62 protein-coding genes, 3 tRNA genes and 2 pseudogenes (2 of these 67 running past the window's edge) are annotated in these 56,157 nt (G+C 36.3%); 33 read left to right on the top strand and 34 right to left on the bottom strand.

Annotated features, from left to right (window positions below):
* The 3 genes from Q7J54_02990 to Q7J54_03000 all read right to left on the bottom strand — a co-directional run.
* Positions 1–385, bottom strand: the 5' portion of a protein-coding gene (locus Q7J54_02990) for a zinc ribbon domain-containing protein (GenBank protein MDO8740518.1). It extends 377 nt beyond the left edge of the window; only the first 385 of its 762 coding nucleotides appear in the window; it begins with the start codon at positions 383–385; its stop codon lies beyond the left edge, outside the window.
* A 43-nt stretch (positions 386–428) separates the two neighbouring features.
* Complete coding sequence (locus Q7J54_02995) at positions 429–1,412, bottom strand: hypothetical protein (GenBank protein MDO8740519.1); 984 nt, start codon at positions 1,410–1,412, stop codon at positions 429–431.
* Between the two features lie 71 nt (positions 1,413–1,483).
* Positions 1,484–1,978, bottom strand: coding sequence for a peptidylprolyl isomerase (locus tag Q7J54_03000; GenBank protein MDO8740520.1), 495 nt, complete (start codon positions 1,976–1,978; stop codon positions 1,484–1,486).
* Between the two features lie 672 nt (positions 1,979–2,650).
* Between Q7J54_03000 and Q7J54_03005 the strand changes: the two genes are divergently transcribed.
* The gene (locus tag Q7J54_03005; protein MDO8740521.1) at positions 2,651–2,836 is read left to right on the top strand and encodes a ribbon-helix-helix domain-containing protein; all 186 of its coding nucleotides are present in this window, start codon (positions 2,651–2,653) and stop codon (positions 2,834–2,836) included.
* A 542-nt stretch (positions 2,837–3,378) separates the two neighbouring features.
* Here Q7J54_03005 and Q7J54_03010 read toward each other — a convergent pair.
* From Q7J54_03010 to Q7J54_03035, 6 genes and pseudogenes are all read right to left on the bottom strand, one after another.
* The gene (locus tag Q7J54_03010) at positions 3,379–4,401 is read right to left on the bottom strand and encodes a PDDEXK nuclease domain-containing protein (GenBank protein ID MDO8740522.1); all 1,023 of its coding nucleotides are present in this window, start codon (positions 4,399–4,401) and stop codon (positions 3,379–3,381) included.
* A gap of 85 nt (positions 4,402–4,486) precedes the next feature.
* The gene (locus Q7J54_03015; protein ID MDO8740523.1) at positions 4,487–5,392 is read right to left on the bottom strand and encodes a TPM domain-containing protein; all 906 of its coding nucleotides are present in this window, start codon (positions 5,390–5,392) and stop codon (positions 4,487–4,489) included.
* A 274-nt stretch (positions 5,393–5,666) separates the two neighbouring features.
* A pseudogene (locus tag Q7J54_03020) lies at positions 5,667–7,271 on the bottom strand (AAA family ATPase).
* A 12-nt stretch (positions 7,272–7,283) separates the two neighbouring features.
* Positions 7,284–9,551, bottom strand: a pseudogene (locus Q7J54_03025) (LAGLIDADG family homing endonuclease).
* Between the two features lie 72 nt (positions 9,552–9,623).
* A complete protein-coding gene (locus Q7J54_03030; GenBank protein MDO8740524.1) occupies positions 9,624–10,511 on the bottom strand; it encodes a hypothetical protein in 888 nt (295 codons plus the stop codon).
* 64 nt (positions 10,512–10,575) lie between these two features.
* Positions 10,576–11,334, bottom strand: a complete 759-nt coding sequence (locus Q7J54_03035; protein MDO8740525.1) for a helix-turn-helix domain-containing protein — start codon at positions 11,332–11,334, stop codon at positions 10,576–10,578.
* A 151-nt stretch (positions 11,335–11,485) separates the two neighbouring features.
* On the opposite strand from Q7J54_03035, the gene Q7J54_03040 reads away from it, so the two are divergent.
* From Q7J54_03040 to Q7J54_03060, 5 genes are all read left to right on the top strand, one after another.
* Positions 11,486–12,283 carry a hypothetical protein gene (locus Q7J54_03040; GenBank protein ID MDO8740526.1) on the top strand — a complete coding sequence of 266 codons (798 nt, stop codon included), beginning with the start codon at positions 11,486–11,488 and terminating at the stop codon, positions 12,281–12,283.
* 30 nt (positions 12,284–12,313) lie between these two features.
* The gene (locus Q7J54_03045) at positions 12,314–12,763 is read left to right on the top strand and encodes a hypothetical protein (protein ID MDO8740527.1); all 450 of its coding nucleotides are present in this window, start codon (positions 12,314–12,316) and stop codon (positions 12,761–12,763) included.
* Positions 12,764–12,830: 67 nt separating this feature from the next.
* Positions 12,831–13,820 (top strand): radical SAM protein, encoded by a 990-nt coding sequence (locus Q7J54_03050; protein MDO8740528.1) that lies wholly within the window; start codon positions 12,831–12,833, stop codon positions 13,818–13,820.
* Positions 13,821–13,932: 112 nt separating this feature from the next.
* Positions 13,933–14,142 carry a hypothetical protein gene (locus Q7J54_03055; protein ID MDO8740529.1) on the top strand — a complete coding sequence of 70 codons (210 nt, stop codon included), beginning with the start codon at positions 13,933–13,935 and terminating at the stop codon, positions 14,140–14,142.
* Between the two features lie 11 nt (positions 14,143–14,153).
* Positions 14,154–14,489, top strand: a complete 336-nt coding sequence (locus Q7J54_03060; GenBank protein ID MDO8740530.1) for a hypothetical protein — start codon at positions 14,154–14,156, stop codon at positions 14,487–14,489.
* Positions 14,490–14,502: 13 nt separating this feature from the next.
* Here Q7J54_03060 and Q7J54_03065 read toward each other — a convergent pair whose 3' ends face one another.
* A complete protein-coding gene (locus Q7J54_03065; GenBank protein MDO8740531.1) occupies positions 14,503–14,925 on the bottom strand; it encodes a hypothetical protein in 423 nt (140 codons plus the stop codon).
* Positions 14,926–15,125: 200 nt separating this feature from the next.
* On the opposite strand from Q7J54_03065, the gene Q7J54_03070 reads away from it, so the two are divergent.
* Both Q7J54_03070 and Q7J54_03075 read left to right on the top strand, forming a co-directional pair.
* A complete protein-coding gene (locus Q7J54_03070) occupies positions 15,126–16,067 on the top strand; it encodes a deoxyhypusine synthase (protein ID MDO8740532.1) in 942 nt (313 codons plus the stop codon).
* Entirely contained in the window at positions 16,060–17,088 is a 1,029-nt protein-coding gene (locus tag Q7J54_03075) for a decarboxylase (GenBank protein ID MDO8740533.1), read from the top strand. Before Q7J54_03070 ends, Q7J54_03075 begins: the two co-directional genes overlap by 8 nt.
* Here Q7J54_03075 and Q7J54_03080 read toward each other — a convergent pair.
* Positions 17,085–17,339: a hypothetical protein gene (locus tag Q7J54_03080; protein MDO8740534.1), complete on the bottom strand. Its 255-nt coding sequence runs from the start codon at positions 17,337–17,339 to the stop codon at positions 17,085–17,087. The two genes, Q7J54_03075 and Q7J54_03080, sit on opposite strands and share 4 nt — an antisense overlap.
* Before the next feature lie 25 nt (positions 17,340–17,364).
* A complete protein-coding gene (gene coaD, locus Q7J54_03085; GenBank protein MDO8740535.1) occupies positions 17,365–18,501 on the bottom strand; it encodes a pantetheine-phosphate adenylyltransferase in 1,137 nt (378 codons plus the stop codon).
* Between the two features lie 103 nt (positions 18,502–18,604).
* Here coaD and Q7J54_03090 point away from each other — a divergent pair, with 103 nt between their 5' ends.
* Complete coding sequence (locus Q7J54_03090) at positions 18,605–18,850, top strand: hypothetical protein (protein ID MDO8740536.1); 246 nt, start codon at positions 18,605–18,607, stop codon at positions 18,848–18,850.
* Between the two features lie 26 nt (positions 18,851–18,876).
* Positions 18,877–19,671 carry a TatD family hydrolase gene (locus Q7J54_03095; GenBank protein ID MDO8740537.1) on the top strand — a complete coding sequence of 265 codons (795 nt, stop codon included), beginning with the start codon at positions 18,877–18,879 and terminating at the stop codon, positions 19,669–19,671.
* A 398-nt stretch (positions 19,672–20,069) separates the two neighbouring features.
* On the opposite strand, the gene Q7J54_03100 is transcribed toward Q7J54_03095, so the two are convergent.
* Positions 20,070–21,119: an alanine--tRNA ligase-related protein gene (locus Q7J54_03100; protein MDO8740538.1), complete on the bottom strand. Its 1,050-nt coding sequence runs from the start codon at positions 21,117–21,119 to the stop codon at positions 20,070–20,072.
* A gap of 95 nt (positions 21,120–21,214) precedes the next feature.
* Here Q7J54_03100 and Q7J54_03105 point away from each other — a divergent pair, with 95 nt between their 5' ends.
* Genes Q7J54_03105 through Q7J54_03130 form a run of 6 tightly spaced genes read left to right on the top strand, consistent with a single transcriptional unit; the run spans position 21,215 to position 27,252 of the window.
* Complete coding sequence (locus Q7J54_03105) at positions 21,215–21,946, top strand: helix-turn-helix domain-containing protein (protein ID MDO8740539.1); 732 nt, start codon at positions 21,215–21,217, stop codon at positions 21,944–21,946.
* A gap of 7 nt (positions 21,947–21,953) precedes the next feature.
* Positions 21,954–23,126 carry a radical SAM protein gene (locus tag Q7J54_03110; GenBank protein ID MDO8740540.1) on the top strand — a complete coding sequence of 391 codons (1,173 nt, stop codon included), beginning with the start codon at positions 21,954–21,956 and terminating at the stop codon, positions 23,124–23,126.
* A gap of 22 nt (positions 23,127–23,148) precedes the next feature.
* A complete protein-coding gene (locus Q7J54_03115; GenBank protein MDO8740541.1) occupies positions 23,149–23,421 on the top strand; it encodes a hypothetical protein in 273 nt (90 codons plus the stop codon).
* Positions 23,411–23,836: a DUF2391 family protein gene (locus Q7J54_03120; GenBank protein ID MDO8740542.1), complete on the top strand. Its 426-nt coding sequence runs from the start codon at positions 23,411–23,413 to the stop codon at positions 23,834–23,836. The genes Q7J54_03115 and Q7J54_03120 overlap by 11 nt, the downstream gene beginning before the upstream one ends.
* 33 nt (positions 23,837–23,869) lie before the next feature.
* Positions 23,870–24,280, top strand: coding sequence for an archease (locus Q7J54_03125; protein MDO8740543.1), 411 nt, complete (start codon positions 23,870–23,872; stop codon positions 24,278–24,280).
* Between the two features lie 41 nt (positions 24,281–24,321).
* Complete coding sequence (locus Q7J54_03130) at positions 24,322–27,252, top strand: RtcB family protein (GenBank protein ID MDO8740544.1); 2,931 nt, start codon at positions 24,322–24,324, stop codon at positions 27,250–27,252.
* Here the strand turns inward: Q7J54_03130 and Q7J54_03135 are convergent.
* Together Q7J54_03135 and Q7J54_03140 are read right to left on the bottom strand one after the other, a co-directional pair.
* The gene (locus tag Q7J54_03135) at positions 27,249–28,049 is read right to left on the bottom strand and encodes an FTR1 family protein (protein MDO8740545.1); all 801 of its coding nucleotides are present in this window, start codon (positions 28,047–28,049) and stop codon (positions 27,249–27,251) included. The genes Q7J54_03130 and Q7J54_03135 overlap by 4 nt on opposite strands.
* Positions 28,043–28,453, bottom strand: coding sequence for a metal-dependent transcriptional regulator (locus tag Q7J54_03140; protein MDO8740546.1), 411 nt, complete (start codon positions 28,451–28,453; stop codon positions 28,043–28,045). Before Q7J54_03140 ends, Q7J54_03135 begins: the two co-directional genes overlap by 7 nt.
* A 229-nt stretch (positions 28,454–28,682) precedes the next feature.
* Between Q7J54_03140 and Q7J54_03145 the strand changes: the two genes are divergently transcribed.
* Together Q7J54_03145 and Q7J54_03150 are read left to right on the top strand one after the other, a co-directional pair.
* Positions 28,683–29,396, top strand: coding sequence for a hypothetical protein (locus tag Q7J54_03145; protein ID MDO8740547.1), 714 nt, complete (start codon positions 28,683–28,685; stop codon positions 29,394–29,396).
* A gap of 118 nt (positions 29,397–29,514) precedes the next feature.
* Positions 29,515–30,465: a Fic family protein gene (locus Q7J54_03150; protein ID MDO8740548.1), complete on the top strand. Its 951-nt coding sequence runs from the start codon at positions 29,515–29,517 to the stop codon at positions 30,463–30,465.
* Positions 30,466–30,485: 20 nt separating this feature from the next.
* Here Q7J54_03150 and Q7J54_03155 read toward each other — a convergent pair whose 3' ends face one another.
* Genes Q7J54_03155 through Q7J54_03175 form a run of 5 tightly spaced genes read right to left on the bottom strand, consistent with a single transcriptional unit; the run spans position 30,486 to position 34,383 of the window.
* Positions 30,486–31,112: a metallophosphoesterase gene (locus Q7J54_03155; GenBank protein ID MDO8740549.1), complete on the bottom strand. Its 627-nt coding sequence runs from the start codon at positions 31,110–31,112 to the stop codon at positions 30,486–30,488.
* Positions 31,113–31,147: 35 nt separating this feature from the next.
* Positions 31,148–31,717, bottom strand: coding sequence for an L-threonylcarbamoyladenylate synthase (locus tag Q7J54_03160; GenBank protein MDO8740550.1), 570 nt, complete (start codon positions 31,715–31,717; stop codon positions 31,148–31,150).
* Positions 31,718–31,771: 54 nt separating this feature from the next.
* Positions 31,772–32,113 (bottom strand): DUF192 domain-containing protein, encoded by a 342-nt coding sequence (locus Q7J54_03165; GenBank protein ID MDO8740551.1) that lies wholly within the window; start codon positions 32,111–32,113, stop codon positions 31,772–31,774.
* Entirely contained in the window at positions 32,114–33,730 is a 1,617-nt protein-coding gene (gene pyrG / locus Q7J54_03170; protein MDO8740552.1) for a CTP synthase (glutamine hydrolyzing), read from the bottom strand. It abuts the gene before it with no gap.
* Between the two features lie 29 nt (positions 33,731–33,759).
* Positions 33,760–34,383: a M50 family metallopeptidase gene (locus Q7J54_03175; GenBank protein ID MDO8740553.1), complete on the bottom strand. Its 624-nt coding sequence runs from the start codon at positions 34,381–34,383 to the stop codon at positions 33,760–33,762.
* A 74-nt stretch (positions 34,384–34,457) separates the two neighbouring features.
* Here Q7J54_03175 and Q7J54_03180 point away from each other — a divergent pair, with 74 nt between their 5' ends.
* Together Q7J54_03180 and Q7J54_03185 are read left to right on the top strand one after the other, a co-directional pair.
* Positions 34,458–35,444: a calcium/sodium antiporter gene (locus Q7J54_03180; GenBank protein MDO8740554.1), complete on the top strand. Its 987-nt coding sequence runs from the start codon at positions 34,458–34,460 to the stop codon at positions 35,442–35,444.
* A 6-nt stretch (positions 35,445–35,450) separates the two neighbouring features.
* Positions 35,451–35,807 (top strand): hypothetical protein, encoded by a 357-nt coding sequence (locus Q7J54_03185; GenBank protein ID MDO8740555.1) that lies wholly within the window; start codon positions 35,451–35,453, stop codon positions 35,805–35,807.
* 1 nt (position 35,808) lies between these two features.
* On the opposite strand, the gene Q7J54_03190 is transcribed toward Q7J54_03185, so the two are convergent.
* Complete coding sequence (locus Q7J54_03190) at positions 35,809–36,510, bottom strand: hypothetical protein (protein ID MDO8740556.1); 702 nt, start codon at positions 36,508–36,510, stop codon at positions 35,809–35,811.
* A complete protein-coding gene (locus Q7J54_03195) occupies positions 36,507–37,085 on the bottom strand; it encodes a hypothetical protein (protein ID MDO8740557.1) in 579 nt (192 codons plus the stop codon). The genes Q7J54_03190 and Q7J54_03195 overlap by 4 nt, the downstream gene beginning before the upstream one ends.
* 139 nt (positions 37,086–37,224) lie before the next feature.
* On the opposite strand from Q7J54_03195, the gene Q7J54_03200 reads away from it, so the two are divergent.
* The 7 genes from Q7J54_03200 to Q7J54_03230 all read left to right on the top strand — a co-directional run bounded on the left by Q7J54_03200 (position 37,225) and on the right by Q7J54_03230 (position 42,640).
* Positions 37,225–37,464: an AbrB/MazE/SpoVT family DNA-binding domain-containing protein gene (locus Q7J54_03200; GenBank protein MDO8740558.1), complete on the top strand. Its 240-nt coding sequence runs from the start codon at positions 37,225–37,227 to the stop codon at positions 37,462–37,464.
* Positions 37,461–38,153, top strand: coding sequence for an ABC transporter ATP-binding protein (locus tag Q7J54_03205; protein MDO8740559.1), 693 nt, complete (start codon positions 37,461–37,463; stop codon positions 38,151–38,153). Before Q7J54_03200 ends, Q7J54_03205 begins: the two co-directional genes overlap by 4 nt.
* Positions 38,154–39,410, top strand: coding sequence for a COG1361 S-layer family protein (locus Q7J54_03210; GenBank protein MDO8740560.1), 1,257 nt, complete (start codon positions 38,154–38,156; stop codon positions 39,408–39,410).
* Between the two features lie 37 nt (positions 39,411–39,447).
* A complete protein-coding gene (locus tag Q7J54_03215; protein MDO8740561.1) occupies positions 39,448–40,671 on the top strand; it encodes an ABC transporter permease in 1,224 nt (407 codons plus the stop codon).
* A complete protein-coding gene (locus Q7J54_03220) occupies positions 40,668–41,882 on the top strand; it encodes an ABC transporter permease (GenBank protein ID MDO8740562.1) in 1,215 nt (404 codons plus the stop codon). Before Q7J54_03215 ends, Q7J54_03220 begins: the two co-directional genes overlap by 4 nt.
* A 112-nt stretch (positions 41,883–41,994) precedes the next feature.
* Entirely contained in the window at positions 41,995–42,279 is a 285-nt protein-coding gene (locus Q7J54_03225) for a DUF5654 family protein (protein ID MDO8740563.1), read from the top strand.
* A 1-nt stretch (position 42,280) separates the two neighbouring features.
* Entirely contained in the window at positions 42,281–42,640 is a 360-nt protein-coding gene (locus tag Q7J54_03230) for a potassium channel family protein (GenBank protein ID MDO8740564.1), read from the top strand.
* Here Q7J54_03230 and Q7J54_03235 read toward each other — a convergent pair.
* The 4 genes from Q7J54_03235 to Q7J54_03250 form a co-directional block, all read right to left on the bottom strand.
* Entirely contained in the window at positions 42,624–43,574 is a 951-nt protein-coding gene (locus Q7J54_03235; GenBank protein ID MDO8740565.1) for a radical SAM protein, read from the bottom strand. The genes Q7J54_03230 and Q7J54_03235 overlap by 17 nt on opposite strands.
* A gap of 34 nt (positions 43,575–43,608) precedes the next feature.
* Positions 43,609–44,616, bottom strand: a complete 1,008-nt coding sequence (locus Q7J54_03240; protein MDO8740566.1) for an LAGLIDADG family homing endonuclease — start codon at positions 44,614–44,616, stop codon at positions 43,609–43,611.
* A 25-nt stretch (positions 44,617–44,641) separates the two neighbouring features.
* Positions 44,642–44,730, bottom strand: a tRNA-Thr gene (locus Q7J54_03245).
* Between the two features lie 5 nt (positions 44,731–44,735).
* Positions 44,736–44,894 carry a hypothetical protein gene (locus Q7J54_03250; GenBank protein ID MDO8740567.1) on the bottom strand — a complete coding sequence of 53 codons (159 nt, stop codon included), beginning with the start codon at positions 44,892–44,894 and terminating at the stop codon, positions 44,736–44,738.
* A 78-nt stretch (positions 44,895–44,972) separates the two neighbouring features.
* On the opposite strand from Q7J54_03250, the gene Q7J54_03255 reads away from it, so the two are divergent.
* Positions 44,973–46,727, top strand: a complete 1,755-nt coding sequence (locus Q7J54_03255) for a ribosome biogenesis/translation initiation ATPase RLI (protein ID MDO8740568.1) — start codon at positions 44,973–44,975, stop codon at positions 46,725–46,727.
* Here Q7J54_03255 and Q7J54_03260 read toward each other — a convergent pair.
* On the bottom strand, positions 46,724–47,101 hold the full coding sequence (locus Q7J54_03260) for a hypothetical protein (protein MDO8740569.1): 378 nt from the start codon (positions 47,099–47,101) through the stop codon (positions 46,724–46,726). The genes Q7J54_03255 and Q7J54_03260 overlap by 4 nt on opposite strands.
* Before the next feature lie 107 nt (positions 47,102–47,208).
* Between Q7J54_03260 and Q7J54_03265 the strand changes: the two genes are divergently transcribed.
* Positions 47,209–48,291: an Lrp/AsnC family transcriptional regulator gene (locus Q7J54_03265; GenBank protein ID MDO8740570.1), complete on the top strand. Its 1,083-nt coding sequence runs from the start codon at positions 47,209–47,211 to the stop codon at positions 48,289–48,291.
* Here the strand turns inward: Q7J54_03265 and Q7J54_03270 are convergent.
* The 7 genes from Q7J54_03270 to Q7J54_03300 form a co-directional block, all read right to left on the bottom strand.
* Positions 48,288–48,851 (bottom strand): DUF99 family protein, encoded by a 564-nt coding sequence (locus Q7J54_03270; protein ID MDO8740571.1) that lies wholly within the window; start codon positions 48,849–48,851, stop codon positions 48,288–48,290. The two genes, Q7J54_03265 and Q7J54_03270, sit on opposite strands and share 4 nt — an antisense overlap.
* The gene (locus Q7J54_03275; protein ID MDO8740572.1) at positions 48,848–49,018 is read right to left on the bottom strand and encodes a hypothetical protein; all 171 of its coding nucleotides are present in this window, start codon (positions 49,016–49,018) and stop codon (positions 48,848–48,850) included. Before Q7J54_03275 ends, Q7J54_03270 begins: the two co-directional genes overlap by 4 nt.
* Positions 49,015–49,803, bottom strand: a complete 789-nt coding sequence (locus tag Q7J54_03280; protein ID MDO8740573.1) for a methyltransferase domain-containing protein — start codon at positions 49,801–49,803, stop codon at positions 49,015–49,017. Before Q7J54_03280 ends, Q7J54_03275 begins: the two co-directional genes overlap by 4 nt.
* A 15-nt stretch (positions 49,804–49,818) precedes the next feature.
* A tRNA-Cys gene (locus tag Q7J54_03285) sits at positions 49,819–49,925 on the bottom strand.
* Between the two features lie 678 nt (positions 49,926–50,603).
* Positions 50,604–50,703: transfer RNA gene (locus Q7J54_03290), tRNA-Arg, on the bottom strand.
* 47 nt (positions 50,704–50,750) lie between these two features.
* A complete protein-coding gene (locus Q7J54_03295) occupies positions 50,751–52,538 on the bottom strand; it encodes an alanine--tRNA ligase (GenBank protein ID MDO8740574.1) in 1,788 nt (595 codons plus the stop codon).
* A gap of 2 nt (positions 52,539–52,540) precedes the next feature.
* The gene (locus tag Q7J54_03300; GenBank protein ID MDO8740575.1) at positions 52,541–53,308 is read right to left on the bottom strand and encodes a helix-turn-helix domain-containing protein; all 768 of its coding nucleotides are present in this window, start codon (positions 53,306–53,308) and stop codon (positions 52,541–52,543) included.
* Positions 53,309–53,383: 75 nt separating this feature from the next.
* On the opposite strand from Q7J54_03300, the gene Q7J54_03305 reads away from it, so the two are divergent.
* The 4 genes from Q7J54_03305 to Q7J54_03320 form a co-directional block, all read left to right on the top strand.
* Positions 53,384–54,385 carry a radical SAM protein gene (locus Q7J54_03305; protein MDO8740576.1) on the top strand — a complete coding sequence of 334 codons (1,002 nt, stop codon included), beginning with the start codon at positions 53,384–53,386 and terminating at the stop codon, positions 54,383–54,385.
* A 113-nt stretch (positions 54,386–54,498) separates the two neighbouring features.
* Positions 54,499–55,143 carry a hypothetical protein gene (locus Q7J54_03310; GenBank protein ID MDO8740577.1) on the top strand — a complete coding sequence of 215 codons (645 nt, stop codon included), beginning with the start codon at positions 54,499–54,501 and terminating at the stop codon, positions 55,141–55,143.
* A gap of 1 nt (position 55,144) precedes the next feature.
* Positions 55,145–55,516, top strand: coding sequence for a PEP-utilizing enzyme (locus tag Q7J54_03315; protein MDO8740578.1), 372 nt, complete (start codon positions 55,145–55,147; stop codon positions 55,514–55,516).
* Positions 55,513–56,157: the 5' portion of a hypothetical protein gene (locus Q7J54_03320; protein ID MDO8740579.1), read on the top strand. The gene runs 420 nt beyond the window's last position; 645 of the gene's 1,065 nt are visible here — the first part of the coding sequence; the start codon lies at positions 55,513–55,515; the stop codon falls past the right edge of the window. The genes Q7J54_03315 and Q7J54_03320 overlap by 4 nt, the downstream gene beginning before the upstream one ends.

Below are 56,157 nucleotides of genomic sequence, written 5' to 3' on the forward strand. Positions count from 1 at the left end.
GAACACTTTCAACATATGCTTCTATATCTTCATAAGGAACTTCCACAGCATATTGTTCTTTATCGATGTAGGGAACTTCAACTTGATAACTCATGACCTTGGTTGGAAGAATTATTGTTCCTGCCAACAATAAGACAATACTGAATACAACCCACGGAACCAAGTGGGGAGAGATTTTATGCTTAGTGTATGTTTGACGATGACCTTTAACAGTGTATTCTTCTTCTAGCTTTTTAAATTTGCTTTTATCTTCATGCGGTTCTTTTGCTTTTTCTGTTACTTCTTTTTGTACTTTTTTCTCTATTCTTTCTAGTTTAGTTCCACATTTATGGCAGAACTTTTCAGTTCCTTCTATTTCTGATCCACATTTATTGCAGTATTTCATTTTCTGGTTTTAACTCCTTTAAATTCAAAGTAATTTTTGCTAGCTATTCAACAACTTTTGAAACCAAATTACCTTTTAATACTCTCGTTAATTCTGTTTCATCGTTTGTGTAAGTGAATGTTATATCCCCGCTGAATTTAGCTCCTAATGTCAAAGCCGAACTGCACGTTATGTTGTACAATGCTCTTGCACCATTTGCCAGTCTTGTTGGTATACTCGAACTTCCACATCCAACAACATTAACATTAATTGAACTCATTCCATAGCCGATATCGTTCTTCAATATAAGCTGTATTTGTGATGTTGTTACCCTATGATCCAAGCAGGCTACGCCGCTAGGCATAACACATTTGCTAGACAAAAACATAACCTCTTTAATTACTTCCACGTAATTCTTTAATACTTCGCATATGCCTTCATCATTACATCGATAGCTTTGCTTATATGCCCAATTAGGAGGAGTCCATATTAATGAAGCTAAGTTTTGAATACAATCATTTTTTGTCTTACATTTAATTTTATCTATTACGTCACTAGGTAGATCAGGTATGTCGCTCAGTGGGACATAAGAAGATGGGATACAATCAATATAAGATATCATATCATTCATACTAACATCAGTGCCACTTTCTTTGAAAACCATATTCAAAAATTCGTTGCAATCTCGTACGTCTTTACACTCATAATCATAAGACATTAAAAAATTGTCCATTTCTTTAACTTTGAATACACACTCTTTAACTTCTGGTTTTTCATCATCATCACAAATTTTGTTATTATTTTGGTCTAGGCAGCAAAAAGTTCCAACTAGAATATAAGGCTTATTGCATACTGTTTGATTATTTGATTTATTGTAAATTAATACGAATGAGAGAACAATTACAATCAAAATTCCAATTCCCACTAGAAATTTACCCTTGCCTTTTAACCACTCTTCTTTTTGAGGTTTTTGATTTTGCTTAGCACCGCATTCCGGACAAAATGCGTCTTCTTTTGTTAAATTGGCATTACATTTTGAACATTTCATTTTTTCTCATGATGTAAATCCTTAATCAGCAATCTCTTTGTTCTGTATTTTTTTGATGAAATCTGCTGTGCTCAGTTTATTCTTATTGAATTTATCTTAACAGTTTCAAGAGGAACATCGTCAAAGCCGTTTTTAGAGCCAGTTTCAACTAAGCTGATGGCATCCACAACGTCCATTCCTTCAATGACCTTGCCAAAAACAGCATATCCGTATCCTCCTGAAGTTTCATCTCTGTGATCCAGGAAAGAGTTGTCAATCAAATTTATGAAGAACTGCGATGTTGCGCTGTCAATCATGCTTGTCCTTGCCATTGCGATTGTGCTCCTCTTATTTTTTAACCCATTTGTCGCTTCATTCTTTATAAGAGCATAAGTTACAGCTTTTTGATTCATCTCCTCATCAAAGCCGCCACCCTGTATCATGAATCCCGCTATTACCCTGTGAAAAATAAGATCGTCGTAGAATCTATTATTGGCATATTTCACAAAATTATTGACCGTCAAAGGAGCATGCTCTCTGTCAAGCTCAACTTTTATAATGCCTTTCGAAGTGTTTATAACTGCGATTTCTTTACAATCTTCTTTGCAATTCAAATAGCCTTCTCCACTTTCGCATTTTTGATTTCCGCAACAATTATCCTTTGTTCTTATAGAACAATTATCATTATCACAACCATATTCTTTACATGTTCCTGCATTTCCAGAACATGTGCCACAATCTTTTGAACATGTGCACTTGTTTTCATCAGTATCACATTCATCATTACCACAAAAACTTACACATTTTCCATTTTGGCAGGTTTCATAACTTGCACATTTTATATCTTTTTGGCAAGTTGAACAATCTTCTCCTGTTGTAATTTTTCCGTCTCCACATCTAGGAATAAATTTGTAAGCTAAAATAGTGCCCATAACAATCAAAACAACGAGGATAGAAATAACGACCCACTTTCTTGGAATCTTTTTAGCTTTATGAACTTCTTGTTTATTCTCTTTTTCATGTTCAAATTTCTCTTTTCCAACTTTAATTCCACATTCCGGACAAAAAGTATCCTCTTTTGTTAAATCAATACCACAATTATCGCACTTGGTCATACATGTTCCCCCAATATATATTGGCTTATGTATAATGGAGCAGTATATAAACATTACTATTTCTTGTTTTTAGTACATTTCTCATATATGTCTATTAAATATCTCAGAAAACTAATTTATATCTGTCATATGTCTTAGATACGTATGGCAAAGAAATATACAAACATATCCTTTCCAGATTCTCTGGTAAAAGAGATAGATCTGCTTGTGAAGAGAGGAGTATTAGGTTATCAAAGCAGAGCCGACTTTGCTAAAGAAGCAATAAGGGTCTTTATTAGGGATCTGGCTAAGTACGAAGAAATAAAAAAAATTAATTTAAAAACAAAATAATAATCGATTTTAATAGTGTATAGTCTAAAGTCCTCTTATTCTTCTATGCTATCGGAAATGGTTTCAAAACCCGAAACATTTATATATTGCATAAGAGTTATAACCTCTTAGATTCGGCTGAAGTTGAAAATTCAGTATATCGGACTACATTCAGTTTACATAACATTCACATTCGTTCGTTAATACATTTACATTCTACATAATTACATAAGTTATATATTTCAATTTCTAAAAACCGAGTCGATAATTAAACAAAAGGAGGATTAGAAAAAATGAAAGAAAAATTAAGGGAATTTTTGAAATATTCGAGCCTTATAGCCAGCAATACTTTTTTAATGCAGACAATCAATTATTATTTGAGTATAAACTGGAATCAGTATGCTTGGGTAATTGCTGTTTTTTTCGCTTTTATTTTTTATATGGCTTCGAAATAATTTTTTTTATTTTTTTATTTTTATCATTATAAAATGAAGCTCCGCAATCCCCGCACATGCCCAAAAATTTCGGCTGAAATACGCATATTCAACATCATTCACCTTTAATTATGCTATTCGCTCCAGCCTTTTAGACAGCTCTTCTTTGCTTGGCAGATATTTTGATAGATTCTTGGGCAATTCTTTTATTATTTTATAAGTTGAAACGCCCATTGGCTTTCTAACATCCTTCAAAGCATATTCCACTATTGTTCTGACTTTGCTTTTGCAGATAATTATTCCTATTGAAGGATTTTCGCCATCAAGCTTTGCTTTATCATCTAGCACAGACAGGTAGAACTGCATTTTACCGGCATATTCCGGCTTAAAATCACCTATTTTCAGTTCCAATGCAACAAGACACTTCAATTTTCTATGATATAAAAGCAGATCAATGAAAAACTCCTCATCTCCAATTTCAATCCGATACTGGCTGCCAACAAAACAGAAATAGCTGCCCATTTCTGTCAAAAAATGCTTTATTCTTTCGGTTAAAGATTTTTCAAGCTCTTTTTCAGAATGTTCCTCGCTTAATTCAAGGAAATCAAAAGTATAGTCATCTTTTACTGCGAGCTTTGCCTGCATCTTGTATTTTTCAGGCAGTGCCTTATCAAAGTTAGTCTGATTTAAAAGATATTTTTCATAAGACCTGTTCTCGATATGGTTTATCAGGACATCTTTAGTCCAGCCAAATTTCTTGGTCATTCTTATGTAAAACTCCCTTTCAGAGTCATCTTTGCACTTTTCCATAATTATAACATTCTTCACCCAGCTTATTTCTCGCACTAATGGTGCGAGTTTTTGGTTAGATGCATACTGTTGATAGAAGTTTCTCATTCTCCACAGGTTTGGAGCTGAAAATCCCTTGATGCCAGAGTATTCTTTTTGCAGGTCCTTGGCAAGATTCTCAACAATGGATTTTCCCCACCCAAATTCTTTCTGCTTTTCAACAATCATCCTGCCAATATCCCAATAAAGGTCGATTAACTCCTTATTCACGGCCTTTAAAGCTTCATACTGCGCTTTTCTTATTCTTTCTTTTACTTGAATTAAGAAATTGCCATAATTTGGTTCACTTAAAGGTAATTTCATCGTTTTTTGCCTCTTTAAATTCAAGTGGTGCCGTATTATTTATAATGGTGCTTTCTATATGCACCTTGTTTTTACAAATTGTAATTTACCACCTTCCTGAAAACCCTCCTCCTCCACTAGATCCGCCTCCGAATCCGCCAAATCCTCCGCCACCAAAGCCACCGCCTCCTAAGCCCCCTCTTCCAAATCCTCCGAAATATATTGGCGGCTTCTTATGCCCTTGCGAAGATGCGCCTGCGATCAATGCAACAAAAAGTATGAAAAAGATTATTGAGAAGAATATTACTGCGATAAAAACAATCAATCCAAGGAAGAATGCGCTTATTATTGCAGCAAGCTCTCCGGCGCCGAAGAGCCCGATTTTTTTTGCTGTCTTTTTTGGAGTCTGCGATATAAACAGCCAAATCACAAGAAAAGTAAGGTAGAGCATTATGAGCGGGCTGCTAAAGCCACTCATATTAATATTAATTTTCTGAGCTTGATATTTAGCAACAGCATCAGGGTCTTTTTTAATCACCCCTGAAATCTCAGCAAGAACATTGTAAACTCCTTCTCCATATTCCTGCCTTGCAAAATACGGATTTAAAATATCCCTTCCGATTCTTCCGAGCATTGCGGCATTTAAAGTTCCTTCCAATCCATAGCCGACTTCAAAGCGGTATGCCCTGTCATTGATTGCAATCAGGAGCAGCAATCCATTGTCATTCTCCTTTTTTCCAATGCCCCACTCCTCGAACAGCTTGACAGAATACTCTTCAATGCCTGTTCCATTCAGGGAATCCATTATAACAACAGCAATCTCAACAGTTGTGTTTTTTTCCAGATCTGCAAGAAAATTGCTTATTTTTACCTCATCATTGCTGTCTATAATGCCTGCAAAATCATTGACATAGCCGACTGGCTTTGGAAAATTGATGGCGGATACAAAATAAACTAAAAGAAAGATCATGCTTAAGAGTATCGCCTTTTTCATGTTATGCACAATCATCATTATGCAAATATACCTCATAGTATTTAAATCTTTTTTCTATTTCTGATTGAAGAACATTTACATAAAGCGCATAATCTATTCTCTCTTGTTCCAGCATACTACTGTGTGAATTTGCTCTTCAGTTATTTTATCAGCATATCTTCCAGCAGGATTCTTGAAAAAATATGCCTAATATTGTATCTTATGTTATACAATATAGCAGTTATCATCTATTTTGTATTTTTGTTATATCATATCGCAAAAGAAATCTGTTAAAACCAACAATTAAAAGTCATCATCCCATATAGCTTGGCTTCTCTTCTTTCATCTCCTTGCCGCGGGCTGCCCTGAACGAATCTTTAATTTCATCGTATGCCTTTTCCACATCCTTGGTTACAGATGGCCTTACAGACTTCATTGCCTCCTCAAAATGCTTCATTGTGACTTCTTTGCTTTTGATGTCTTTCCTTAAAGCAAGCATTGCAGCTTCCCTGCACAGCGCTTCAATATCTGCCCCAACAAAGCCTTCAGTCTCAGCAGCCAAATAAAATAGCATTTTATCTTTATCTGATAACTCCTTGAATTTAATTAAATTCTCTTTAGAGCCCTTCTTGGTCTTAGGTAAATCACTTTCCGTTATGGGTTCGTCAGCAGCCATTTTAGAAATTAAATTAATTTTTTTATCTTTAAGACCCTCTTCTGCCTTTTTAAGTTCGTCCTTATCAATCTTAATCGGCATCCCTTTAGTATGGATTTCAAATATTTTTTTTCTTGTTTCTAGTTCAGGGACTGATGTTAAAATCAGCCTATCAAATCTGCCGGGCCTTAGCAATGCTGTGTCAAGCATATCCGGGCGGTTTGTTGCTGCGATAATCACAACATCATTCAAATCTTCCAATCCATCCATTTCAGTAAGCATCTGATTGACAACTCTTTCAGTTACATGGGCATCCGAGCTTATGCCTCTTCTTGGAGCCAGGCTGTCTATTTCATCAAAGAATATAATGCATGGAGCAGTCTGCCTTGCTTTTTTGAATACTTCTCTTACTGCTTTTTCAGATTCCCCTACCCATTTGCTGATCAATTCCGGGCCTTTAACCAAAATAAAATTAGATTCTGTTTCCTTTGCAACTGCTTTCGCCAATAATGTTTTTCCAGTCCCCGGGGCTCCATAAAGCAGGATTCCTCTGGGCGGCCTTACACCCATAGTTTTGAATGCGTCTGGAAACTTCAAGGGCCATTCAACTGCTTCTATCAGCTGCTGCTTTACATCATTCAATCCGCCAATATCAGTCCATCTTACATTTGGAGTTTCAACAAACACTTCTCTCAATGCAGACGGTCTGACTATTTTTAATGCATCTTTAAAATCATTTTTTGATATTATGAGCTTCTCCAGCACTTCTTTTGAAATCGGCTCTTCTTCCCTTAATTTTATTTCAGGTAATATTCTTCTTAAAATAATCATTGCAGATTCTTTTGCCAATGCAGCCAAATCAGCTCCAACAAAGCCATGCGTCACAGCTGCGATTTCATTAAGATCAACATCCTTGTCAAGCGGCATATTTCTCGTATGGATCTTCAGGACATTAAGCCTGCCTTCTTTGTTAGGCACCCCAATTTCCACTTCCCTGTCAAATCTCCCTGGCCTTCTTAATGCCGGATCAAGAATATTGGGCACATTTGTTGCTGCAATCACAACAACCTTGCCTCTGCTTTTCAGGCCGTCCATCATTGCAAGCAGCTGCGCAACAACCCTTCTTTCAACCTCTCCTCGCGTATCTTCTCTTTTCGGAGCGATTGCATCAATCTCGTCTATAAATATTATAGACGGCGCTTCTTTTTCAGCTTCCTCAAATTTCTTTCTAATGTTTTCTTCCGACTGGCCATAATATTTCGAATTGTGCAAAAAGAAATATGGCGCGCCAATAAAACTGTCTTTATCTACTGTAAAATCATAGAGCTCCTTTATTCCGACACGGGTGATTTGTTCTACTTTTTCCCATCCTATATCCTCTCTCAAAAGCAGAGCGAATTCTTTTTGGAGCGCGTCATTCAAAATATTATTTTCCGAAGCAATCTTATATAAAACATTTAAAGAATGCTTTGTTGCATTCCCTGTTTTGTATATGTAATAGTCCTTATTTCTGTATTTTTTATATTGCAAATTGTTTCTTATAGCTTCTATAAGAAGGGAAGGATGTGGTATGTTCTCGTGTTCCTTTATCTTAATTGTTTTTCTGATTTCCTGCAGCCTTTCTAATTTATGCCTGCTTGTAGCGCCAATTCCTAAAAATCTGACCCTTCCTTCATGGCCCCTTACAACGAGTTTGTGCATCAGGCCTTTTGGCGTGTTGTGCTTTTTAATCCTGCATTGTATTCCCAGCTTCAGCAACATCAGTGACTGAAGCGGCATTAGAAATTCTTTATTGACGGCATATAGCACAGGAGTGGGATAAACCATATTCTTTATTTTTAATCTGGAGACAGTGCCGTCTCCATCAAAATAACCCCTGACAAACGCTTCTACCTCAGATTTTGGAAGACGGAAAAAATATGGCGGGATATTTTCTTTATTGGCATTTGAAAAGCCAAGAATTTCCAAGTATTCGACTAGAAGCTTTGAATATACTATTACGCCAAACATATCTGCCTTATTTTTTTCTTTAAAATTCTCAATTTCAAAAACTTTGTTCATTAAATACTTGAAGCGCTTAATAAGGTCGATATCCTTATTGTAAAATCCTATTGAATCGCCTTTATTGGATATATTGCCATCAGAAACTAGCAAGCCGATCGATTCCAAGAGCTCTGGCGATGTCCTCTCAGGCAACCTTATGAAGTTGCTTCTCGATAGATTCCTGCTTTTTACAGTATATTTTCCTTCTTTTTCAACAAGGCAAAATTTTTTCTTGATATCATTTAGAGGGATGGTGTAGCTTTCTTCAGGCAATGTTATTTTATTTGCTCTTGCAATAAAGTCGCCTTCTTTTATATTTTTGAGCGGATCCCATACAAGGCCGCCATTTCTATAAACCAAAAAAGGCTGGTTCTCAGAAACAATAAGCTCATTTCCATCATTCAGTTTCACATTGAAAGCATCAGATTTTAACTTAGTAACGTGCGTTATGTTCGCTTTTTCTACCACTCCATCTTTAAATGCGTAAGTGGAAATGGGTATATCTAATTTTTTAACAACATGGCTGTTGAAATTTTCGGCTTTTCCACCTTGTTCATAAATTTCCTTGGCTTTAACAAAGCCTTTAGGATTGGTTAGGATAGGGGTTTCTCCATCAACACACATTATTTCTGGACCATTTATCAGAATAAAATGAGAATTGCTTTCATTTGCAACAGCTTTCGCCAATAATGTTTTTCCGGTTCCTGGAGGGCCATGAAGCAGCACTCCTTTAGGCGGCTCTATGCCCAATCGCTGGAAAATCTCAGGATGCTTCAAAGGCAGCTCTACCATCTCTCTTATTTTCTTTATTTCATCTGTCAGGCCGCCAATATCTTCATAAGTGACTTCCGGAACGCGCTCTTCTGCAACCTCTACTGCTTCAGGGTTGTATGTAACTTCTGTTTCATCTGTTATAACAACTGCCTGCTTTGGCATTGTGTCTGCAACTATAAACTTCAGCTCGCTTATGCCGCCAAGATTGAATCCCATTATGTTTTCTTCAAAAATATCAGAGAAAATATCTTCAAAAAATGGCGAAGAGCTCATTGTTGTGCGCCTTCTTTTAGTTCCGCCTAATGAAACAATATCGCCTTTTACAACTGCTCTTCCTAGTAAGCCTTGCTTGAATATTTCTGGAGAAGCCTTGATGAAAACCCCTTTTGTTGCAGGCGCGATTGTCACCTTTTTGGCTTCCTTTACATCAGCTTTCCTTACTTTTACAAGCTCTCCAATTCCTGTCTTTGCATTTCTTCTTATAATGCCATCCATCCTTATGATGTTTAAGCCAATATCGCCAGGGTATGCCCGATCAGTGATAGCCACTGTTTTTCGTTCGCCTTGTATCTCAACAATGTCACCAGGCCTTGCATCTATTTCTCTCATAAATCCAGAATCTATCCTGACTATTCCCTTATTTACATCATCCTGAGTGGCTTCAGCTACTTTTAAGCCCAATTCCTTTACAGCGCCAGTTGGTTTAATGTCTTTTGCTTCAGCCATAAATGCACCCCTATAGATTAGAGCATATTCTATGGCATTTATAAAGTTTTTGAATTTATTGAGATAAAGGTTTTAAGGTTCTTGTTCCCTCAGTATTAAATCTTCAGTAGCTTCTTCTCTTTCAACTAATGGCTTAAATGGGCCCTCTTCTAATCTTCTTTGTCTTGCCTGTTCATCTGCAATATACCCTACAACCAGATAATATAACTCTTCATTATGCCCTGATTTAATATTCGCTGGGTCAAAAATCTCATCCATAATGCTCTCCAGATGAGTCCTGTCTTCAATCAGGTTCTCGATTCTGTCTCTTACTCTGCCGAGATATGTTTCATCAACATATTCCAACCATTTGTGTAAGAGGGCATAAGAGCTTTCTAAACCACCTCTAACTGCTTCTAATTCTCCTTCATACCTTGTTTTATCTTCTTTTTCCTGTTTATATAGATCTTCTACTTCTTCTAAACGTGCTTTTAAACCAAGATAGTTCTTTATTTGATCATTAAGCCCTGTTAATTCTTTGTTTAATTCATCAACAACAGAATTAGGATATTTATGCTCTTCTTTGTACTTACCTGCTTCAGCCGCAGAATCAGTTAGCTGTTTTTGTAAATTTAATGTTTGAGTTTCTAAGCCCGATGCTTTGACTTCTAACTCGCTGACCTTGCTCTTTTCTAAATCAACAGCACGTAGTGCTTTTTCTAAATCTTTTCCTAATTCCTCGCTTCTTATTTGGCTTTGTCTAGCTGCTTCCTCTTTTTCTCTACTCAACTCTCCAACTTGCTGTAAAAGAGTTGAACTAATTAATTTATGCTCACTAGCTTCAGCCATAGCTGCTTCATTTTCTTTTTGTAAAGCCCTGTATTGATCAGATTGATTAACATACCTAATATAAAAAAGACTAGCAAATCCAATAGAAACTGCAGCAATTGCACCTAAAACTATAGCTGGTTTATTAGCCATTCATCCCCCTATCTACCCGAGAATAGTCAAGAGGTATTTAAAGTTTACCTAATTTAAATTTCGCCTATAATTTGGCTATATTCCACAACGCATTGAAGTAAGCCCTCATGCTGTTTGCTACATCCTGGCTCCTGATCATAAACCCAATGGGCTCATCACTCCACGTAATAATAAGCGAGTAATCTTTGCTGAAAACTGCGCTCATTGGGAAGGCGAATTCCTTCGGAATAAACTTGACTTCAACTAAATCAGCTGTATTTTTGATCTCATTTCCCCTTTCTCTGTTATCCTCTGAAAACAGCATTTTAATGGGTATCTTATTTTCTGCCCTTATTTTATGCCACCTCGGAAAGTAATATTTATAGAAATACCTTACTTTTTCTACAAGCTGGGTAGAAGCGCCAAAAACAAAGATTTCCTGCTTTATCTTCAGTATTTCATCCAAAGCAGACATCACGCCCTTGACCCCTTTATAAATAACCGCTTCCTGCCTTTCTTCCCCTATTTTTCTGAGCTTTTCAATATCAGGCAGAATCTTCCTGGAAAGCTCTATTTTCTCTTTAAGCTCTTTTTCCTGCTTTTCGAGCATGGTTTTTATAAAATCAGGAGAGGCAGCTTCAAAGTATTTTCTGTTGGCTTTGATTACGAAAACAGCAAGCCCTTTTTCGATCAATCTTGACAAGTTGTCATAAACTATATTTCTGTGCAGCTTTGTTTTTTCGATTATTGAACCAACAGAAACAGAGCCAAGTGTCAGCAATGCAAGATAAACTGTTGACTCATTCTTCGTAAAGCCAAGCTTTTCAAGATCAGCTATGTCCATAAGGAGATCAATCAACAGCTCTTTTTAAGCTTTTCTATATTGCTACCATACATATGGTGACAAAGATTTATATAGTTGGTATATCACTACTATATCATAATAAATAAGATAAAAGTCGAGTGGACTTAAATCAATCAAGGAGGTAAATAAAATGGAAAATCAAACAAAAATGGAAACAAAAAAACCCTTGGAGATACTGGTAATAGAAGATACCCCAGAATTTATGGAAGTAGCTAAATCAGTTTATGATAATGACACGAACATTATTCCAAGATATGCTTCAACATATGAAGAGGCAATAAAAATATTAAAGGAGACTGAGGTGCAGTGTGTTATTTCAGATTTATTCTTTCCTTCACAAATTGATTGGAAGGGAAAATATGCTGGTGAAATAGAAGAAAATAGAAACTCTTTCGTAAAAGAACAAAGGGAATTGCTTTTAACAAAGTATTCAGAAGAGGAAATTAAACAAGCAGAAGAACAAGTTAAGCAGGGGTTAAAGCCGAAAAATCCCTTTAATTTCGGATCACCAAGAGTGCAGCTAAGTCCTGCGTACGATTTTATAGAATTGATAGAACAACAAATCCAACGTACCAGTGAATATCAGGGCCTCCAAGAAAATCCAGCAGGATTGGGGATCGCGTCATATTGCTTGAAAAATCAAGTTCCTTTTGGAATCATAAGCCAAGGAGAAAGGCACAGAGGAAATCTAGCTATTGTTAGACAAGCTGTACAAGAAGTCAAAGAATTTAGGAATGTAAATAATGATTTCCTACCATACGTTCTTTTTTGCTCGAGTGATTCAAATGGTGAAATGGATAAAAGAAACCCGCAGATATGGAGAGACGCTATTTATGGGGAAGGCAGTCTTTTTGGACCCTCGCGTCAAAAAATTTTAAAAGATATGTTTGACGCTTATGAACAATTAGAAGAAAAATTAGCAAAATAAAAAGGATAAAAAAGAAAGGAGGAAATGAAAATGGAAAACAAAATATCGTTGGAACAATTTGAAAGTGAACTTGGAATTTTAGACCAAAAGGAGAGTGTTGATAGGATTAGCACTCTTTTCGAGAAGGTTAGTCTAGAATCCTTACTTGACGCTTTTAAATCTGCAGAATCTGCATGGATTCAGGAAGGTACCCACGAGATGGGCTTTTCATATAAACAGGTAGTCGCAGCAAAGAAGGTAGGAAATGCTCTATATTATTTTGAAGTTAAGAAAAATGATGACCCAAATGATGACTCTATTGATATTACGAGAGATGAATCTAAAAGACAACCTACATACGACTCCCCCGTATTTGGACCGCAAGTATCTGCGAATAAAGATATCGCGGAACGACTTGTTAGCTATGGAAAATCTTTACTTTGGGAGAATGGCGAGCTGGAGCATGAACAGATGGGTAGGCGTGTCTACAGAATCAGATAAATTGTGCCGGTCATCGGAACAAACTTAATTTTTTTTATTTTTTTAAATTAAATCAAACAAGGAAATAATGAAAATGTCAAATAAAAAGATACTTCGTGGGCTGCCTGCTCAATTAGAGGCAGAGAAGAAACTAGGAGAATCCGAGTTAGATTATCTTCTCTTCAATCTCCCTTATGCATGTAATCTTAAATGCCCGAAATGTTTTGTAGGAGATAATAAAACAGCCTTACATCTAAGCTTAGATGAAAGAATGAGGGTTATGCGAGAGGCAAAAGAGCTTGGCGCAAGAGTTGTTGTAATACCTGGTGAAGGCGAGCCATTGATCGCACCGGCAATAAAAAAAATAGCGAGCTACAGATATGGTTTAGGGTTAACGGCTGTTGTTTTTACAAATGCTACAATGTTAAATGAAGATTTTGCGCATTTTGCAAAAGATACCGATATTTCATTTATAGTCAGTTTGGATTCTTTAGATAAGGGCGCATATGGGTTTTTGACAGGCAGAAAAGACTTTTTCGATGAAACAATAAAGAATATTGAAAGATGCCGCTCAATTTATGCTGATGAGAATAGCTCCACGCCAAATGGCGATAAAGTTGTAAGACTAGCAGTAAATACTGTTGTAACGAAACAAAATAAAGATGAAATAAGCAAAATTAAGGATTGGTGTGGTGATGATATGGTGTTTATATGTAATTCTCCTGTAAAAGAAGGAAGAGCAGCACAGTATTGGAAAGAACTTGCTGGGACTGAAGAAGAATATCGGGAATTAAAACAAGTTGCATTGAAAAATTCAGAAACACATGGGCCAACTTCTGCCTGTTCTGATGGAAAGTGCGCATATCTTTATTATGGGCTTACGATAGGAACAGATGGCGATGTTCTTATATGCCCTGACGCAAGAGAAACAAGAGGGTTGATAGGAAATGTTAAAGAAGCCAGCCTCAGAGAACTGAATAAAAAGCACAAACAACATCTGAAAGCGTTTTTTGAAGAATGTGGTTATGGGCCCTGTATTGTAAGGCATCCAAAATATAAGGGAGTCGTTAGCAAATAAGATGTTATTAGGTATACCGTCTTGTACCCCTTTACAGGATCATATTTTACACTCAAAAAACAAAATCTTTATATAGTAGTTTATACTACACTTATGTAGTAGGATTGATAATATGGTTTATTTCACAGATATAGAGCCAACTGATCATTATCTTGAGGAACATGAGAAAGATGTTCCATGGGACAAGGTTGTAGAGATTATATTTACCACAAAAAATCCAAGAAAGAAAGGATATAATTATGAGATTGAAAAAGACGGCTATTATATCCTGTTTGAAATGAAAGATAACATTTTGTATGTGATAAATGCCAAGAAAGAATAAAAGGTGAAAAAATGAAGTGCCCAAAATGCGATTCGAATTTAAATAAGGTAGAGGTCAAAGTACATGGAGCTCAAAGCAAAGCAATCAGTTATCAGTGCCCAAAATGCGATTATTTCGAGTTTGATCCTATTTCTTCTGCTCAAGTAGTTGAAGAACTGAGGGAAACTCCTTTAAAAATAAAGCAAAAGATTGTAAAGCTATCTCAGGATAGATTAGGCATCTACTTTAACAGCCATGTAGTAAGAAGCTTAAATATGAAAAAAGGAGAGGAAATCTACGTATCTGTTCCAGATAAGAAGCACATACTTCTTGAACTAAAGGCTCCAGAAATCCCGGGCAATAATTGAATAAAAAAGAATCCTATTTCTTCTGCTCTGCCTGCTCAGAAACCTTTGGAAGCGGTATGGGAGGCGGAAGGTTGATCTCTCTGCTCAGGATCAAGGCTTCTATGTTGCATCTCAGCAAGATGCTGTTCAGCACTTCAGCCATGATCTCCTTTGAAACATTCTTGCTCTTCTTCCATTCCTTGATGATTTCCTTCAGCTTTTTATCATCATCAATATAGATAATCTCTCCATTAAGCTCTATTTTTCCTATGTCGGGATCGTATTTAGAATCAAACTTGAACGAGAACTTAAGCCCTTTTTCATCAGCCTTGCCAAATGCCAGGTCAGTCTCTTCTATGTTCGTTATGTTTACATTGTTCGATATGTTTATCTGCCCTACTGCAGGCTGCTTTCTCTCAACTTCTATTTTTGTAAAATTAAATCCGATCATTGTCATAAATATCACCAATGCTTAATATTTTAGGATTTTATATAAAGCTTTCGGATTTTTCAGTTAATTTTATAAATAACCCTGTTTTCCCATACTGCATGACATTATCCGATACAGTAAGGCAGTCCGGATCGTAGTCTTTTTCTTAGTTATATTTTTATTATTTTAGTTTAAATGTCAATATAAACATCAATTTGGAGGCCAATATGGAGTCTATAAAGGATCTTATCTGGAAAAGGGGAATTTCAACAAAAGATTTTGTGGATAAAATCGGGAAAGTAGGGTTTCAGAGCATTGAGCTAGGCAAAGCTTCAAATCTTATAGTCAAGATGAAGAAAGACAGCGCAAAGATATTCCTGACATTCACATCAAATATGGTTACATCTGGATTGAGGGGATTCTTTGCTCAGTTAATAAAATTAAAAATGGCAGACATTATAGTAACAACAGTCGGCAGCATTGAAGAAGACATTATGAAAGCATTGGGTGAAAAATTCCTTATCGGCACTTTCGATTTGGATGATGTTGAACTGCATGAAAAAGGAATGAACAGGGTTGGAAATCTGCTTGTTTCAAATGAAAGCTACTGCAGGTTTGAAGATGCCATAATGCCAATACTGGATCAGCTCTACAAAAAGAAGCCAAGGTACGCTGTATCAGAAATGTTAAAAGAAATTGGCTTGCTGTTAAACGATGAAAATTCAATACTTTATCAGGCTGCAAAAAACAATGTTCCGATATTCTGCCCTGCAATTACAGACGGCGCATTTGGCTTTCATTTATACTTATTCCAGCAGAAGCACAAAGACTTCATAGTTGATGTTGTGGAAGACTTCAAAAACATACTGTTGAGCACAACCCATGATGAAAAGAAAGGGGTCATCTGCTTAGGCGGCGGAATTTCAAAGCACCATGCAATTTTGTCTGTTTTGCTGAATGGCGGAGCAGAATATGCGTTATACATGACAACTGCAAGAGAAAGCTCTGGCAGCATGAGCGGCGCAACAACAAGGGAAGCAAAAAGCTGGGGCAAGATAAAAGATGATTCTGACGCCGTAACTGTTATTGGAGACGTAAGCATAAACTTTCCATTGGCAATGATCGCAGCTTTGGAAACATTGTCTGAAGAAGGGTTCATCAATGAATAAGGCAAGGTTTGTATTAAGCAGATCAAAAGTAATCGAGCAGTATAATAAATTAAAAGCTATTGATGCAGATATTTCCTACAGCTTTAAAACCAATGAAGAAGTCGGCAAAGTGCTGGAAGAAGAAACAGGCTGCTTGTTCAGCGTTCATTTTGAGAATGACCTGCCTTTCCTGAAAGATAAAAGCAGGGTTATATTCTTAGCGCAGGGCTTGAATGAAGAGCAGTTAAACAGGCTTTTTAGTTTTGGAATAAACAAGTTCGTAGTTGATAATTTAGTTGATTTGGATACTTTAACAAGATATATTGAAAAAAACAACAAAAAAATTCTCTTATTGCTTAGAATGAAATTAAAGGAAAATACAATCCACACTGGCAAATACTTTGTTTTTGGAATGGAATCAAAATTAATAAATGAAAAAATCATTGAATTGAAAAACAATAAAAATATAGAAAAAATTGGAATTCATGTTCACAGAAAAACCCAGAATGTAAGCGAATGGTCTTTGAAGTATGAACTGAGCGAGGCATTAGACGAAAAAACATTGAAACTGCTTGATATCGTCTGCATTGGCGGCGGAATTCCTGGAAATTACAAGAATGTGAGCGATAAAAGCATTGAATATGTCTTTAATAAGATCGCTGAAGTTAAAGAATGGCTGAGCTCTTACAACATAAAAACCCTTATTGAGCCGGGAAGGTTTCTTGCAGCCTACCCTGTAACTTTGGAAACTGAGATAATAAACATTGTTGGCAATACGATCATTGTAAACTGCTCTGTATATAACAGCGCAATGGACACAATCATTGTTCCGATCAAGCTGCTTGTAAAGGGCGAATTGGAAGGCGGAGAAGCATACACTATAAAGGGCTACACACCCTGCTCATTGGATATTTTCAGGTATAAGGTTTTCCTTAAAAACCCAAAGATTGGAGACAAAATAATCTTCCTTAATGCAGGAGCATATAACTTCTCAACAGATTTCTGCAATCTGGAGAAATTAGAAACAATAATTGTGGATTAGATTTTAAGTTTAGCTAAAGACCTTTCCAAATTCTTTCTTGCTTGAGCTTCATATTTTTGTCTGAAAAATTCAATTAAATAAATATTTGGCCTATCAAAAAATCCTTCGAGGATAGTGGCTCTTCCAGCTTTAAACACTTCTTCTGGAACCCAGTCGTATTCTCTTCTTATTTTTTCTGTATTCTTGCTGAATTCTTCAAAACTTTTTCCAAAATAAGATAAATCAATATCAACTAAAAATCTACTGTCCAAATCCCTTGTAAATTATTCTCTTTGTTCATTTTACATTCAATTCATTAATTATGCTTTCAAAAACTTGGTTTATTTCTTTTGCATCGGAATTATCAGAATTATTAATTACCCAAATTTTACCTTGATTTTCCTCGTTAATTTTCTCTTGCAATTTATTTCTTTTTTGGTCAAATGTATGCTGACTAGCAAGCCTCCTTTTAATTTGTTCAGCTGTAAGATCTTTTGACCTTAACCTTTTATTTTGTGTTGCTTTATCTACATTTAAAAAAACCACATTATTATTGCATAAATAGGCCATCTCAGATTCAGCAATAAGTGCGGCATTCAATAATATTAGCCCTCTTTTGCCGTACAGCCCTCTTCTTAGCCTAACTAATATGGGGGTGTACATTATTTCATTTAGTTTTTTTAATTGTTCTGTATCATTAAAAACAAGCTCACCAAGAATCTTTCTATCTATTGCTCCATCTGGGAGCCTCACACTATTTCCAAATGTTTTTGCAATGTTCTCCCTTATTTCCTCATACACAGATTCTTTTAGTTCGCCTAAAATCTGATGCCCTATGTCGTCTAATTCAATATTATGTACAGAAATTCCTCTTTCTTTACCTAATTCCTCAAATTTCCTGCCGATATAAGATTTTCCTGATGATGGTTCTCCAGTAATACCGACAATATACTGCCCCAACATCTTAGCTTCCAACCATTGCTTTACATAGAGAGGAACAAACTCATGCACTAGCCCCTGTTCTTTTTGCATCGCCTTAACAGAAGTAGAACTGATATGATTGAGTTCTGGCCTTGCAAACATTATGAAAGTATCGATGCCTAATTTTTGGCTTTCTCCGCATTGATGCTGGAGTTTTTCATAGTCAAAATCTAATGCAGTCCTTACCCCTTTAACAATCACCGGGATGGAATTTTCATAAGCATAATCAACTAAAAGTCCTGGAAATGCAACAACACTTACATTTTTTATTTTCTCTAGTGATTTCCTAACCATATCCATTCTTTCTTCTAAACTAAAAAGGGTTTGCTTGTTTGCATTTACACCTATTCCGACAACTAGTTCATCGAATACATTCGCAGATCTTCTTATTATATCTATATGCCCATAATGAATCGGATCTGCTGAAAATGCATAAATTGCTTTCTTCATCATATGGGGTCACTACTTAATAGGTTATAAACTTTTCCTTTTTATGTCACCATTAACAAAATCTGAATTAGCAACTTTTAAATACATATCTTGCTAAATCAGCATTATGCAAAAAAGAGACTATATTTTGATCGCAATTATTTTGCTTGCCATTATCCTGGCTTCGTCCTTTTTATTTAATTATGCAAGATCCAACATAGGAAAGGCATTCCTCAGCAATCCGCAGGGGTTTGTTTCAAGCGCTTCAACATTGGTTATGGTTGGGATAATTGCAGTATTTTTCATAATATTCATTGCTGCATTGATTTTCAGCAAAGCAGGCAAAATAAAAGAGCCAAACAACAAAATATAAAAACAAAACTTCTTTTTCATCCATTTATGATACTAGTTGACGTGCACGCGCATCTTGACCATCATAAGTTTGAAAACAATCTGGGCAATGTTATAGAGAATTCCAGAAAAGCAGGGGTTAAAGCTATAATAACATCCGGCATAAACAGAAAAACCAACAGATTAATCTTGGAAATAGCAAAAAAATACCCCGATATTGTAAAGTGCTCCTTCGGCCTGTATCCGATAGATGCATTGGATAAAGAGATCGAGGCAGATCCTAAAACATTTGTCAGGGATATTGAGCCGCTAAATGTTGACGAGGAGCTTTTATGGATAGAAAAAAACAAGGACAAATGCGTTGCAATCGGAGAGTGCGGACTTGATTTTCATTGGGTTCAGGGAAAGAATGAAGAGCAGAAAAAGGCTTTTCAGAAAATAATCGCAGTAGTTGAAAAAATAAAAAAACCGATAATAGTCCATTCAAGGAAAGCAGAGCTGGAAGCCATTGAAATGCTGGAAAGCTCTAAAATAAAAAACATTGTAATGCACTGCTTCTCAGGCAGCAAAAAGCTGATAAAAAGAGCAGCTGACAACGGCTGGAGCTTTTCAATTCCTCCCATTATTGTAAGATTGCAGCATTTCCAATTGTTAACAGAAATGGTCAATATAAATCAGTTATTGACAGAAACAGATGCTCCTTATCTCTCGCCTTATCCGGACAAGATAAATGAGCCTGCTTTTGTGATTGAAACAATAAAAAAGATCGCTGAGATCAAGGGCTTTGATGTCGAGGAAACAGCAAACAGCATTTATTTGAATTATAAGAGAATGTTCGAATGATTGCCAAATAATTTAAAATTGAGAAAAACACCACCACTGACGCAGATGCGACAGGGGTTGCTCCCCAAGTTTTTAGCAAAAACTTGGCAAAAACATATGAGGCATAAAGCCTCATGCCACGACCAGATTGTTTTGAATGCTAGTCGTGGCGTGGAGCTTCATGCTCCACATTGCGTGCCAACTGAGCGTAACCAGTTGCGGGGTGTCGCATAGGGCAAAGCGAACATAGTGAGCTTTGACCGTCTGCTGTCAGTTGTGGTGGTGTTTTTCAGAGCATCATAATCAACAAATTTACTTGACAGGGGCTCATGGTCTAGCAGCTATGACGTCGCTCTCACTAAGCGGAGATCGGGAGTGCAAGTCTCCCTGGGCCCATCATTGTTTTTTAAATTAGAAGATTAGGAATTAATTGTCTCAAGAATTTTGTCTTTTTTATTAAGTAAAAAAGGATATCTCTCGGCATACAGATTAATATTCGCCTGTACTACTTTTTCATAAATATTATGATCGCCAACCCCAAGATAATTTATTTCAGTTCTCAATTCTTTTATTAAATTTTTAAATATTTTTTTTTGAGAAGGACTTAATTCCTTATCATTCGAATCATAAACTATAAAACTAATCGCCCTTATAGCATCTGCAATAATAGCGGCATTCTCGTCATATAGTTCTTTTTCTTTTCCGCAATCAACTATATCCTTTAATGGTTTGATTAAAGAGATGTTATGAATTTTCTCCTTTTCTTCAAGCGCCATTAAAATCCTCTCTAACCCGAAAGCAGCTGCTATGACTTCATTTTTTGTCAAACTGATATTGTTTTGCCCATTAAAAATATATTTATAATTTAATTGAGAAGCAATTTCAACATATCTTCCATCAACCATTTTATAATAGATTTCAAAACCCGGTCCGCCAGCACAATTTGGTATTCTTGCAATGAAAAGATTTCGCCTTCCTTTTGTTGGGATTACCTGAGCTTCTCCTAGTAGATTTTTCCAAACATTGGCTATTTTTCTAGTCTCCTGCGAAGTGATGTGGACGTCATCAATTTTGCAGTCTTCCAGATAAGTAACTAAGAGTTTATCTTTTTTAAGTCCAAGGACATTCGTTATTAATTCATAAATTTCTTGCGTATTCTTTTCAAAATTGAGCATATCGGGATTTCCAACCTGTGTAAATTCCATCATTTCAAAGAAGCTTAAATGCCTGTTGCTAATGCCTATTTTTGAAGAATCTGTCTCGCGCAAACAGCGTTCTGCAAGTGAAAAAGTAATTGGCGGTCTAGGGCATTCATCGCGCAGTATAGGATCGACTATATGATGGCCTGCACTGGGGTTAAATTTTCCATAACCGCCTCTGGCGTAAAGCAGGCCTACAGATTTTTCTAAAGGATAACCTGACTTTTCTGCAAAGTCAATTACATTTTTGATAATGTTTTTACTATTCATAAGTTATAAAATATTATGCACTTTATTAAATTTATTTGTTGCTTTTCTACAAACAAATAGAAAAATTTAAATAAGGAGCGGTTTTAGATGCCAAAATGGAAGAAATATTCAAGGAATTAGGACTTTCTGATAAGGAAATAAAAGCTTATTTGAAACTCTTAGAGCTTGGGCAAGCGACAACACAGAGGCTTTCAGAGGTTACAGCAATCAACAGAATAACACTTTATGATATTCTAAGATATCTGATAGAAAAAGGTTTTGTTGGTTATACAATCATTGATAAGGTCAAATATTTTTATGCAACACCGCCAAGAAATGTGCTAAATATGCTTAAAGAAAAAGAAAGAAAATTTGTTTCTATTCTACCTGAACTAGAGTCAAAGATGGAAATTATAGGCAAAAGACCAACTTTTCAATTATTCGAAGGAAAGGAAGGCATAAATACAGTAAATGAAGATGTCCTTAGAGAAAAAAACGAGATCCTTGCCTATGGTTCTTCCCAAATCATAAATAAAATCATAAAATATCAGGCAATAGATTTCATGAAAAAAAGGATAAAAAATAAAATTAAATGGAAAGGAATAAGTGATTCTGGTTTTAAAGAGCATATTTTTTTTGAAAAACCAGAGTATAAAAAAATAACTGTATTAAAAGTTGACGATTCATTTAAAAATATTGGAACATGGAATTACATTTACAACAATAAAATTGCAATTTTATCATTTAATAAAGAAAATTTTGTTGGAATTATAATCGAGGATGAAACTATAAATAAAACAGCAAAGTTAATTTTTGAAAAACTGTGGAAGCAAGCTAAAAAATCTTAATTATAGAATGATCCAAAAAACAAGCTTTTATTCATGGAAAACAGGCAATCTGGCAAAAGGCTGCAGGCTTTGCGTAGAAGGATCTAAATTAGTTTTATTTGCAACTGGGCTTTGCCCCAGAAGCTGCTTTTACTGCCCTTTATCAGAGCAGAAAAAGAACAAAGATGTTGTTTATGCAGATGAGTGGAAGATCGAAAAAGACAGAGACATAATTGCAGAAGCAAAATCAATAAGCGCAAAAGGAGCTTCTTTGACTGGAGGCGATCCGTTCATAGTTTTAAACAGAAGCATTAAATACATTAAATTATTAAAAAAAGCCTTTGGAAAGAAATTTCATATACATCTTTACACACTTCCTGAATTATTAACGCTCAATAAATTAAAAAAATTCTATAATGCGGGTTTGGACGAGATAAGGCTGCATCCTGATATTTTCAACAGGAAGAATTGGAATAAAATAGATTTAGTCAAGAAATTTAAATGGCAGATTGGAGTTGAAATTCCAGTCATTCCCGGTCACAAAAAGAAAATCATGGAACTGATTGATTATTTTGCGGATAAAATCAATTTTTTAAATCTAAATGAACTGGAAATATCAGACACAAATGCAGACAAATTATTGAAAATGGGCTTTAGGTGCAAAGACGAAGTTTCTTATGGAATAAAAGGAAGCGAAGAGCTGGCTTTTGAATTATTAAAACACATCAGTAAAAAACATCCAAAGCCGAATGTCCATTACTGCACTGCAACTTTAAAGGACAAAGTTCAGTTGGCAAACAGGATAAAAAGAAGGGCAAAAAACACTGCAAAAGCTTATGACATTGTCAGTGAAGAAGGCATGCTGATCAGGGGCGCTGTTTATTTGCCTGATTTAAAGCCAGGATTTAGTTATAGAAAAAGATTGGAAAATATTTTAAAAAATAAAAAAATTAAAAATAAGCTTATAAAGAAATTAAACACAATAAAAAATAATTTAAAAAAAGACTTTAAAATAAAAAACAGCTTAATAGATATTGACGAGCAGAAATTAAGGATATTGGCATCAATGAAAATAATTGATAAAATAAAAAATAAAATAATATTGAAAGGCCTCTGCCCGGCAATTGTTGAAGAATATCCTACATGGGATCAGACTGAAATAGATATCGAGTTTTTGCGCAATAAAGCAAAAACTATTTAAATTATAAGAATAAAGAAACAGCATGATCATCACAATCAACACGAAAGACGACTCGCACGAGGATATAAGGAAAGTGATAAGGATGCTGCAGCATCTTTTAGGAGAGCATGAAACATTCACGAACAGGAATATATTTGATTCTCCCTCTCCAAGTTTGGATCCGCATCAGCCAACAAGCGCTTTTGGAGCAATGTTTGGCAGTGAAAACACAGCATTAACTGATTCATCCGCAGCTGAAATCAAAGAAAAAAAAGACGATGAAGAAACTCCTGAGGTAATCGTTTATGACTATTGAGCAGGAAGAGCCGGAGTATTTTTCAGCAAAAGACCTTGTGAGGTCGTTTTTTGGCTCTTTATTTTTCGGATTTGCATTCATCTTCAGCAAGGCATTGATTGATTTAAGCGCAACATTGGATAAGATTCATATCGTCCTGATTCTGCTTTCGACTTTTCTGCTCCTCACATTTGAGATATACTTCATCGGTTACCAGAGGGTAAGCGACAGGAAAAGAAGGCCGTTCTGGGAGTTCTGGCTCAAAAGATTCGCAACATTCTACGTAATAACTGTCTTGGTTTCGCTCTATCTTGTTTATATTTACAATTTTCAGGTTTATCTGACAACATACATGGAAATAATAAAGCTCGTAGTTGCAGTTTCACTGCCCTGCGCAACAGGCGCTGCAATCGCAGACTTATTGAAAAAATACTAAGGTTTTTATATCGAGCTTTTTTCTTTGTCTTTTATGGAAAAATACAAATTTTTTGAGCACACAGCAGATGCAAAATTCCAGGCATACGGCAAAACTCTTGAAGAAGCATTCTCGAATGCAGCCTTAGCCATGTTTTCTGTGATGACAGACATCAAAAAAATAAAGCCAAAGATAAAAAAAGAAATAAGTGTTGAAGGAATAGACCAAAAGCAGCTTCTTTATAATTTTCTGGAAGAATTCTTGTTTTTAATGGATACAGAATTTTTGCTGTTAAGCAATGTTGAAAAGATAAAGATAAACGCCAATAAATTAACTGCAACAGCCTTTTTTGACAAAGCAGAAAACTACGAAACCCATGGTGATGTAAAAGCAGTTACATACCAGGAAATGGAGATAAATCAGGAAAAAGACAAGGTCATGGTGCAGGTTGTTGTGGACATATAATCTTAGCAAACTATTTAAACTGATTAAATTTACCCTTCTTTATGGAGCTAAAAAAAATAAACGAATTTACGTGGCAGATACCGAAAACAGGCAACATGAAGGTTCCTGCAATAATCTATGCTTCAGAGAAGCTGATAGAGAAGATAAAGCAGGACTTGACATTAAAGCAGTCGGAGAATGTTGCAGCATTGAAAGGGATCCAGACAGCATCATATACAATGCCAGATGCTCATCAAGGATATGGGTTTCCTATCGGTGGTGTTGCTGCGTTCGACATGGATGAAGGCATTATAAGCCCTGGCGGTGTTGGTTATGATATTAATTGTTTAACGGAAGATGCAAGAATATTGACTGAGCAAGGATATTTCAAAGAAATAAGAGAGTTCGAACATGATTTTATAGAAGTTGAGAACCTTAATTCAAAATATGCCTTGAAATCAAAAATGTGCCAATTAAAGGTAATTTCATTTGACTCTTCCCAAAATTGTTTTTCTTCCAAACAAGTTAATTATTTTATGAAGAAAAAACATTTTGGTTCAATTGTCAACATCAAAACTAAATTAGGATATGCCATTCAGTTAACAGAAGAACACCCGATATTATCAAAGTCAGGTATGATTGAATCTAAACTATTAAATCAAGGAGAACAAATAGCAATAAATCCTTTTGAAGGGGTTGAGTTTGAAAAGACTAAAGAGGATTTTATTTTAGCCACAGAAAATGAATTTGAAAAAAAACAGAGAGAAGAACTAATAAAAAGGGAGATTTTACCATTAAGATTAACTAATAGTAAGCTTCCAATCATAACAAAATTGTTCGGATATTTGCTAGGAGATGGAAGTATCTATATAAGCAATGGCAAGGGAAGGATATGCGCATTTGGTCAGAAAGAAGATCTTTTGGAAGTAAAAAGCGATTTTGAAAAACTTGGATTTTCTGCAAGGATTTATGGTAGAACAAGAGAACACACTATTGAAACTCAATATGGGAAAAAAATATTTTCAGCTAAAAATTATGAATTGCATGTATCTTCTATAGCATTAACCAATTTATTCTTTAAATTGGGGTACCCTAAAGGAATAAAAACTTCAACTAAATTTTTAATACCTAGCTGGATAGTAGGGAGCCCTAAATGGATGAAGCGATTGTTTATATCAGCCCTATTTGGAGCAGAGTTATCTAGCCCAAGAACCCATACAAAAACAGGTTTCGATTGCCCTGTCCTATCAATAAATAAAATAGAAAATCGAGTAGAAAATGGAAGAGAATTTTGCATCCAATTGATGAATTTGCTTGAAGAATTTGAAGTAAAAACAGATAAAATAATTGAAAGAAAAGAATATAAAAACAAACAAGGAGTGACCTACAGGATAAGACTTCAAATTTCTTCAGAAGAAGATAATCTGATTAAGCTTTGGTCAAAGATTGGTTTTTCCTATAATCGAAAGAGAGATATTCTGTCCAAAATAGCAATACTGTACATTAAAGAAAAAAAGAACCTTGCTGGAATACGATCAGAAATTGCTGTCAAGGTAAAAGATTTTAAGAAGAAAGGGTTAAAGCTCAAAGAAGTCCAAAATTTATTAAAAAATGAATATGTGAATGATCGCTTTATAGAACGACATTATTACGAAAACGCAGGACAGAGAATTTCTTTAAATTTCATATCCTTCGAAGAATTCAAAAGATTGAAATTAAATGAATTTGAAAAATATGGCTTATTTTTTGATTTTGTCATTTCTGTTTCAAAAGTACCATATGAAGGAGATGTGTACGATCTAAATATAGATAAAACACATAATTTTGTAGCAAATAATATCATAGTTTCGAATTGCGGCGTCAGACTATTAGCAACAGACTGGGCTGAAAAAGACATTGCTGCAAAAAGAAAAGAATTGCTTAATGAGATCTTCAAAGAAGTCCCTGCAGGAGTTGGAAAGTCAGGAATCACAAAATTAAGCAAAGATATTTTGATGGAAATTCTGAAGAAAGGCGCAAGATGGGCTTTAGAGCAGGGTTATGGGACAAAAGAAGATCTGGAAAGAACAGAAGAAAACGGCTGCATGAAGGCTGCTGATCCAGGCACAGTTTCTCAAAGAGCTTTAGAAAGGGGAATGCCGCAGTTGGGAACATTAGGAAGCGGAAATCATTTTCTGGAAATACAGAAAGTTGATCAAATCTATGACATAGAAACTGCAAAAGATTTTGGAATAACTGAAAAAGGCCAGATAACTGTTATGATACACTGCGGATCCAGAGGATTGGGGCATCAGGTTGCTTCTGATTATATCAAGGAAATGGAAGAAAAGCACGGGATAAAAGATCTGCCGGACAGGGAACTAGTTAATGCTCCTATTAATTCAGAAACAGGCCAGAGATACTATAAGGCAATGTGCTGCGCAATAAATTATGCTTTTGCAAACAGGCAGATGATAGAGCACTGGACAAGGGATGTTTTCAATAGAATAATGGGCAGCTCAGATGGGATGAAGCAAGTTTATGATGTCTGCCACAATCTTGCTAAATTTGAAAGGCACAATGTTGATGGAAAGCAGAAATTAGTCTGCGTTCACAGAAAAGGCGCAACCAGAAGCTTTGGTCCAGGAAGAGAGGAGATTCCTGATGTTTACAGAAGCATTGGACAGCCGGTGATAATCCCTGGATCAATGGGAACTGCTTCGTATTTATTGGTTGGAACGAAAAAAGCAGAGGAGATCTCCTGGGGATCAACAGCCCACGGCGCAGGAAGAGTTGCATCAAGGAGTGAAGGATTAAGAACATTAAGAGGAGAGCAGGTTGCGCATGATCTTGAAAAGAAAGGCATAGAAGTCAAGGCAACATCATGGAAAGGGATCGCAGAAGAAGCTCCCCAGATGTACAAGGACATTGATGAAGTTGTCAGAGTTTCTCATGCGCTTGGGATCGGGAATATGGTCGTAAGATTAGTGCCGTTGGCAGTGATGAAAGGCTAGAGCTGCTTCGCTTTAACATTTTTTCTATAAATGAAGACAATAGAAACCAGATATCCGAAGTAAGAAATAATTTCTAACAACGAAGGATCTCCATTATATCCGAACAGTGATTTCAAAATACTCCCAAAATTGCCATTCTCGTTTATGATGTTGTTCGTATTCCAAACATGTTCAATTGTAATGGGCAACAAGCTTGCTTCTTGAAACTCATGAACGCCATGCGCAATAAGACCGGCTGCAAATAATGTAAGCAGAATGCTCGTTATATTGAAAAATAACTTCAAATTGATCCGTTTTATGCTGAAGAAAAACAAATAACCCAAAATTAATGCGCTGACAATTCCGATTAAGGCCCCTATGAGATTGTTCTCTTTACTGACAAAATTAGCTGCTCCGAGAAAAATAACAGTTTCAACACCCTCTCTTAATACTGCAACCAGGCTAAGAAAGAACAATCCAAGCTCATGCTCCATCTCCACCTTTTTGGATACTTTCTCTCTTATCTCCTTAACATGGCTCTTTTTCATCATCCAAAATATCATATAAGTCAGTAGAATCGCAGCTGCAAACATTGATATGCCTTCAAATATCTGCTCAGCTTTGCCTTCAAATTCCCCAATAAAAAACTTAAAAATAAATGCAGTTATAACGCTTAAAACCAAACCAGAAATCACCCCAAACCATACAAATTTAGCATAGTCTTTCCTTTTTATTTCATAAAGATATGCGAGAATTATTCCTATAACCAATACTACTTCTAAAGTTTCCCTGAATGTTATTATTGCGCTGGTTAGCATTGGATTCGCACCTTTATTGGCTTCCCATGGGGGCAATAAGCTGGGTTTTTCATAATTAAGCTCATCTTTTTAACAGCCAAGTCAGATAATGCATGCTCTATCTTGTTTGCTTCATTATGCACCTGGCTTAATTTTAAGCCCAGTATCTTGCTTAAAAATAATTCAATAATCCTGTGTTTGTATGTTAATTGCCTGCCTTCAATCAATCCTTTTTTTGTTAGCTTTAAAGGCCCGTATGGCTTTACAGAGATTAATTTATATTTTGACAGCTTGCTTAACATCTCAGAAACACTGGCTTTTGATATATTCAGGTATTTTGCCAGATCAATGGATCTGACCTCTCCTTTAGACTCCTCGCTAAGATGGTATGCTGCCCTGATATAATCTTCTTTTGAAAAGTTCATAAAGTTAGGTATGCCTAACTCATATATAAATGTTGCGGTTTAAGCATGCTTTATTTTGGCATATGAAGCTGCCAGGCTTTCACATCAGTCAGGGATATAGTTGTCAGATTAGTGCCGTTGGCAGTGATGAAAGGGTAGAGAAGCCATGATTTGCTTAACTATTGGTAAAATCTATTTTTGTACAGATCTTTAAGTAAAATTTATATATCCTATTATATATCGGTTATGTATGCATGATGCAATCCGTAAACACACACAAAATATTAAGAAATTTCATGACAATAAAATACGCAGATATTATAAGTTCATACCCCTAATTGGGTTGATATTGTTATTAATGTTATTCTCATCTCAAAAAAATCAACCTGACTCCACACCTATAGTAAAGCAAAGCTTCGTTGAAAGATTATCTGATTCGTGGTATGATGTTTCAAACTCATTCAAATTTGATGGATTAATTGATGTTTTAATAACAACAATACTTTTAATAACTATATGGACTGGGTATAAGTATTGGCTTCTTAGATTAAGATACATACGAAATAACGCTAACCTGCTACAGAATATAATTATTGTAATTATGCTTTTCATTTTTGTTGACAGGCACATTAAACTTGATTCCTTTTTAGGTCAGTACATAGATTGGATATTATTTTTGATATTCCTTTACATAATCTTAGCTGGAAGCTGGTATCTTGCAAAAACTATTGATAGAATCGACCTGACATCTGATTTATATTGTTGGGGTTTAAGGATAATCGCAACAATAGTCATCTTTATTGGCGTAAATCTATTCTTTTCAAGTGCATTTGTACTAACATTTTCTAATTCTAAACTAGTATTTGATAACATTTATTGGATATTGAGCATATGCTTAATACTTCTAGGAGCATTCATGGGTTTCAGATCTGTCAGAAGGTATCCGATGATTAAGATATGGTAGGTCTGAACAAAACTTTTCTCAGAAAAAATAAGAATTCCTGTTTAGGTGACTACAAAATAGCCTAAATGTAGTCACCTAATACCAAAACATTTAAATATGTAGTCACCTATATTATTCTATGCACGTTGAGAAAAGAAAGGCAGGAAAGCGAATAAAGTATTTTTTGGCGCATTCTTACAGGGAGGGCGCTAAGGTTTACAAATTCAGAAAATATCTGGGGCAGGACATAGATTTGCTGGAGGAAAGGAAAAAAATAGCTGAAAAGCTTATCCTTGAAGAAATACACAAATACAAAATCATAAAAGATCCGCTTCAGGTGGAACTTTCAGAAGAAGAGATAGCTTCAATAAGAAAGCTTGAAGCTCAAATACCCTTAAAAATAAGCCATTTATCAGAAGGAGACTGGAAAGAATTCTCAGAAATATTCACATACAATACCAATGCCATAGAAGGAAGCAGATTAAATCAGGAAGAAGTGAAAGAGCTGCTGGAAAAAGACAAATGGCCCAATAAGTCAAAAGAGGATATTGCAGAAGCATTTGGAGTGGATGAATCAATTTCATATATTCGAAACACAAAAGAGCATATCTCATTAGAGCTCATAAAAAAAATGCATAAGATTGTGTTCAAAAATTCCAAGCCATTTGCCGGAAAACTGAGAAAAAGAGGTGAAGAAGTAGTTGTCATGGGCAGCGGGGGAAATGTTGTCCATGAAGGAGCGCCGCAGGCAAGAATAAATCATCTTCTGCGCGGTTTGGCAGAATGGTATGAAAAGAACAAAAATAGGTATCCTGGATTGATTCTCGGGGCAGTTGTACATAACCAATTTGAGAATATTCATCCGTTCAGGGATGGAAATGGGCGAGTGGGAAGAATCTTGCTAAATAATATCCTCATCAAGCATAATCTGCCCCCGATAAACATAGATTTCAGGAACAGGGCAGAATACTATGCATCTTTGCAGGCATATGAAAAAAACCATGATTTAAAGCCCACAATAGAGCTTTATATGAAAGAATACAATGAATTAAAGAAAAAACTTGGCAACCACAAAACAAAGAAAGCCTAAATAGATGAATCAGCTCTTTTTTATATCTCAATAATCTTCCCTTTCTTCCCGACATTTATGACCCTTGTCTTCCCAACCATTTCTTCTATGCCTTCTGCCTCATGCACATGGGAGCAGAGCAGAATGTCAGGATGGAATTTTTCTATTGCTCTCTTTATTCCTGAGCTGCCTGGAAAGAACTGCGTGAACTTCTCCATTTTTGTTCCTGAAGGATGCACATGTGTAACCATTATCTTCTTGCTTAACTCCTTTATTTTGTCAAAGCCTTTCTTCAGCAGATCATAAATCTCTTTTTCATCCATCTGAAACAATCCAATATTGGCGCCGCCTGCTCCAAAGATTCCTACATTGCCGTATTTCACAGAATAGCCATGAATATTCTTCACTCCATAAACTTCAGCAAGAAAATCCGCTGTTGCAACTGTTTCATGATTTCCTGGAATAAGCAAAACTTTCTCATTCCTTTTTTTAAAAGGACCGATTAAGTTTGTTGTTGACCTGTCTCCCATTGTCAGATCGCCGCAAAGAATAACCAAATCAACATTTTCCCTTTTTGCCTGCTCTGCCAGCTTCTCAGCCAGGCTCATGTCGCCGTGTATATCTCCAGCGGCAAGTATCTTCAGTTTTTTATCAGTTTTCTTTTCCATAATGCAAAATAATAGAACGTAATTTAAAAAACTTCCTATCTTTTTATGACCTTTTCATTGTCAGTCAGATCAATTATTGTTGAAGGCCTGCCTTTTTTCTCTCCTTCATATAGTATGAAATCAATCTTCACCTTTATTTCAGGATCAAGATTATCAAGCGATGTCATGAAATCCTTGCCAATTACATTGGCAGATGTTGTCACAATCGGAGCATTCAGCTCAGCAGCAACCTCACTGAACCAATGGTTTGGAATTCTAATGCCCAGAGTATCAAGATCAGAATTCACATTTGGAGAAACCGCATCCTTTTTTTTCAGTTTTAGAATCAGGGTATATGGTCCGGGCAATTTATTAATCCATTTTTCTGCTTCTTTTGAGACTTCGCAGTTTTCCCTGATCCATTCTTTGGAAGGGGCAATAATTGAAAAAGGCCTTGTATATCGCTGCTTCGCTTCCCTTACTTTTTTTACCGCTCCAAAATGCCTTGCATTGCAGCCGATTCCATAGATTGTGTCAGTAGGATGAATAAATGTAGCGCCATTTAATATCCCCCTCAAAATTGCTTCCTTGTTTATCTTGAATTCATCTTTATTTATGATTTCCATGATTTTCAGGAATGCCTTATGGTTTATAAAGCTTGTTATATGCACTATATACCCTTAGAATTCTATTTTGTCATTGATCTTTGTTTTGCCAATAATGCCGCAAGGTAATTCAACAGCATATTTTGCTCTTTTAACACTATTATAAATAGCAAAGGGCCTAAAGTTTTTTTTCCTCTCAACAACTCTTTTATCTCTATTTAAAAACAGCACATCAATCGGATAAAAAACAAAGAACATATGCAGTGAAATCCTTTTTTCTTCATCAAAAGCAAGGACCAATGCAAAATCCTTTATTTTCTTTGAAAACATTAATCCAATTGCCTTTGAAAACAGACTTTTACAGATTTTATGTTTTTCAGCCAGAATTATTTTTTGCGATACGTTCTTAATTGCCATTTATTTTATTGCTGCTTTTACAAATCCGTAAAATAATGGAGCCGGATCTTCAAGCCTTGATTTAAGTTCAGGATGTGCCTGCGTGGCTATAAAAAACTTGTGTTTTGAAAGCTCTATAAACTCAACTAATCTTCCGTTAGGTGACATTCCGCTGAACATCAATCCTTTTTCCTCCAGTATTTTATGATAGTCTGGATTGACTTCATAGCGGTGCCTGTGCCTTTCAGAAGCTTCATCTGAATTGTAAAGTTTCTGGACAATGCTTCCTTTCTTCAAAACTGCCTTGCAGGCGCCGAGCCTCATTGTAGCTCCTTTCTCTTTTACATTTTTCTGCTCAGGCAAAATATCTATGACTGGATTATTTGTTTTCTCGTCATTCTCGCTTGTGCCTGCATCTTTCAAGCCGCAGACATTTCTTGCAAATTCAATAACTGCTAACTGCAATCCATAGCACAATCCAAGGAAAGGAATGTCATTTTCACGGGCATATTGTATCACTTTTATTTTTCCTTCTGTTCCTCTTGCTCCAAATCCGCCAGGAACAATAACGCCATTAACATCCTTTAAAGCATCTTCAACTTTTACCTTTCCATTTTCTATCTCTGTTGTTTCAATCCATTTCAGTTCAACTTTTGCATTGAGATGCGCCCCTGCGTGCATCAACGCCTCTATAATGCTTGCGTAAGAGTCCATCAATGCAGTGTATTTGCCGCAGATTGCGATCTTGACCTTGTTTTTAGGATTTTTTATATTTGCAACTAATTTTTTCCACTCAACTAAATCATTTATGTTCCTGAGAGCTAATTTTTCTTTTAAAACTTTCAGCAATCCTTCCTTTTCAAAAATAATCGGCAGTTCATAAGTTGTCTCCACTTTCGGGTCTGATATCACTTCCTCTTTCCTTACATTGGAAAACAGGGCAATCTTTTCTTTTATCTTGTCCTGCAAATAATCTTCTGATCTGCCTATCACAATATCCGGCTGTATTCCTCTCTGCTCGAGCATTGAAACGCTCTGCTGCGTTGGCTTGCTTTTCTGCTCTTCCACACCGCCGACAACAGGCACGAATGCAAGATGGACATATAGAATATTTTCCCTGCCAACCATTGACTTTAACTGTCTTGCTGCTTCTATAAAGAGCATATTTTCTATATCGCCGACTGTGCCGCCGATTTCAATAAGCATGATGTCTGCTTTTTCCTCATTTGCAATCTCAAAAAGCCTGTTTTTAATTTCATCTGTAACATGCGGTATCATCTGCACTGTCTTGCCCAGGTAATCTCCTCTTCTTTCGCGGTCAATCACCGCTTTGAAAACCTTTCCAGAAGTCAGGTTCCATTTGAATTTGCAGTTTATATTCAGGAATCTTTCATAATGGCCGAAATCCATGTCAACCTCTCCACCGTCATCAAGAACAAATACTTCGCCATGCTCTATCGGATTCATTGTGCCCGGATCAACATTAAGATAGCCGTCGCACTTTACCGGGATCACTCTATAAGTTGAATTGAGAAGCCTTCCGATAGAAGCAGTTACGATTCCCTTGCCTAATCCAGAAAGAACACCGCCAGTTACAATGATCCACTTCGTTTTATTAGTGAGCACAACTAAGAACATGCACTTTTATTTATAAAGTTTTCTCTAATTCAAAATATGATCTGAAAAATAGACCTATAAACACTAAACCCATCAATGCCAGGGATCGGAAGCATGTTCAATATAAATAAAAACATATTGATCTGCTTTGTCAGATACAATATTGAATAATATTTTTTATTCACTTTTTTATTTTTCAAAACAAGCCATGATCCGATCCAGAGCACTAGATTTACAAAAGGCCCGGCAAATGCTATCACTCCGCTCTGCATGGAAGTTAAAGGCTGAAGCGGCACTACAAATCCTGGAATGAAAAAAATAAATCCAAATCCAACAATCTTCAAAAATATCCCGATTAACAGCCATCCATAAGCTGCGAAAAATGTTGCTGAAACTCCAAAAAGCATTGCAGCAAACTTATGGCCAAGCTCATGCAGCACAATTGCAGGAGCAACAACTGCGACAGCAAATTTAAAGTTGGAAAAATTGAATTTTCCGTAATGTTTCAAGGGATCGTATGATCCAACAGCAGGCATTCTGAAAATATCTTTGAAAATAAAGCCAATCACAATGCTCATAATTATTATATCAATTATCTCAAGAATGGGCGAATTAAAAGGAATGCTGATATTAAACATCCGCAATATATCCAGTCTTGTAAAGTCGAAGATCATAGATTAAAAATAAACACATATTATTTATATACTTTCCCATAACATTTATATATTACTCTTTAAAATCTTTTCTTATGTTCGAAATAATATTATTATTAGTCATTATGATCTTTTTGAGTATAATCTTCATTACTTTGGGATCTGACTGGGCAACTGATTCTTTGATCCCTCTGGCGCAGAAGCTCGGAACAACGCATGTTGCTATCGGCCTGATACTTGTTTCAATAATGGTCAGTTTGCCTGAAATAATAATTGCTATTTGGGCTGCAAAGCTGGGTCATATAAACATAAGCTTGGGCGTTATAATTGGATCAATAATATGCAACATCGGCTTAATGACCGGCTTATCAGCAATGATAAAGCCGCTTAAGGTCAGCAGATCTCTGATTTTAAGGGACAGCATATTTGCCGTGTGCGTTGCTATTGTTGTTCTTGTTTTAAGCACAGATTACCAGATCACAAGATCTGAAGGCTGGGCATTCATCCTTATTTTTATACCATACTTAATTAATGTCTGGGTGCAGGAAAAATCAAAGCATGAAGCCCAGAAAGAGAAAGAATTGAAAGAAGTGGAGATAGAGCTGGACTTTATCGGTCTGCAGTTTGGCAAAATAAAAGCAGGAGTTTTGAGCTTTATTCTCGGGATGATCCTTCTCTTGATAGGATCCTATCTTTTTTCAAAATCATTAACATGGATATCTGGCGCATTTGGCTTTTCAGATCTGCTCATTGGCCTGACAATAGGCGCAATCGGACCATCAATACCCAATATAGCGGCTGCAATCCAGGCAACATTGAAAAACATGGAAGAGGTTGCTGTTTCAGAAACTCTTGGTTCTAATATTTTTACATTGCTGATTACATTAGGAATTTTATCAATCATACAGCCTATTACAATAACAGCAGGATGGCTGCGCTTTGACATTCCTATAATGGTTGCAATGAGCATACTGCTGCTCACCTTTATGGTTTACAAGCAGAGGATTTCAAGGGCAGAAGGATGGATTTTGTTTTTGAGCTACATAGCTGTTTTAATAATGAACATATTTATACATATGTGATGCAAAATGACTGAACTAATAGCTTGCTTGTCGCCGGCAAAAATAACGCAGGATTATCTGGTTAAATTAATCAACAGCCAGCAGTGGGAAAAGGTTTTTCTTGTGGCAGATGATCTCTGCAGAAAGGATTTTCCGAAAATGAAAAATGTTGAATTTATAATTGCAGATCCAAAAGAGCCGCTGCAGAAACTGAGCGAAAACATAAAAAAACAGCTCGAGAAAAAGATAACGGGCATTGAAGTTGCCTTCAACATGATAGCAGGATCAGGAAAAGAGCATATGGCTGTGCTGTCAGCATTGCTGAAGCTTGGAGTGGGGATAAGATTGATTGTTCTTACTGAAAATGGAGCTCTAGAATTGTAATTTATTTCATTATCCTATAAAGCTGATAAAGCAATCTGTCAGTTGACCTAACCAAATCAACATCCTTTCCATTAATCACAACACAATTCCCTTTCAGCTCGACTTCTGCTTTATCGTTTTCTTTCAAATAAATAACCGGCTCATCTGTGTTTGTGCAGTTGATGATCGGCCTTTCAGCGCAGTAGATTGTTTTGTTTTCAGAGCACGCCGCAACTGGCAGCAAGCCCAAACCCTGCACCATGTTTAAGCTCAATTCAGCAGCAGCCAGCGCAATATAGCCTGCCCCGGATTCTGCCGGATCAGATGTCAAATAGATGCTTTTGCTGAAATTAAACCTATCATCAATTTTTCCAACAACTGATATATTCTTTACTTCCCCGGGATTGTAATGCAGCGGAATGTTGAAAATATTGTTTTCATTCTGTATTTGCGTGTACCACATGCCGCCGATTTTCGTGAATTTATACGCGCCGTATTTGTATTCCTGAAGGCTTTCTTCTTTACTGTAAAAATACTTTACGCTGAATATTAATGCAAACACAATAATTAGAGCAATAATTGCTATTAGAAAAACCCTTGTTGTCTTTTTTTCATCAAATTTTTCTGTTTCCTCTTTTTCTTCAGGCTCGTCTTCTAATCCTTTTTCTATTTCAGAAACATCTTTAATTACTTCTTCATCTTTGGATTTAGCTTTATCTTTCATTTAATTATTCCAAATAACCCAAATAACAATCTGTCTTTCAATCTTATCAACTCTGCTTCATTAGTTGAATAAACAAATATGCAGTTTCCTTCCAAACTGGCTCCTGTTTCATTAGAGTAAGAGAGCTCCATAACAGGCACAGATGCTGTTGCATTCCTGCAGCTGACAACAGGAAGATTATAACTGCTTTCATTCATCAGCGAGGCTGCCGCATATATCTTGAAATTCTGCCACAACGCATTTTGAAGGTCATACTGTGTTTTTCCCATTATCTTGCGCGTGTCCTGTGAAATATCATAAGTGATATAAAGCATTTTCGTGTTTGATATTCTGCTTACAATATCGCTGCTTAAATTTATGTCTTCGACATTTTTTGGAAAATTGTCAAAATAAACATTATTTCCGTTTATCTTTGTTGCAAAAAGATTTCCATTTTGTGAGAAACTATGGCCGTTATACTTCAGCTTTACAACATTCGTGTATCTGTCAAAAATAACGGCAAAAGTGCTGAACACCATTATAAATGCTAAAAATAATGTTACAAGGACCTGTTTGTTCATTCTCCGCTTTTTCATAAGCGAATGAAGAAATGGCTTATTTATATGTTTTTCTAAAGCTTCATTGCATTTTTCTCAGGCTATGTCTGCTGGACTCAGGTATGAAACGTATGATTAATACGAAAAGTTTATAAAGTATGAAAAATCATACTCAAAAATGCTTGAGGACAAGTCATTTGAATATTACGGAAGCACGATCATTGGTGAAAGAGGGCAGATGGTGCTGCCGTCAAAGCTTAGGAAAAAATTAGGAATAGGCAAAGGCGAAAAATTTCTGGTTTTAAGCGGTGAAAAAATGGGAGCCCGCGGAATCATTCTGGTCAAAGCTGATGTAATGACTAAATTGCTGTCAAAATTTTTCGGCGGGGATATAAATAAAATGCTGAAGGAAAAATGAGCGCAATAATCGAATTGAGGAATGTCTGGAAAACATACAGGATGGGTGAAGTTGAGGTTAATGCATTGTGCGGCCTCAACCTTAAGATCAAAAAGGGCGAGTTTGTTGCAATACAGGGCCCGAGCGGCAGCGGAAAAAGTACAGCAATGAACATGGTTGGCTGCTTGGATATTCCCACAAAAGGCGACATATTCCTTGAAGGCCAGAATATTGCTAAATTGCATGAATCAGATCTTGCCCAGATAAGAGGCAGAAAAATAGGATTCATATTCCAGCAGTTTAATTTAATACCTACATTAACAGCCCTTGAGAATGTTGCCCTGCCAATGACTTTCCAGGATGTGCCGGCAGATGAGCGCATAAAAACTGCAAAAGAGCTTTTGGCAATAGTGGGCTTAAATGACAGGATGCGCCACAAGCCTTCAGAAATGAGCGGAGGGCAGCAGCAGAGAGTGGCAATTGCCAGATCACTTTCAAATAAGCCAGAGGTGATATTGGCTGATGAGCCGACAGGAAATCTCGACAGCAGAAGCGGCAGGGACATAATACACTTTTTAAAAAAGATGCACGAAAAAGAAGGCAAAACTTTCATTTTGGTCACTCATGATGCAGCTCTTGCAAAAGAGGCAGACAGGATTGAATATCTCAGAGATGGAAAAATTGTAAAAAGCTTGAATGGGGTGGGTTAGATGAATAAGAAAATAGCGTATGCGATTTTGGTTTTTGTTTTGTTGGCAATTTCAATAAACATTGCTTATGCCATAACAACCACTACAACTGTTGCGAATCCTGAAAGCAGGGATATAAAAATAACCCTGATAAGCCAGGAGCCTGACCCTGCAGAGCCTGCGGGATATGTTGACCTGCGCTTTAAAGTTGAAAATTGGGGAACGAGGGCAGCCTCTAATGTAACGCTTGATATTATTCCGCAATATCCATTTTCAATAGGCTCCGGAGACAGCACAGCTAAAAACCTCGGCAGCATATCCGGAATACAGCTTGGCTCAGAAGGAGTTATTGCAAAATTCAGGCTTAAGGTTGATGAGAATGCTGTTGACGGTGAAAATGAAATCAAGGTCCGCTACAAAACAGCATCAGGCTCTGAGTGGGTTACAACAAGAGCATTTAATATAAGCATACAGGCGCATGAAGCAATAATATCAGTTGAATCAGCCAATTCAACACCAAGGATAATTGTGCCCGGGAATGAAGCTTTGCTGAATATTGTAATCAAGAATATTGCAAGCTCTCTCTTAAAAGATATCCGGATAAAGCTTAACTTAAATGATACGCCTTTTGCGCCAATTGATTCTTCAAATGAAAAAACAATAAAAAATCTTGATGCAGGATTAAAGGAAACAATAACATTCAAGGTGATAACAGCGCCTGGAACAAAAGCAGATGTATATAAAATGCCGCTGGAAATAAATTATATAGACCGGCTTGGAAAGAATTACACAAAATCGCATTTAATCGGCTTGGTTGTCGGCTCAGTTCCAGACCTTTACATCAGCATAGACAGCTCAGCAATATACAAGGTCGGAAGCTCAGGCAAGATAATCATTAAATTTGTTAATAAAGGATTGACAGACATAAAATTTGTGAATGCAAAACTGAAAGAAACAAATGATTATGAAATAGTCTCCCCAGATGTTGTGTATGTGGGAAATGTGGATTCAGATGATTACGAAACAGCAGAATTCAGGCTGTTCCTGAAAAATGCAAAAGACAGCAAGGTAATACTTCCTCTTTTAGTTGATTACAAGGATGCAAACAACAAGGATTATTCTGCAAATGTCAGCCTGGAGCTTAAATTAATCAGCCCTGAAAAACTCGGCATAGAGCAAGGCAATGGCTTTTGGGGAATTGTTTTGCTGATCATCATTGCCGTAGCAGCATGGTGGGGCTATGGGAAATGGAAAAAGAGCAGAAGAAAAAAAGCTTAGTTTTATTTTTTCTTTTTGATTGAAAAAAGGAATAAAAATGCTCAAAGACTACATTAAGTTTGCATACAGCAATTTTTTGCATAGAAAGAAAAGAGGGATTCTTACAATTATCGGCATATTAATAGGAATAGCTGCCATTGTTGCGCTTATCTCATTAAGCATGGGCATGAAAGCTGCGCTTAATGAAGAATTTAAAAAAGTAGGGTCGAACAGGGTGATCATTGAAGCCGGCGGCATTGCATTTGGCCCGCCAGGAGCAGGCTCTTCGCTTTCTGCATCCGAATTGACAAAAGATGACCTTGATGTCGTAAGCAAAGTGGCTGGAGTGGATTTTGCAACCGGGATTCTTTCAGAAACAGCAAGAATTGAATTTCATGATGAAATTAAGCATACACTTGTTTTTGGCACTTCAACTGACGCAGAAACAAGAAAAAGATTAGAGGAAATAGGGCTTTTTGAAATAGGTGAAGGCAGGCAGCTGAAGCAGACTGATAAATACAAGGCAGTTCTGGGCTACAAAGTTGTGCATGATCTCTTCGATACAGATATAAAACTGGGAGATAAAATAAAAGTTGAGGACAAGGAATTTGAGGTTGTCGGCATTCAAGAATTGATTGGAACAGGTGTTCACGATCTTCTCGTCAGACTTCCTCTTGATACGGCAAGGGAGATATTCAGCGAGCCTGAAAAAATATCCTCGATAATGGTTACAACATCAATTGGATTTGAGCCGGTCAAAGTTGCTGAGGCAATAAAGAAAGAGCTAAGAAAATTCAGGAATGTTAAAGAAAATGAAGAAGATTTCACAGTGCAGACAGTAGAGCAGAGAGTTGCAACAGTTACAGTTATTCTTGATGTTGTGCAGGCTGTTTTGATTGGCATTGCTGCAATAAGTCTATTAGTTGGCGGAATCGGCATAATGAATACCATGTACACTTCTGTTTTGGAGAGAACAAATGAAATCGGCATAATGAAAGCTATTGGCGCTAAAAATTCAGATATTGCAAAAATATTTTTAATAGAATCAGGGCTGCTAAGTTTGGCTGGCGGCGCTATTGGCATTGTTATCGGCATTTCAATAGCAAAGGCAGTTGAATTTGCTGTGCAGGGCTATGGCATAACATTGTTCAGGGCAGACATAAGCCCTTTACTGATAATCAGCGCTTTGGCATTTTCATTTTTAATAGGATCTGTTTCAGGCTCTTTGCCGGCAAGGCAGGCAGCATTGCTAAGCCCGGTAGATGCATTGAGGAAAAAATGATCAAAGATTATGTAAAATACGCTTTCCTTAATCTAAGGGAAAGAAAGACCAGGACATGGCTCACAATGCTTGGCATTTTCATAGGCATAGCCTTGGTTGTTGCATTGATCAGCCTTGGCCAGGGATTGCAGGAGACAATAAATGAGCAGTTCAAGATGCTTGGCGTGGATAAGATAATCGTAAGCCCTGGCGGAACTTTTTCAGGTGTTGGCGGAAGCTCTGCAGCATCAGAGCTGAAAGAGAAAGATATTGATACAATAAAAAAAGTCAGAGGAGTTGATCTTGCTGCCGGTTTTATATATAAATTGGCAAGAATGAAAAGCGGCAATGAATTCAAATACAGCTGGGCAACTGGAATGCCGACAGATGAATCCAGGAAGATAATCGAAAGCATGCAGTCTTTTAAAATTACGGAAGGAAAGGACTTGAAGAAAGGCGATAGCTATAAGGCATTGGTCGGCATAATGTTCAGCGAAGGCAAAGTGTTCAAAAAAAAGCTTAATGTGGGAGACAAGATAGAAGTTGAAGGAAAAGATTTTGAGATCATCGGAATATTGGGCAGGATAGGCAATCCCCAGGATGATTCGCAGATACTTATTCCATTGGATGTTGCAAGAGCAGTTTTAAATGAGCCTGAAAAATATGATACAATAATAGTGCAGATAAAGGAAGGAGAAGATGCAAATGCAATTGCAGAAAGCATTAAAAAAAGGCTTCGTGACGAAAGGAATGTGAAGGAGGGCGAAGAGGATTTCTCAATACAGACATCAGCCCAGCTATTGGAAACTTTCAAAACAGTGTTTACAATTGTCCAGGCTGTTCTCATTGGAATTGCCGCAATAAGTTTGCTGGTTGGCGGAATAGGGATAATGAATACAATGTACACTTCTGTCTTAGAGAGAACGCAGGAGATTGGCGTTATGAAGGCAATAGGAGCTAAAAACTCTGATATTGCGCAGATCTTCCTGATAGAATCCGGATTATTGGGATTAACTGGAGGCATAATCGGTGTGTTGATCGGAGTTGGATTGAGCAATATTGTAGTTTACATCACAACCCAGATGGGAGTGTCGATCCTGAAGGCATATTTCCCATGGTATTTGATTGTTGGATCGCTGTTGTTTTCCGTTGCTGTAGGAATTGCTTCAGGAATGCTTCCAGCAAGGCAGGCTGCGCTTATGAGGCCTGCGGATTCGCTGAGGTATGAATAAATTGTTGTGGAAAATGGCAAAGCCGTAGGTAAAATATTTAAGTAATTCATTACTCATATGAGTAAAACAGTACAAATAGAAATGTTTTTATTTAAGCTGTTTTTTAATCTTCATGATGAAACAAAACGAATTGAACCAAAAGCTTGTAAAGCACGCAAAATACTTCCAGAAGGAAGTGAGGAAAAACATAGCTATTGCAATATCTGCTGCATTTGCCTTTATCCTCGCATTGTACTGGAAGGATCTCATAACTGAAGGCGTCAATAAAGTCCTTGATTATCTTAAGTTAAGCGGCAACAGCTTTTATTTCAGGGTGTTTGTTGCTTTAATTGTGACATTGATCTGCGTATTGGGAATAATAATCATAACAAGATGGGGTCAGATAAAGAACAAATAGAATGGAGCAGAAAATAAGCGCATTGGTGACTGTTTTTCTTGTATTTGCAATCCTGCTTACAGGAGCAGCAGTTTATCATAATATGGAGAAATGGTCGTGGGTTGATTCATTTTACTTTTCAACCACAACATTGACAACAATCGGATTTGGGGATCTTCATCCGACAACAAATGCATCAAAAATATTTACGATTTTTTACATACTCATAGGCGTAGGCGTAGTTTTTTATATGCTTTCCACAATAATCCTGAACTATGTCGAGGGCCATAAAAGAACAATAACAAAGTCGCTTTTAGGCACATTAAGCATGAAAAAAGAGCCCGAAAGGTGGATTGAGCTTAAAGTTAAGAAAGAGAAGTAGGAGTTAGATTTCTCAGATACAGCTCAAGCTTGTTTTTTACTTTTTCTTTCAGGTTTTCATCAATTTTTAGTCTTTTAACCTCTTTATCAACATCAAACCTTTTGAATTCTGTTAAAGTTCCTTTAAACTTTCTTCCTGCAATCTTTGCCTGTTTTTCAATTTCTTTCGCATATTCTGAGCCAAAGTAGCGTATTACAGGAAACTTGCTTATTGAATTTGCTCCTGCTTTCAGCAGATCAGAAACATAGTCGACCCTGTCCAGCCATATTCCTGCCTGTATGTCTATTTTTGGGAATTCTTTTCTTGTGAGCTTTATCCATTCTGCCATATATTCTTTTTTCGGAGGGCTTGATTTTTCAAAGATTGTGCCTTTCTGCGGGTTTAAGCCATAGAAGTGTATTTTTGATATTTTGTATTTTTTAATGAACACTTTTAATTTTTTAAAATCATCAATATTTTCTCCTAAGCCGAGTATTATTGTCATTGCAGTCTTTAGCTTCAGCTTCAGGGCTTCTTCAAGCATTTTTTCAAATGGCTTAATTGGCTTTGAAGGGCAGACAAAAGAATGTACTTTGGGATTGATAGTTTCTATAGATGCAACAACGCCTTTAATGTACGGCTTGAATTTTGTTAATTCTCTTTTTTTTATTGGGCCTATATTGATCCATATCTTTTCATTAATGGTTTTTTTTATTAATTTCAATAATTCTAAAAAATCCGTTGCTGCATACGCATTATGGCCGCCTGACAGGAAGCCGATATCCCAGCCGAGCTTTTTGCACAGGATGAATTCAGCCAAGATCGAAGCAAATGATCTTACAGCCATCTTTTGGCCTTTCGGTTGGGTGCTCATATAGCAGAACTTGCAGTCAGCAGTGCTGCAGTACCAGCTGAAGAAAATTGCGCGCTCGAAATTCGTTTTAGTTAGTTTCATTTAAAAGCCCCCAAAGGGATTTGCACCCTTGATCTTATAAATCTTTAATTTTATCTAAATGTTTTTTATTGGAAAAGCCAATTTCTTTTATAAATTTATTAACGTTTTCAAAGCCATTAATTTGAATAACATGTTTTCTGCCATTAATATATGCTCTTGGATTTAAATTAAGGTTTTTTAATATATTGTAAACTTGGTTCATTAAAGGTACACTTACCGTGCCTAGTTGTACTCTTAAATATGGCGTTTTGTAAATTTTTCTTTTATCATAAAAAATACAGCCGTCAGTATCATAAATGCCCCTAATACAATTAGTAATTGATTTTTGATCCTCAGAATTAACAATTTCATCAGGTATTGTTACAGTATATGATTTTTTACCAGATGGAAATTTGAATCTTTTTGTCAATAAATTATAAAATTCCTTGGAGTATATTGTCATTCTCATCGTATTATCTTTTTCCGTAATGATTGGATTTGAATTTGGGCTCATTTCTTTAATAATTGGTTTTAGAGTTTCAACAATGTATTCTTTATCGAGTTTAGAATGTCCTGTAAATTGAATCATATACATGCCGCCATATTTATTGGTAAACCCATCTCCTATAAATGCGCCAATTAATTCGCATAATTGCGGGGTTAGAGGCGTATCAAATTGAAAATTATACCTGCCGCATCTAGCACTTTTAGCTCCAATCTTTCTTCCTTTTTCAAAAATATATCTGTGTTTTTTATAAGTAGCAAGCCCCCCTTTAATCATCCCCCAATTTCTATCTTTTAAGAAGATTTGTTTATTAAAGAAGTTGTTATCATCTGTGCTTAAATGAGACAATAAATCTAAGAAAGTAGAATAAGGTATTGAAATATCACCATCTCTTAAATGTTCTAGTCTTGATTTATAAATGCCAAAATGCTTTCTTAATTCTTTCCATGTACCGAACTGAGCCTTAAGCTTAGCAAAGAATTCATCCCTGATAGTATCATCTCTAAAGAAGACTCTTTTAGAAAGCAATTCTTCATTGAGTGATTTTTTATTTTTCATAATAATGCTTTTTGGAAAAATAAAAAGCCCCGGAGGAGATTTGCACTCCCGACCTGCTGATTACGAATGCTGATCAATTGCTGTCAGCCGCAATAGCTACTATGCTACCGGGGCATTTATCATCTAATATTCTTCAGCAGTTCTTCCTTGCTCTGAAACTTCTTCTGGCATTCAAAGCAGAAATAATGCTGCTTCCCCTTCTCATCTTTTGCCATTGTCCCGATTATCTTCTTCAAAAATGTTTCATTCACCTTGTTGCCGCATATTTCGCATTTCATAGGATGATTAATTTTTGTCTGTTTATAAACGTTTTTAAAATCGTAAGCTTTATTAAACAATAAACAAAAACAGACCATATGGCAAGAATCGCTGTTGTTGAAAAGGACAAATGCAACCCGGAAGGCTGCGGAAACTATCTTTGCATTAGAGTGTGCCCTGTCAACAGGATCGGCAAGGACTGCATAGTTAAAGGCCTAACCACAAAAGCGCAGATTGATGAAGAGCTTTGCACAGGCTGCGGCATATGCGTCAACAGATGCCCTTTTGGAGCGATACACATCATTAACCTTCCAGAGGAATTGAAAGAAGGCCCAATACACCGCTACGGCAAAAATGGATTTGCTTTATACAGGCTGCCAATCCCAATATTCGGCAAAGTTGTCGGAATTTTGGGAGTCAATGGAATCGGAAAAACAACGGCATTAAAAATATTAGCAGGATTGCTGAAGCCAAATTTTGGAAAGGAAGAAGAAGCAACTTATGACGAGCTGATATATCATTTCAAAGGCAGCGAAGCCCAGTCTTTCTTTGAGAAAATAAAGAAAGGCCAGATAAAGATAAGCTATAAGCCGCAGCAGGTTGATGCAATCCCGAAAACAGCAAAAGGAAAGGTAATTGATCTTTTAAAAAAAGTGGATGAAAAAAAAGAATTGAGCAGGGTTGCAAAGCAGCTGGAGATTGAAAAAATACTCGACAATAACATCAATGAAATCTCTGGAGGAGAGCTGCAGAGAGTTGCAATTGCAGCAACTGTCTTGAAAAAAGCGAATCTCTATGTTTTTGACGAGCCATCTTCTTATTTGGATATAAAGCAAAGAATTAAAGTAAGCAAATTCATCAAAAGCCTTGCAGATGAAAACACAGCAGTAATGGTTGTTGAGCATGATCTGATTATTCTGGATTACATGACTGACCTGATTCACATGATGTACGGCAGGGAAAGCGTTTATGGAGTTGTTTCGCAGCCAAAGGCAACTAGGAACGGAATAAATATTTACTTGGATGGCTATCTGAAAGAAGAAAATGTCCGCTTTAGGGATAAAACAATAAAATTTTCTGTAAAGCCGCCAACAGAATCCAAAAAAAGAATGCTGCTGACAGGCTGGCATGATATTGAAAAAAAGCTTGGAGCCTTTAAGTTGAAAGCTGAAAAAGGCGAGTTGCACAGGCACGAAACAATAGGCATTTTGGGAGAGAATGGAATCGGAAAAACAACATTTGTGAAAATATTGGCAGGAGCCTTAAAGCAGGACAAAGGAATTGTTGACCAAAACATTAAAGTAAGCTATAAGCCCCAGTACATCGAAACAAAATCAGATGAGCTTGTAATGGTTGCTTTAAAGGAAGCAATGCAGAAATACGATGTTCAATTAATGAGGCCTCTAAATCTTAAGCATTTACTGACTAAAAAGATAAGCGAGCTTTCAGGCGGGGAATTGCAGAGAGTTGCTATTGCGCATTGCCTTTCGCAAAAAGCAGATCTTTATCTTTTAGACGAGCCTTCTGCTTATCTTGATATTGAGCAAAGGCTGGTTGTTTCAAAAGTCATACACGATATAATGGAAGAAAGGGGAACATCAGCATTGGTTGTTGATCACGATTTGCTGTTTATTGATTATTTGTCAGAGGGGTTAGTTGTGTTTATAGGTGAGCCTGCTGTCCATGGCGAGGCAAAAGGCCCATTTAACATGAAAGACGGGATGAATATGTTTTTAAGAGAACTGGGCGTTACATTAAGGCGCGACAAAGAATCAAACAGGCCAAGGATCAACAAGGAAGGATCCCAGCTTGACAGGGAGCAGAAAGATCAGAATAAATTGTATTATGGCTAAGTTTTCTCTTGAAGCTTTAATTTTTCAATAACAGATTTAGCAAATCCGCTTACATTTTGATCTAAGTCATTTGTATAATGTTCAATGGCTTTGTAATAGTTATCGTCATTCATGCATTTGTATGCTCGTTTAAGATATTTTATAAAATATTTTTTAGCCAATTCTGGCTTAAAAGACAGGCCATGTCCTTGAGGATCGCCTGCCAGCTCTATACATCTGCCAATAACATATTCTGAACCATAAAGTTTATGAGTTTCGAGCATAGCCCTGTACATAATTCTACCGAGGCCTCTTTCGCCAAATCTTGTCAGCAAGCCTGTCAAGTCCGCATATTTCAGTTTCTTTATTATCATGTTGTTTTTTATTTCTTTCATCAAATAACACTACTAAAAAGGAGTAATTCAAATTTATATAAAACTTTTCACCATTTTTTACGCTAAATACGAAAGATTTAAATAAAATAAGCTTAATTAGATTAAAAATGACTGATTTTATTGGCATGGTTGTTGAATCAGACTATGGCAGGGAGATTAAAGTAGATCTTAAAGATAAAAAAATCCTCGGCGCATTGGCTGTGAATGCCAGGCTAAGCCCTAGCGAGATTGGAAGAATCGTTGGGCTGTCGAAAGATGCTGTAAGATACAGAATCATTCAGCTTGAGAAAAAAGGCATAATAAGGGGCAGCGTTGTCATCGCAAACCCGTCAAAAGTGGGCTATTACCTGCATACAGTATTACTGAAGCTTGAAAACCTGTCTGAGGAGCGGGAGAACGAGCTAATCAAATTTTTCGCAGCTTTTCCTTTAGGAATATGGTTCGGCAAGTGCAGCGGCAGGTGGGATTTTGTTTTTGAAGTCATAGCTAAGGACATGAAGCAATTTGACAAGATAATGCAGAAGATAAAATCAGTCTGCGGAAAAAACTTAAGAGATTATGAAAGCTTAACTGCATTTAACTTAGTTAAATATGTGGATTTGCCAGATGATTTCTACAAAGATCTTGGATTAAAGTTTGAATTCGAAAGAAAAAGCGTTGCATTCGCAAAGGAGATCAAAAAAGGGATAATCGAATTCGACTATGAAAAGCAAATAAAGCTCGATTTAACTGATGCCAGAATATTGAAAGCTTTGTCTGAAAATGCTTGTGCTCAAATATCTGAAATAGCCAATAGAACTAGAATTCCAAGGGATACAGTTGTTAATCGCATAAGGAGCATGGTCAATAATGGATTAATAATTGCATTCAACCCGATTATAAATCTCACTTATCTGAAATATCATCTGTATGTTGTGTTTTTTCACTTGGCTAACCTGACAGATGAAAAAGAGAAGGAATTTTTCAATTACATGTCTGTGCACTCTTTTGTTGCATACGGCGCAAAGCTGATGGGAAAATACGAAGCCCAGATATTCCTGATCGTAAAGGATCCAATGCACATGCACGAAATAATGATGGAATTCAGAAGAAAGTTTTCAGGCATTATTGAAGACTATGAGCCTCTGCTGGTCATAAAAGACTATAAATATAATTTCCTGCCGGAAGGTGTTTTTCCTAAAATTATCTAAGCCCTTCCTTTGCTTTCTCCCATTGCAATCCCTGCTGCGATCAAATGCGCCACTCTAAGCGGCTCTGGAATGTAAGAATGAGTGCAGCTGATCTTCAGGATCTGTTTTGCTTGCTCTAAATTTAAACCAGCTAGCTGCACATAGATCTTCCCAGCCTTGATCACGTCGCCTGCTTTCTTTATACGTTTTATTTTGCTTTCTTTTTTTATCTTTTTCAAAGCATCGAATATTTTTTTAAAATCCGGGTAATCCCTTATGACAATAATAACGGGGATTTTTGTTTTTTTATTTAATTCATTAACATCAACAACATTAAAGCCGCCCATTGCAATTCCGTTAAGGGCAATGCATCTTATCTGCGATTTAAACTTAGACTTTTTGATCATTTTAATCAGCTTGCTAGTTGAATCACCGCCATCAACCTTTATCTTGGTTGACATAACGCCGTCCATGAAATTGCCGCCTCTGAACAGAACACCGATAACCAGATTATCGCCTTTCTTGAATTTTTCAAAAGGTGAATCATCTATTCCTAAAATGCGGATTTCTTCTTTCATCATCTCATCGCTTTTAATTTAGGTATTACAAAATACGCTATAAATGCGCACAATATTATTATAAACCAGAAATAAAAGGTGCTTATTACGCCAAAAGCAAAAAGGATCATGTTAATGACAACCACCACTGTAAAAATTATTGCCATCAGCTTAATCGGTTCTTTTGTCATTTTATCTTCCTGCAGAAGCTCAAAAATCCTGTGTGACCGATGCCTTTTGTCTTTGGCCTTACTTTCCTTTCATCAACCTCCCATTCCCTTTCGATTATTTCAATGGTTTTTACATGGATAAACCTTTCGTCCTTATTGATCACATTTACAAAATCCATCATCTGCGGAACTGAGGGCGAGTAGGAAATAACAAAGCCGCCAACCTTTAACGCTGCATAAGCGCTTTTTATAGCATTCCACGGCGAAGGCAGGTCTAATGTAATTAAATCAACATCTTTCTCGTCAATTCCATTGTAAATGTCTTTGTTTTTTATTTTTAAGTTATTTAAATTTAAAAATTCTTTATTCCTTTTAACAATTTTTAAAAAATCCTCCCTTATATCGTAGGTTATGACTTCCTTGCATAAATGAGCCAAGAAACAAGCCAATGCGCCTGATCCAGCTCCAGCATCTACAACAACAGAATTCTTGTTTATTCCTGTTTTTGCGATTATTGCTGCAATGTCTTTTAATGAAATTATCTGTGCTTCTCTTGCAATTCTTTTATAATCATCCATAAAGCCGGATGTGAAAATGCAGAATTTCTTTCCTGTATTTGTTGCTATTTCGCTTCCGTCTTTCTTTTTCAGGTCAGCTTTGGAAATAACGCCGTCTGCTGTATGAAAATCCTTGGTCAAATCCTCAACAAAGTATGCCTTTTCTTTTGAAATAACAACATCTCTGTTTAATTCTGCAATATGCTCTTTTTTCTCTTTTTTTATCAGAACTTTTCTTATTGGTTTCATGTTTTTAAAATAAAAAGGGCCCGGTGGGACTTTCAAAGCCAAAGTTTTGAACCTTCAGCCAATTTGAACCCACAATCTTCCGCTCTGCAGGCAGACGCCTTGCCGGATTCGACCACGGACCCTTTCAGTAACCACAATCGACTTCTTAATGTTATTTTCGGCTTATAATAACCCAATCTCCTCCAAAGTAAATATTTTGTTAAATTTTTTTCTGTACTGAATCCAATCTCATTTACCCATTTCTTTAACATCATTGGCCCACTTAAATAGAGCCTTATCGTAGTATCAGATACTACAGAATTGCTAGTTACTTTAAAATCTTTTTGTTTTAAGATGTTTTTTATTTGATTTAACAATTTTTCACTGCATGTCTTTATTTCTATTCTTGGGTAAGTGGGGTATTTGAATTTTTTACTTTTTGAAAAATATAAAGAGCCATCTGTTTCAAATATTCCGCGAATTATATGTTTGGAATATTTCCATTGTAAAAATTGTTTAGGTATTTCTGTATTATGAGATTTATTTTTAAATTTTATTTTAATCTCATTTATCAAATATTCTACAAACTTTTTATTATTGAACTCTAATCTTAAGGATTCACCAAGTTTTTCTTTTTTGATTCTGGTTAGCGGCCTTTTTTTTGTTAGTTTATAAAGCAAGTTTGAAATCTTTAAAAAGTAATCTTTTTGCTCTTTGGCATTACCAGCGAATTCAACCCTATATGTTCTGGGAGGGTTATAAATAATAGAACCATCTCCTATAAAAGCACCAATAAATTCATAAAAGTTCATTTTATAAAGCGGGCCTAGGAGGATTTGAACCCCCGACCTTCAGCTTAGAAGGCTGCCGCTCTATTTGCCTGAGCAAAGTTAGTTGCTCACCAGACTGAGCTATAGGCCCATAAGAACAAGAATTGGTTTTTTGTTTATAAATGTTATCAAAGAAATTTATGCTTTAATCAAAACCGCCTTTATCCTTCTCACACCGGCAGCAACGCTTTCTTCCTTTATTATCTTGAAATGCCCCAATTCAGAAGTATTTTTGACATGCGGACCGCCGCAGATCTCAACAGAAAAATCTCCAATGGAATAAACAAAGACTTTTTCTCCGTATTTGTGCTCAAACACGCCCTGCGCCCCTTTTTTCTTTGCCTCATCCACAGTCATCTCTTCCTGCTTAACAGGCAGTGCTTCCTTTATTTTTTCATTAATCAAATCTTCAACTTCTTTAAGCTCTTGCTCTGTCAATTTCCGGTCAAAATTAAAATCAAATCTTAATCTTTCCGGCGTTATGTTTGATCCTCTCTGGAAAATATCCTTTTTCCCCAAAACAACTCTTAATGCCTGATTCAGCATATGAGTTGCTGTATGCAGCTTTGTTGTCTCTTCTGAAGAATCTGCAAGTCCGCCTTTGAATTTTTTCTCAGCCCCGATCCTGCTCAATTCCTGGTGCTTCTCAAATTCTTTATTAAATCCAGTTACATCAACGCTGACATTTTTTTCTTTTGCCAGCTCAGCTGTCATTTCAATCGGAAAGCCAAAGCTCTGGAATAGCAGGAATGCATTCTCGCCATCAATCTCTTTTTTATTTTTTATGATTTTTTCAAATTCTTTCAGCCCATTTTCAAGAGTTTTCCTGAATTTTTCATCTTCTTTTTTCAGTTCATCCAATATAAAATCCTTATTTTTTTCCAGTTCTTTATAATCGCTTTTGTGCAGCTCAATAGTTATTTTTGCCAATTCTGACAGAAATTCCTTTTCAATGCCCAATAGCTTTCCGTGCCTTATTGATCTTCTGATAAATCTCCTTAAGATATATCCCTGGTCAACATTCGAGGGAGCAATTGCCTTTTCATCTCCCAATATGAAAGTTGCAGCTCTTATATGGTCTGTTATGATTCTTACTGATTTTAGCTGCTCTTCATTTGGCTCCTTGATCTTGGCAATTTCCTTTATTTTGTCAATTATCGGCTTGAATGTCTCAATTTCATAGACTATTTTCTTTCCCTGCAGGACAGCAGCTGTCCTTTCAACACCCATTCCAGTATCAACATTTTGCTGCTTTAGCTTCTCGAATCTTCCATCTTTTGTTTTGTTGTACTGCATGAAAACATCATTCCATATCTCAAAATATTTCCCGCAAAAGCAGCCAGGCTTGCAATCATTGCTGCATTTTTCTTTTCCTGTATCGTAAAACATTTCACTATCTGGGCCGCAAGGACCGGTTTCGCCAGCAGGACCCCACCAATTATCTTTTTTCGGCAAAAAATAAATTCTTTCTTTCGGAATTCCAACTGAGAGCCAGATCTTGGCAGATTCCTCGTCTTTTGGCGCATCATTATCCCCTTTAAAGCACGTTACTGATATCTTTTCCTTATTTATTCCAAGCCATTTTCTGTCTGTCAGGAATTCATAGCTCCATTCTATTGCTTCCTTTTTCCAGTAATCCCCTAATGACCAGTTTCCAAGCATTTCAAAGAAAGTAAGATGAGAAGAATCTCCGACTTCATCAATATCATCTGTTCTTAAGCATTTCTGAACATCCACAAGCCTTTTTCCCTGTGGATGCGGCTGGCCTATTAAAAAAGGAACTAAAGGATGCATTCCAGCTGCTGTGAACAATACAGTGGGATCATGCTCCGGGATCAAAGAAGCAGAAGCTATTAGCTTGTGGCCTTTTTCGCTGAAAAACCCGAAATACAGATCTTTCAGCTCTTTTGATGTTAGTTGTTTCATTGTTAAGGGATTTTTATAGGCGTATTTAAATGTTTTTTATTTTTATAAGGCCTTGCTATGTTCCACATTAATTCAAACTGTTTCCTATATGACTCAGCAACTTCTTTATTTCTTATGATAATTAAATAATCAGGATTTCCCCAGACAATTGTTTGTACGTTATCTCTATAAATCTGTACGGGATTAGGGTTAAAATATCTCTTAGGAATTTTTCTATATTTAGATGTTCCTCTTTGAAATATTCCTTTATCGCCCTCCTTGATAATCACTCTCTCTTTTATTTTAAACCTAATCATATCTCTTTCATATTGGTCGCAAATCGTTTTGTATTTTGCGAAGGGTATAGATTCCTCAACTGCAGTGCAAAGAATTTCTCCTCCAATTGATTTCAAATTATCTATTATATCTCTAAGAGCAATTCTAACAACATTTTTTCCTTTGTAGGTTTCTACGGAAAGAGATTGTTGTGCTTGTTCATTTAATTTTGTTAGTTGAGGAAGAATTTGCTTATAATTCTCTGTTCTTTCATTAAGGAATTCTAAGATTAATTTTGGATCTATTGCTTTGAATAATTTTGTTTTTCCCTCTTGAACAGAACTAACAAAACCTTTTTCCATTAATCTTTTGAGGGAATCATATGTAACTTGTCTGTATAATCCTGCTTTTTCTGCTAATTCATAGGCCGACATTTGTCCATTTGTAAGCAGAGCTAAGTATACTTCGGCTTCATAATTTGTTAATCCAATTTGAGTTAAAACTGCTTTATCCATATTAGTATGATATCATACGAATTAAGTATATATAAATCTGTCTGACTACTTCTTAGTGGATAAAGGTGAATAAATATGGAAAAAACAAAAAAATTACTTGTTGGAAATCCAAACCAACTTGAAGTAGATGGACAAATAGGAGAAGATGAATTATCTTATGTAGTTATGAACTTGCCGTTTGGCTGTAATTATAGCTGTTCTAAATGTTACAGAGATGATAATAAGTCTTTTGATAGTGTTAATCTGGACACAAGATTGGACATTATTTCACAAGCAAGAGATTTAGGCGCAAAAGTTTTTTGTATTCCTGGTGAAGGGGAGCCATTAACAAATAAAGATTTAACAATGCAGTTAATAGATCATGCCAATGCAGTAGGATTAATAGCCATCCTATATACCAATGGCAGTTTTCTTAATCAGGAGACAGTAAATGAATTATTCAATAAGAACGTGACTTTAATTACAAGTTTTGACTCATTAAATCCCGAAACGTATCTTAAATTAACAGGATTTAAGGGATTTGATAGAGTGATGAGAAATCTTGAAAATGTCAGAGGAACATACAAAACAGGAAATAGAACAAGAGAAAATGGTTTGATTGAGACAAGATGGGGAGTAATCACAATCATTAACCAGCACAATAAAGGAGAAATTCCGAAGATAAGGGAATTTTGCGGAGATGATGCATTTTTTATCTGTAATTATCCCATAAACAAGGGCAGAGCAAAAAGTGTTTGGGATTCGTATGTAGGTACTCAGGAGAATCTAATAGAATTAATTAGAACTGCAAATATGTATACTGATACACTTGTAGCAGGACTTAGTTCGCCAACAAGAAGCGGACAATGTATAATGCTAAATAATGGCATTACGATTGATACTAATGGAAATGCTCATGCATGCCCGGCTATGGTCGATACAAACTTAGGAAATATAGCAGATACTTCTGTTGGTGAGATTTGGCGGAAAACCAAAGAATACACACAGTCTAAAGGAAATCCTCTTTGCTTAGCCAGAGACATAAAGCAGTATTGTAAAAAAGCCAACATCTTGAGTGTTGGAGAGATGGTTATTTAGGCGACCCCATTAGTTTTTTAGAAATTGCCCTTTTCTATTTCAGGACTTCAAATTAGCAATAACAAATAAAACAACAAAAGTAGGCGGGCTTAAAACGCAGGAGTAAAATAAAAATGAAGCAAGACATAGTTGTGTTTGATGTGTTAGGTCCGATATACCAGTATGCTGAAGTAAATGGCAGACTTGAGAACTGCATTCCATTTGCATATGAAAAAATAAAAGAGCTGCATCCAGAGGAATATGAACGTGCAAAAAATGATTTTGCTTTTGCAGCAGAAATGGAATTTAGGCTTTTTAAAGAAGGCGCAATTACCTGCATTGCAACGCCATTTGCAGTCGATACTTTGCTTTATCTAAAGGAAAAAGGCATTATGCCTGTTGTTGCTTCTGCCGGAACTGATGAAACTCTTAGATTCACTTTGGACACAATAGTTGATAATTATAACAGGCAGAATGGAACAAAGCTAGTTGCAAATGAGGTAATTCCTTACAAAAATCTTATCTCAACAAGCCCCATAGGGAGCAAAAAAGATCCTAAGACGTGGCAGACAGCAGTTTATGATAATTTTGGAGCAAATAATAGGATATTGCTTGGTTATGAAGACAGCATTAATAATTGCCTTGCTCTGGCCAATGGGCTGAATTGCACAGGATTGCATATCGTCTCTGAAAATTGTAATTTGTCAATTGTGCAATATAACCCTACGATAATCAGGGGAACAATGGAGCAGCATTATAAAATGTTAAGAGGCGGATAAAATGAGGCTCATAGCAAAAGGTCTTGGTGTAAGCAAAGGGGGAGTGCAAGGCAGAGTTAAGATCATAAAAAGTGTTAAAGATTATGCAAAGCTAAAGAAGGGCGATATCCTTGTAACCAGGTTGACAGACCCAACAATGACTGCCATCATGGGCAGAGCTGCCGGAATAATCTGCGACATTGGCGGCCTTACATCACACCCTTCTGTTTTGAGCAGGGAAATGGGAATTCCGTGCATTGTATCTGCAAAAGGCATAATTACAGGAAAGCCAATAACTGAGCTTTTAAAAGAGGGTCAGGAAATTGAAATGAATGGTGAAAATGGAGAAATCTTTCTTAAAGATGAATCATGGAATTTGAGGTGGAAATTATGAACTGGCTTGATTTGTGGATGGACTCCATAGCCGCTTCATTGGGGAATATGGATCTGGCTACTTTGGAGCCTTTTAACTTTGATAATATGCATTCTCTTTATTCAAAAGAATGGGTCAATAGATTCCTTCTTGCCATAAGCAGAAGAAAACAATTAGATGTTTCTTTTGCAAGGCTTGCAAAAATGATAACAGGGCCTTCGCATCTCAGAGCCCAGTATTATTTCATGCTTGCCGACTTAAAGTTTGCAGGAATAAAAAAGGAGGAAAGATTGGAAATTGCAAAATTTTTTGATAGCATTATAAATGAAAAGTCAAAGGGGGATATTTATGGTTTCAGAAGCAACATTGCTCATACAGGCAAAGAGATCGTAGAATTATGCAGAAAAATAAGTTTTGAAAAAGCAAATCCTGAAATTGCAAGATTTCTTGGGAAGCTGTATACAGCGGCATTTCATCTTGTAAATGGGCTTTATACAGACATATATACAGATTATGGCATCGAAAACTTTGGAGAATATGATGTAAGCAGTGTTTTTGGGCCTGGCCACATGATGGTCATAAAGTCATTTAGCGATCTTAAGCCAATGGGCATATGGCCTGAGATAAGAGATTCGCCGTGTAAAACACTTAACATCTATGCC

This window comes from Candidatus Woesearchaeota archaeon (assembly GCA_030651135.1).
Lineage (GTDB): Archaea > Nanobdellota > Nanobdellia > Woesearchaeales > JACPBO01 > JACPBO01.

Coding starts and splice junctions, on each gene's coding strand:
- Q7J54_02995 (MDO8740519.1), bottom strand. CDS start 1,412: ATGAAATGTTCAAAATGTAATGCCAATTTAACAAAAGAAGACGCATTT.
- Q7J54_03005 (MDO8740521.1), top strand. CDS start 2,651: ATGGCAAAGAAATATACAAACATATCCTTTCCAGATTCTCTGGTAAAA.
- Q7J54_03010 (MDO8740522.1), bottom strand. CDS start 4,401: ATGAAATTACCTTTAAGTGAACCAAATTATGGCAATTTCTTAATTCAA.
- Q7J54_03015 (MDO8740523.1), bottom strand. CDS start 5,392: ATGATGATTGTGCATAACATGAAAAAGGCGATACTCTTAAGCATGATC.
- Q7J54_03030 (MDO8740524.1), bottom strand. CDS start 10,511: ATGGCTAATAAACCAGCTATAGTTTTAGGTGCAATTGCTGCAGTTTCT.
- Q7J54_03035 (MDO8740525.1), bottom strand. CDS start 11,334: ATGGACATAGCTGATCTTGAAAAGCTTGGCTTTACGAAGAATGAGTCA.
- Q7J54_03040 (MDO8740526.1), top strand. CDS start 11,486: ATGGAAAATCAAACAAAAATGGAAACAAAAAAACCCTTGGAGATACTG.
- Q7J54_03045 (MDO8740527.1), top strand. CDS start 12,314: ATGGAAAACAAAATATCGTTGGAACAATTTGAAAGTGAACTTGGAATT.
- Q7J54_03050 (MDO8740528.1), top strand. CDS start 12,831: ATGAAAATGTCAAATAAAAAGATACTTCGTGGGCTGCCTGCTCAATTA.
- Q7J54_03055 (MDO8740529.1), top strand. CDS start 13,933: ATGGTTTATTTCACAGATATAGAGCCAACTGATCATTATCTTGAGGAA.
- Q7J54_03060 (MDO8740530.1), top strand. CDS start 14,154: ATGAAGTGCCCAAAATGCGATTCGAATTTAAATAAGGTAGAGGTCAAA.
- Q7J54_03065 (MDO8740531.1), bottom strand. CDS start 14,925: ATGACAATGATCGGATTTAATTTTACAAAAATAGAAGTTGAGAGAAAG.
- Q7J54_03070 (MDO8740532.1), top strand. CDS start 15,126: ATGGAGTCTATAAAGGATCTTATCTGGAAAAGGGGAATTTCAACAAAA.
- Q7J54_03075 (MDO8740533.1), top strand. CDS start 16,060: ATGAATAAGGCAAGGTTTGTATTAAGCAGATCAAAAGTAATCGAGCAG.
- coaD (MDO8740535.1), bottom strand. CDS start 18,501: ATGATGAAGAAAGCAATTTATGCATTTTCAGCAGATCCGATTCATTAT.
- Q7J54_03090 (MDO8740536.1), top strand. CDS start 18,605: ATGCAAAAAAGAGACTATATTTTGATCGCAATTATTTTGCTTGCCATT.
- Q7J54_03095 (MDO8740537.1), top strand. CDS start 18,877: ATGATACTAGTTGACGTGCACGCGCATCTTGACCATCATAAGTTTGAA.
- Q7J54_03100 (MDO8740538.1), bottom strand. CDS start 21,119: ATGAATAGTAAAAACATTATCAAAAATGTAATTGACTTTGCAGAAAAG.
- Q7J54_03105 (MDO8740539.1), top strand. CDS start 21,215: ATGGAAGAAATATTCAAGGAATTAGGACTTTCTGATAAGGAAATAAAA.
- Q7J54_03110 (MDO8740540.1), top strand. CDS start 21,954: ATGATCCAAAAAACAAGCTTTTATTCATGGAAAACAGGCAATCTGGCA.
- Q7J54_03115 (MDO8740541.1), top strand. CDS start 23,149: ATGATCATCACAATCAACACGAAAGACGACTCGCACGAGGATATAAGG.
- Q7J54_03120 (MDO8740542.1), top strand. CDS start 23,411: ATGACTATTGAGCAGGAAGAGCCGGAGTATTTTTCAGCAAAAGACCTT.
- Q7J54_03125 (MDO8740543.1), top strand. CDS start 23,870: ATGGAAAAATACAAATTTTTTGAGCACACAGCAGATGCAAAATTCCAG.
- Q7J54_03130 (MDO8740544.1), top strand. CDS start 24,322: ATGGAGCTAAAAAAAATAAACGAATTTACGTGGCAGATACCGAAAACA.
- Q7J54_03135 (MDO8740545.1), bottom strand. CDS start 28,049: ATGCTAACCAGCGCAATAATAACATTCAGGGAAACTTTAGAAGTAGTA.
- Q7J54_03140 (MDO8740546.1), bottom strand. CDS start 28,453: ATGAACTTTTCAAAAGAAGATTATATCAGGGCAGCATACCATCTTAGC.
- Q7J54_03145 (MDO8740547.1), top strand. CDS start 28,683: ATGCATGATGCAATCCGTAAACACACACAAAATATTAAGAAATTTCAT.
- Q7J54_03150 (MDO8740548.1), top strand. CDS start 29,515: ATGCACGTTGAGAAAAGAAAGGCAGGAAAGCGAATAAAGTATTTTTTG.
- Q7J54_03155 (MDO8740549.1), bottom strand. CDS start 31,112: ATGGAAAAGAAAACTGATAAAAAACTGAAGATACTTGCCGCTGGAGAT.
- Q7J54_03160 (MDO8740550.1), bottom strand. CDS start 31,717: ATGGAAATCATAAATAAAGATGAATTCAAGATAAACAAGGAAGCAATT.
- Q7J54_03165 (MDO8740551.1), bottom strand. CDS start 32,113: ATGGCAATTAAGAACGTATCGCAAAAAATAATTCTGGCTGAAAAACAT.
- pyrG (MDO8740552.1), bottom strand. CDS start 33,730: ATGTTCTTAGTTGTGCTCACTAATAAAACGAAGTGGATCATTGTAACT.
- Q7J54_03175 (MDO8740553.1), bottom strand. CDS start 34,383: ATGATCTTCGACTTTACAAGACTGGATATATTGCGGATGTTTAATATC.
- Q7J54_03180 (MDO8740554.1), top strand. CDS start 34,458: ATGTTCGAAATAATATTATTATTAGTCATTATGATCTTTTTGAGTATA.
- Q7J54_03185 (MDO8740555.1), top strand. CDS start 35,451: ATGACTGAACTAATAGCTTGCTTGTCGCCGGCAAAAATAACGCAGGAT.
- Q7J54_03190 (MDO8740556.1), bottom strand. CDS start 36,510: ATGAAAGATAAAGCTAAATCCAAAGATGAAGAAGTAATTAAAGATGTT.
- Q7J54_03195 (MDO8740557.1), bottom strand. CDS start 37,085: ATGAAAAAGCGGAGAATGAACAAACAGGTCCTTGTAACATTATTTTTA.
- Q7J54_03200 (MDO8740558.1), top strand. CDS start 37,225: ATGCTTGAGGACAAGTCATTTGAATATTACGGAAGCACGATCATTGGT.
- Q7J54_03205 (MDO8740559.1), top strand. CDS start 37,461: ATGAGCGCAATAATCGAATTGAGGAATGTCTGGAAAACATACAGGATG.
- Q7J54_03210 (MDO8740560.1), top strand. CDS start 38,154: ATGAATAAGAAAATAGCGTATGCGATTTTGGTTTTTGTTTTGTTGGCA.
- Q7J54_03215 (MDO8740561.1), top strand. CDS start 39,448: ATGCTCAAAGACTACATTAAGTTTGCATACAGCAATTTTTTGCATAGA.
- Q7J54_03220 (MDO8740562.1), top strand. CDS start 40,668: ATGATCAAAGATTATGTAAAATACGCTTTCCTTAATCTAAGGGAAAGA.
- Q7J54_03225 (MDO8740563.1), top strand. CDS start 41,995: ATGATGAAACAAAACGAATTGAACCAAAAGCTTGTAAAGCACGCAAAA.
- Q7J54_03230 (MDO8740564.1), top strand. CDS start 42,281: ATGGAGCAGAAAATAAGCGCATTGGTGACTGTTTTTCTTGTATTTGCA.
- Q7J54_03235 (MDO8740565.1), bottom strand. CDS start 43,574: ATGAAACTAACTAAAACGAATTTCGAGCGCGCAATTTTCTTCAGCTGG.
- Q7J54_03240 (MDO8740566.1), bottom strand. CDS start 44,616: ATGAAAAATAAAAAATCACTCAATGAAGAATTGCTTTCTAAAAGAGTC.
- Q7J54_03250 (MDO8740567.1), bottom strand. CDS start 44,894: ATGAAATGCGAAATATGCGGCAACAAGGTGAATGAAACATTTTTGAAG.
- Q7J54_03255 (MDO8740568.1), top strand. CDS start 44,973: ATGGCAAGAATCGCTGTTGTTGAAAAGGACAAATGCAACCCGGAAGGC.
- Q7J54_03260 (MDO8740569.1), bottom strand. CDS start 47,101: ATGAAAGAAATAAAAAACAACATGATAATAAAGAAACTGAAATATGCG.
- Q7J54_03265 (MDO8740570.1), top strand. CDS start 47,209: ATGACTGATTTTATTGGCATGGTTGTTGAATCAGACTATGGCAGGGAG.
- Q7J54_03270 (MDO8740571.1), bottom strand. CDS start 48,851: ATGATGAAAGAAGAAATCCGCATTTTAGGAATAGATGATTCACCTTTT.
- Q7J54_03275 (MDO8740572.1), bottom strand. CDS start 49,018: ATGACAAAAGAACCGATTAAGCTGATGGCAATAATTTTTACAGTGGTG.
- Q7J54_03280 (MDO8740573.1), bottom strand. CDS start 49,803: ATGAAACCAATAAGAAAAGTTCTGATAAAAAAAGAGAAAAAAGAGCAT.
- Q7J54_03295 (MDO8740574.1), bottom strand. CDS start 52,538: ATGAAACAACTAACATCAAAAGAGCTGAAAGATCTGTATTTCGGGTTT.
- Q7J54_03300 (MDO8740575.1), bottom strand. CDS start 53,308: ATGGATAAAGCAGTTTTAACTCAAATTGGATTAACAAATTATGAAGCC.
- Q7J54_03305 (MDO8740576.1), top strand. CDS start 53,384: ATGGAAAAAACAAAAAAATTACTTGTTGGAAATCCAAACCAACTTGAA.
- Q7J54_03310 (MDO8740577.1), top strand. CDS start 54,499: ATGAAGCAAGACATAGTTGTGTTTGATGTGTTAGGTCCGATATACCAG.
- Q7J54_03315 (MDO8740578.1), top strand. CDS start 55,145: ATGAGGCTCATAGCAAAAGGTCTTGGTGTAAGCAAAGGGGGAGTGCAA.